The following is a 57,671-nucleotide window of genomic DNA, read 5'->3' as shown; positions in this document are numbered from 1 at the left end:
AACACTCCGACCCATCAGGCCAGAATCACCAGCACTACCTGAGCACACCAAAACGAGTGCGGCTCGCCTTTGAAGAGCTCGGACCAACATTCATCAAACTCGGACAAATATTGGCTACCCGTACCGATGTCTTCGGAGAAGAATGGACAGAGGAATTTGCCCATCTGCAAAACAACACACATCCTCTTCCGATTCCAGACATCAGAAATATTATTCAGGCTCAGCTTAACCAGCCACTGGAAAGCATTTTCAGTAATATAGAAGCTCAGCCTGTCGGCAGCGCATCCATAGCACAGGTTCACCGCGCCACACTTATCAGCGGAGAACAGGTCGCCATTAAAGTTAAACGCCCGGGTATTGAGTCAACCGTAGCAGCTGATCTGCGTATTCTTAACCACATAGCTCAATTGCTTGAATCGGAAATACCCGAATCCAGACGTTACTATCCGGTACAAATGGTGCAATATTTTGCCCGTTCACTCGAAAAAGAAACAGATTTGTCTGCCGAACGTCGCAATATGCAACATTTTTCCCGTCTTTACAACCATCAGCAGCAAATCCATATACCACAAACTTATGCGGCATATTCTAACCGGCAAATATTAGTACAAGAATATATTGACGATACTTTACTTAAAAATCTTGATTTCACCGGCTGGGACAAGCAGCAGCGAAAAAAACTTGCAGCCACACTGGTCGATACCATTCTTGATATGATATTACAGCATGGTTTATTTCACGCAGACCCGCATCCGGGTAATATTTTAGTACGAAATGATGGACGAATCACCTTAATTGATTTCGGACTTGTCGGCCGGCTAAGCCAGCAACGCCATCAGGAAATCATCACTCTGATTCATGCACTGCTGGAACACGACCAGTTTGCACTGCAATATGTTCTGTCCAACTGGGCGCAGGGAGAAATTATTAACGAAGACCAGCTCGGAACAGATGTATTGGAAATGCTGAATAATTATGAGCAGCTCAATAGTAAAGAACTGCGTATCAGTCAGATAATTAACGATATTACCCATATTATCCGTGAACATGGTCTCACCCTGCCTGCGGATCTGATTATCCTGTTCAAATGCCTGATTACCCTTGATGGCGTGATAAAAAAAATAGACGGCGACTTTGAACTGTTAAATCATGCACGAAACACCATCAAAAACGTACTGCGCAATCGCTTTAATATCCAGACAATCTGGCGCCACAATAAAATACAGTTACATCTTTTAGCTCAGGTAATAGATACACTACCCCAAAATCTATTACGTCTAAGTAAACGCATCCGGCACGGACAGCTCCCTGTTAACCTGAACATTCAGCACATCGATAAATTTAATAACCAGCTGGATAAAGTTGTTAATCGCCTGACAATGGGAATTGTTACAGCGGCACTTATCATTGGCTCATCTATTGTTATGAGTATTAATTCCGGCCCGAAAATATTCGGCCTGTCGTTTTTCGGACTGATTGGCTATTTACTGGCATTCAGCAACAGCCTCTGGGTAATCTGGTCAATCTGGCGCTCAGGTCGACACTGAATCAACACCGCAGTTACTCAGTTACCCTTGTAAAAAAACAGCTGATACCATTAAAATATATACTTGAAGTAATAGAAATCCTTTCACACAGCAAATGTGTTATTGAAAACTGAATAACCACGTAGTTCGCAATCCATCCCACGAAAAAAAACTAGGAGCCTTGCTACACATGTATCAACTGTATTCTGCAATATCATCTTCTCTTAATGACAAATCTTTCTTCTTTGGCTTTTAGACAGAAAATATGTTTAAAATCGCCAAAGAATTCCAGTTTGATGCCTGCCATATGCTAGACGGGCATCAGGGCAAATGTCATAACCTGCACGGACACACCTATCGCCTGATTGTCGAAGTAAGCGACCAGCTACATCAGCAAGGATCCAGCAAAGAAATGGTTATGGATTTTTCCGACATCAAAAATATCATTAACCAGCATATTATCAGCCAGCTGGATCATGCCTATCTGTATGATGAAACCAATAGCAATGAATGTAAAATCGCAGCCCTCCTTCGCCAAATGGAGCGAAAAGTATTTGCCTTTCCCTGTCGCACTACTGCTGAAAGCATGAGCCGGTTTATCTTCAACAAGCTTACAGCTCATCTGCCAGTATCCAAAATTACCCTATGGGAAACCCCTACTTCCTATTGCGAATATCAGAATACCAGCTCATGATCCAGTTTAATATTGTCGAAATCTTCGAATCCCTGCAGGGCGAAGGCTACAATACCGGTATGCCTGCTATTTTCATCCGTCTGGCAGCCTGTAACCTCAAATGCCCATGGTGCGATACTGACTTCATGAGTTACCAAAGTATGAGTCTGGAGCACATTCTCAATACCGTCAGTCAGTTTCAGAGTAAAAACATAATCATTACCGGCGGCGAACCTACTATCAACAAAAAACTGCCCCTACTTTTACACGCACTTAAACAGGAAAATTATTATCTTGCTATCGAAAGCAATGGTTTGGGCAAAGTAGACCCGCTTATCGACTATATAGCCCTGAGCCCGAAATTTTATTATCGTCACCAATATCCGTTTCCACTACAGCGCCAGGCTGACGAAGTACGCATCGTAGTTGAAAACCATCCGGATTTTCTTACCTTCTGCCAGAACATAGAACAACATATTCAGGCCAGACACTATTTTCTTTCGCCCTGCGAACAAAACAACCAGTTCAATATGCTTACTACATTACAATATCTCGGCAGACTGAATCAAAACCGCCATAATAATAAATGGTTGCTAAGCATTCAGACACACAAACTGGCCAATATAGAATAATATTTCTGCTCATCTATGTATTCTGCCGGCGATTCAAAATCCTTGAAAAAATCCAAATCAGCCTAATATTATTAAAAATATATTTAAAAATAAAAATCAACATTTTTATTGTAACAATTCATCATTATTGTGCATATTTTGCCAACAATTGTTACAATATAATCAACCAGAGAAATTATTTACTGACAAAATCACGGAGAATATTATTCATGAAATCTCGTAACACTTACGATTTTACCCAGCTGGGTCAGGCAGGGGACAACCAGCAAACCGTTGTTCTGCGCAAAGCCTACAGCCTGCTCGGACTTTCTTTCCTGCCCTGTGCCGCAGGTGCTTACGCAGGTAATTATATAAATTTCTATGCTCTGTTTAGCAATTCATGGCTATCAGTTGTAGCGTTTTTTATTCTCGCTTACGGGCTGATGTTTGCAATTGAAAAAAACCGTTATAACAATCTGGGTATAGCCTTGTTAATGGTTTTTACTTTTGTTATCGGATTTTTCATCTCTCCGCTTTTACAACTTGCTGTAGCTTCTGCTGTCGGATCACAAATTGTAGGTATGGCAGCATTAATGACAGCGGCCGTATTTTTTACCATGGCAACAATTGCTCATCGTTCCAAATCTGAAATGAAAGGTATTGGTCAGTTTCTGGTTGTTGGAGCAGTTGTTTTAATTATCGGTATGATTCTGAATATGTTTATGCATTTACCGGTTTTGTCACTCACTATTGCAGCCGGTTTTGTCATTTTCAGTTCACTGATGATTATGTGGCAAATCCGTACAGTTATTGCCGGTGGTGAAGACAGTGCAACCAGTGCAGCACTCACTCTGTTCGTCTCTTTGTACAATATCTTTACCAGTCTGATACAAATTCTGCTGGCTGTAATGGATAACCGCTAAAATACATACCAACTACAAAACTGCCTGAACATCTGTTAAGTTCAGGCAGTTTTTATTTCTGCAAAATCATGTACACCCAATCCACAGCCATATTATTTACCTGCAACCCCGTTTAACATATTATTCTCTTATATAATGCCTTTTATATAACAAACCAACATGAACGAAACCATTCACTGGACAGAAAACGCACAAAACATGCAGGCAGACTGGGGAGGCGACAGCCGCCATCCCGCTCCGAAACACATTCAGACTATCACTCAGATCAGCGCTGAACAGGCGATTCAACTTATGCGTCAGCATACTGCATTGCTCTGGCGCGGTGATTATCATCAGGGTAAACAACTACTGGCTGCGATTAAAAAACGTGTTCGCAGTAAAGCTCGTATTCATACTGATTTTCATAAACATCGTTTGCAACAGGCTCAGCACAGCCGCCTGTTCCAGCTTCTATTAGTAGAGATTCAACCTCAGGACATACTTAACAATAGTCGCGCACCAGACATTGCAGCTGCTCTGAACGACGTATTCGGCAAACCCAATCAGAACGCCCTACTTCTGCCATTGCATCTGTTATTAGGCTATATTGGCGCTTATGAGTGGCATAAAACCGGTGTTTCCATTCCTGCATTGCAAGGACAAAAAATCCATGTTCCTTACGGTGTATTTTCGCCCGTACGCGGTGAATATCTTGAACTGGTTGCCCATGCAGCACTTCCCTCTACCTGTCAGACAGCATGGGACATAGGAACCGGCAGTGGCATACTGGCTGCTATACTCGCACAGCGTGGAATACCTGAAATCATTGCAACAGATAATAACCCGCGCGCCATTGCATGCGCACAAGCAAATATAGAACGTCTGGGTTTAAATAAACAAATTCATATTCAGCATACCAACCTGTTTCCTGAGGGCAAGGCCGATCTCATTGTCTGTAATCCTCCATGGTTACCCGCTAAGCCAAGCAGCGATATAGAAACCGCACTCTATGACCCCAACCATCAAATGTTGAAAACATTTCTGGAAAATGTCAGAAACCACCTCTCAGCAAACGGGCAGGTATGGCTGATTATGTCCGATATAGCTGAACATCTGGGCTTACGCCCCTCAGAAGTCTTACATCAATGGATAGAAGCAGCAGGGTTAAAAATTATTCATAAAATCGATACTCAACCCACGCATCAAAAAGCTCGGGAACAACATCATCCACTTTCCTATGCCCGTAATCGTGAAATCACTTCTTTGTGGCAATTAGGCATTCAATAAAACAGGTGTCTGCATTACTATGCAAACACCTGTTTTATTCTTCATCGTACATACAAACAAAAAATCCATTCACAGACATAAGCTATAATTTAGTAAACTTAATATCACCGGAAACCACTTCCAGAATCCAGTTCACCCTTAACACAAAAATTATTGATTTATTTAGAATTACAAGTCATAAATATCTTTTTCAGATATATCACCATTGCCTGGCGCCAAATCGAAATTCATTTCAGTTCGTAAGAAATTCAGTTGAAAAGCATATATTTTAATTACTAATCCAAATACATATTGCAAAAACCTTTTGCTTTAATCAATATCTGCTTCATCATTTTTATTACTCAAAACACCATCTGTACTCTTTACCCGCAGATACAGTAAACCTTTTACTTAAACTATCTCAATACAATTCCAGATAATTACAGATATACTTAATATTCAGTATAAATATACAACTGAATTCAAAGCTGAAATATATATCAATAAAACATCTGAAATTTTGTATTAATTACTTATTACATTTCTATTACTTCCCGCTATTTATCTTTGAATAAAACATTGATTGCAGTAAGATATATTTTTTATTCCGAGTATATAAACAAAACTATTTCTTCATTGTATGATTTATCTTATTAAGAGATCATCAATTTAAATACACCACATCATTATGCATTACTTAATTGTTATTTGTTTGCTCACAGCATCCAATCTGGTCATGACTACAGCATGGTACTGGCATATTAAACCCAATAATTACCAATTTCCGCTTTGGCAGATTATTTTGATTAGCTGGGGAATTGCTCTATTTGAATATTGTCTTGCAGTGCCGGCCAATCATCTGGGGGCACATTGGGGGATAAAACCATTCCAACTGAAGATTATTCAGGAAGTAGTGACACTGGTCGTATTTACCCTGTTTGCGATTCTTTATTTAAAGGATGAGTTCAGACTTAACTATTTAATCAGCTTCGGCTTTATTCTTGGTGCAGTATATTTTGCTTTTAAACGCTAATCTGTAAAACCGCCGCCTGAACATCCAAATTTTTAAGGACGCAATCGCGTCCTTTTTCAAACACAGACTTATATCAAGCTTTAGGTAGAGTTACGCCCGTCTGCCCCATATATTTACCGGCACGATCCTTATAAGAAGTAGCGCACTCTTCATCACTTTCAAAAAACAATACCTGTGCCACCCCTTCATTAGCATAAATCTTTGCCGGTAATGGCGTGGTATTGGAGAATTCCAGAGTTACATAGCCTTCCCATTCAGGTTCAAATGGAGTGACATTAACGATAATACCGCAACGTGCATAAGTGGATTTACCCAGACAAACAGTCAGAACATTGCGCGGGATACGGAAATATTCCACAGTACGTGCCAAAGCAAACGAGTTAGGCGGAATGATGCAAAAGTCGTCTTCAACAGTTACAAAATTACGCGTATCAAAATTTTTCGGATCTACAATAGTACTGTTGATATTAGTAAAAATCTTGAATTCACGTGCACAGCGAATATCGTAACCATAGCTGGAAGTACCATAGGAAATGATTTTTTCACCGTTTAACTGCTTAATCTGATTAGGTTCAAACGGTTCAATCATGCCGTGCTCTTCACTCATACGGCGTATCCATTTGTCTGACTTAATACTCATGACAGTATCCTTAATAAATTTAGCGCATTATACCGAAGCCAATGCCACTGTTGCAGGCAAATTGCGACTATTTACGCCCTTTAAAGCCATTATTCCGGTAACCAGCCGCCCAAATGATGTACCAGCTCAGCAAGCAGATCGCCTAAGGCTTCTGCCATCAGTATTTGTGATGCAAAGGTTATACTTTGCATATCGTCTCCCTGCCCTGCAGCTTCCTCCTGAATCACATCCAGAAACTGAATACGTTTAAGAGTAAAATCCTGCGTCAGCACAAAACGTACTCTGTCCTGCCAGCATAACCCCAACTGAGTAACAACCTTACCATTTTTGACCAGATTAACCACTTCCTCTGCGGTTAAATCCTGATGGCTGATACGAACTACTGGTGCAGCATCACCCAGTCCTTTGAGTTCACAATCACAGTCCAGTTCAAAATGACCGGCCGCATCTCCTCTTAACAGCCATTCCGTCATCAGACTGCCAGGCGACTGCTGAGTGCGTGGCAGCTTCGCTTCCAGTCCGCCCAGTGCCTCACGTAATTTCGTAAGCAGCATTTCAGCACGGTTGGCATTGGCCTGATTAATCATCAATAAGCCGCGCTGAGTATCAATAATGGCTTCTGTTTTACCACTTTTAGTAAAAGCACGCGGTAACAAATCATCGGTGATGGTTTCTTTCAGTTCCATTTTCTCCTTACGCCCGACATTCCGCCCCTCAGCTTCGCGTATTTCATTAATTTTTTCGTCAAGAATATCTCGCACTACGGCTGCCGGTAATACTTTTTCTTCTTTTTTTAGCGCAATACGCCATGTATTCTGTGCCGGAAACACCATCTCCGGGCTAAACGATACAGGACTGGCAAAGCCAATACTGTCCCAATCCAATCCCATACACGGCTTAAACTGAGCTTCAGTCAGCTTATCAACCAAAGTTTCTAAATTCGGCAGATTGTCTTTATTGAGCGGATAAATACTTAATTGCTTAAACCACATGCGTAATTTCTTTCACAGCCAACTAGGAAATGAGTGATTATACGGCAGCCGGCACACAATATGGAAAACAATAAACCGGCTTTATACAGCTTTCTATTTAATTATTCATTCAGATTTATAATCAATAATCCTATCTGCAATACTTATATTGATAAATATAAATATTTAATATAAATCTCAATCAAAAAATTTATTTTGTCATATATAATCAAAGATATGAATCAGTAATGAAAATAATCTTAGGTATTTTCCAATACTGACTGAATTTACGTCATATAATAACTATATTCTGAACATTTCTTAAATTCACTGCTGATTATCAGCATTCATATATGCCGGCAAGATGCGAATAAATCCAGCTGAGTTTGGTATTCACTGGTTCCCACATCCATTAGTCCCAGTACTGAATGAAAAATATTATCATGTGAAAATTCTTGCTGATGCGCATGCCGGCGTAAGCAGTTCATATCCAGATTACTGATTTCGGCAAAATCATGGTTTGCCCAGAACAGCATAGGTACACGGGTTTGCTCTTCCGGTGCAATGGCATAGGGTGTTGCATGCAGATACATACCATTTTCACCCAAAGATTCTCCATGATCAGAAAAATACCACATTGCACTAGCCAGACCGGATTCATTTTGTAATAACTTAATTATCTCTGCCAATATATGGTCTGTATACAGCACTGTATTATCGTAAGTATTACGCAATTGCTCATTGGTACACTGCTGAATCTGATTTGTATCACACGTCGGTGTAAAGCGCCGGAATGCCTCAGGATAACGCTGATAATAAGCGGGACCGTGACTACCCATTGTATGCAATACCAGTACAGCATCATCAGGCATATTAGTAATCATATCGTGTAAATTAATTAACAGGCTTTCATCCAGACAACCATCACTATTACATTTCAAATTCGGAGCCCAGTCCCGCACATCCAGATGACGGATACGGTCACATACACCTTTACACCCGCCATCATTATCACGCCAGCTTACCGTAACTCCTGAACGTTGCAAAACATCCAGCAGCCCTTCCTGATGTTTTGCCAGATTAGCCTGATAATGCTGGCGTGGCATATTCGAGAAAAGACAGGGTAAAGACACAGCCGTTGCTGTACCACACGAACTAACCTGAGGGAAATTGACAACCTGATTACCTATAGCAGCAAGCTCTGGCGTAGTCTGACGCAGATAACCATTCAATCCCCAATTCTGAGCGCGCGTGGTTTCACCCATCACCAGTATCAATAACCGTTTATTCCCATGATGCTGATGACTAGCATCCAGTCCTATGCGTTGCAAAGGCTGATGAGCATCATATGTGTTATAAGCTGTTTTTACGGCTGCTCCGACAAAATTAGTGGGCACTATTAAATGATTCACAGTCTTATTATTCCGGAAAAAAGAAATATAACTGCCATACGCAAGCAGAATAACTGTAAAAACCGTAATCAAAGAAACAATTATGACCACAATTCGTTTGCCGAATTCACGATACCATGGTTTTGTATAATGAATATTAACACCCCAGCAATACCACTGCGCCGGTAATAAGCCGGTAATGCCCAGCCACATCCAGAATTGAGGCGTCAGCCAGGCACCGGCTTCACCTATATTAGTTTGCATAATGTTTTGCAGCATATTGGCATCAAAATAAATATGCTGCATCATCACTGCATAGCTTACAGCTGAACCCAGCAACAGAAGCAATGGCACCATCAACCGATGTAAATATTGCCAGAATAACAACTGCATACAAAAATTCATTGCGGCTAACATCAGAACAGGCACGGTAAACCAGAAAATAACATTATTTTTCAAGGTTACATGCTGAAACAGATAGCTCCAGAAACCTACATTAAATATCAATAAGACATAAATACTGAGCAATAATATGGCCCGATTGCTGCTTAATACCCATTTCGACTGCATCATCAGCCCCTGTTAACTAAACAGCGGCAAGTGTAAAAAAACAGCCTTAAGTGAAGCTTAAGGTAAACCATGCCAATAAGAGGCGTCATTGTGGTACGGTAATTAATATGTCTGCAAAGTACTAATTTGTACTTATCAGGAGCCCGAAATGAGCCAGTCATGGCATGACGAACAACATTTTTCTAATCGTAACAATTGGTTACGCGCAAGCGTTCTTGGCGCTAACGATGGACTGATTTCCACTGCCAGCCTGCTAATGGGGATGGCAGCAGCCGATCCGGATCAGCATACCTTGCTTATATCCGGTATTGCAGCGCTTGTTTCAGGTGCCGCCTCTATGGCTGCGGGAGAATATGTTTCCGTTTCCAGCCAGCGCGATACAGAAGCAGCGGATTTACGCAAAGAACTGGACTCACTTATCCGATATCCGGAAATAGAACTGGAAGAACTGGCTAATATTTATCGTCAGCGTGGTTTAAACAAAACACTTGCACAACAGGTTGCCGAAGCTCTAACCAAACATAATGCTCTTGAAGCCCACGCCCGTGAGGAAATCGGTATCACCGAAGTCAGTAAAGCCAATCCGCTTCAGGCAGCTTTGGCTTCTGCACTGTCTTTTGCTTGCGGTGCTTTGTTACCAGTATTACTATCTCTGTTAAGCTCTACCGTATGGCTGATGAGCATACTGTCTGTTACCACCATAGCCGGTCTTGGTATTCTGGGCTGCATATCAGCACATCTGGGCGGAGCTCCCAAACGTCCGGCTGTAATCCGAATAGTCATATTAGGTGCACTTGCACTGGCCTTTACCAGCATGATAGGTCGGATTATTGGTATCACTATATGAAAAAATATGCGTATACTGATTCTTGAAGATGACAGAGACATTGCTGACGGCCTCACTGCCGGTCTGAGCCAGCAAGGTATGGCATGCGATATTTTTGCATCCGGCCGCCTTGGAGAACAGGCATTAAGTGTAGCACCATACGATGCTGTAATACTTGATTTAAGTCTGGCGGAAAGAGATGGTATGGACGTTTTAAGCCATTGGCGCAGCAAGAATCTCAGCACACCGGTTTTGATTCTCACCGCCCGCGATGCCCTGCCCGACAGACTTGCTGGTCTGAATTCCGGTGCTGATGATTATTTATGTAAACCTTTTGCGCTTGATGAAGTGATTGCACGTTTGCATGCGCTTATTCGTCGCAGTCAGGGCATCAGTCAGACCGAAATTAACTTCGGGCAGCTGAGTCTGAAACTTAACTCCTGTCATGCCTGCCTGTATGGCAAACCACTTAATCTTACCCAGCGTGAATGGCTGTTATTACAACTACTCGTCACTCATCCGCAACATGTTTTCAGCCGTGCTCAAATCGAAGATAAACTGTATAGCTGGGAACAGGAAGTCGAGAGCAATGCCATAGAAGTACACGTGCATCATTTACGTAAAAAAATCAGCACAACTATTATTCGTACCCGGCGCGGACTGGGCTATCAGCTCGGAGAGGCACCTTGAAGCCAACCACCGCTATTAGTCGGCGCTTAATTATCTATCTTGGTATCACCCTGCCACTTCTGTGGATTCTGACAGCCATCATTAGCGCAGTGGCGGTAATGCATGAAATCAATGAAGCCGGTGATACACAGATGAGTCAGCTGGCACAGCGATTATTACATACACCGATCAATCTCAATTCCAGCCAATATCCCGCTTTACCATCTATTCCAAAACCACAGCGTGGGCTTATTGATGCCAAAGAATCCGGATACACCATCTGGTATAAAGGTAAACTGATTAATGCCGATGAAACAGGCCAGTCTATTCCCTATCAACCGGATTATCAGGGATTTATCAATCAGGGATACTGGTGGCAAAGCCATGCATGGCGTATTTTTTATCTGAACAGTCCTCAGCAGCAACTCAAAGTAGCCGTATCATTCAGTATGCACGAACGTTTGCAAACTGTATTGCGCGCAGTATGGTCTCAACTGGCAGTATCTATACTTGCTCTGCCGCTTTTACTATGGCTAATTGCATGGAGTGTACGCCACGGTACACAGCCACTTCAGACACTGGCACAAACTCTGTACCATAGAGAACCACACAGTATTACACCTCTTTCGAATATTGTGCCTACCGAAATTCTGCCTATTATCAATGCATTGAATGATTTATTTCAGCGTATAGAACAATCTCGCGCACGTGAATTGCGCTTCACAGCAGATGCAGCACATGAACTGCGCAGCCCGTTAGCCGCACTTAAAGTACAAACAGAAGTACTGGCACTGACCAGTCTGAACGATGCTCAGCAACAGCGTGTACGCAACATTGAACACAGCATCGAACGCACTACCCGCTTAGTCGATCAGCTTCTTACTCTTTCCCGTCTTGATCCACTTACCGAGTTACCCCATACCGAAGCAGTTAACTGGACAGATATTACCAATGACGCTATAGAGAGTGTAAGCTTGCTGGCACGTGAACGTCAGTGTCGTATCCTGCGGCAATTTAATACTGATGCGGCGGCAGTATTACCTATCTACGGTGACCATACCCTGCTGACTATTCTTATCCGTAATCTGCTTGATAATGCCATTCGCTATAGTCCTGAACACAGTATTATTAATTTAACCCTAGACACAAACTCTATCAGCCTTACTAATCCCTGTAATGATATTGCCTCAGAAAACCTGAAACGTCTGCGTGAACGCTTTTTCCGGCCGGCAGGGCAAGAAAGCAGTGGCAGTGGCTTGGGGCTGTCTATTGTTGATGGTATTGCCCAGCTGCACTGGCTGCAAATGGAATTAGATATAGTAAAGATTAGAAAGTATAAAAATGAAAATATTAATTTCCAGGTTAAACTGCAACAAAAAGCATCATAATACAATAATAATATTAACTGAGGATTTGTTTGTAAGATGGTGGGGGCTTTTAGCTAATGTTTGCACTATTCGCACAGCAACAGACTTGTTAATCGGTGCCCAAAATTCATATAAACAAACCAAATCTTATGTTAAGCGATTTTATTCACTCGACCAAAGAAAATATAGGCAATAACAGCAATAACACCAAATACAAGAGATACAAAAAACATTACATGGTAAGTATTGTTTACTGAAATTAATTGAGCTTGCGTCAGGTAGATAAGTATTCCTGATAATACTCCCCCAAATGCGCCGCCAATCTGCTGTACAACACGCGTGACAGCACTCGTGTCCTTAATTTGATTTTTATCACAAAACTCGAATGGAGAAGAGAGAACAGCAATCGTGGCGATGCCTAATCCGCAGCCTCGGACAGTAAAACCGATGATTTCAGAGGCGTTCCCACCAACTTGAATAATTAATATACTGATTGCTGATATTATTAATCCTACACCAATAATTAGAAATGAATTTATCTCACTTAGAGATTTATAAATAAATTTTCTAGCCAACCAGGCACCTACACCTTGCAGGGCAAGCAGCATACCAATATATGTAATAGATATATTATCCTTTATTGCTTGTATTAAAGGAAAAAAAATCATAAAACCAAAAAAGATAAGCGACGTCAGAAACCCCATCATTATTGACATTGAGTATTTAGAGCTATTAAATGCACTTAAATCGATCAGTTTACTGTCTGACTTGTTATTAATAATAAGCGAAACCATCATCAAACCAATACCTAAAACCAGCATAATAATATTAGAAATATCAAAAAAATGCCCAGATGCGATATTTTTAATAGAGATAAAAAATAGAATTAAAAAAATTAAAAATGTCAAAAATACATAAATATTCATATTATATTTAGACGTTTTAATATCAGGTATTGTCGTCCTGCCAAAGAAAAAAGCCACAAGTACTAAAGGTATGTTGATAAAAAAAGCTATTCTCCAATTTAACTGTTCTGATATGATTGCTCCCAAAACTGGTCCTAGTGCAGGGGCAAAGACTGACGGAATAGCAATCAATGCCATAACCGGCTTTAGTCTTTCCTTACCAAAATAAGTCGCTATCGTGGATTGAGTAATAGGAATTAATATTCCTGCACCAAAACCTTGTAGACATCTAAACAGAATTAAAGAAACCAGATTATATGAAAATCCAACCAATATAGAACCTACAAGAAAAACAAAAATTGAGTATATCCATGCTTTCTTGAGTCCAAATCTTTCATGTATATAAGGAGATAGTAATATACCCGCAGCACAGGCCAGCATATATACAGTAACAGCCCACTGTATATAAGCATAAGAGGCATTAATGTCATTCGAAATTGAGGATAAAATAACATTAACAATGCTGCTATCCAGTAATGGCAATATACTAGATAGCGTCATAGCAAACACTAACTTTCTTTCTGCGACCGTCAGCTCAACTGATTGTGCCATGTCAAACTCTCTCTAGATGATTAATAAATTTGAAAATAACCAATAAATTTGTATAAAAAACTATTATTTTGCTCATCTACAACTTATCTATTTATTGCTAACTTGTTATCTTCAATACAATTATTAGGACTTCAGGATAGCCAGTAGAATAGAGTTTTACTAACCAATTTAAACCACAAAATATCCCATCGGGGCCATATCAATGAATACTCCGCTCATTTCTCCACAGATCGCTTCTTCTGATAGCGAACCGATGATCATATCGACAGTAAGCCACTCTTCCCAGAGAGTGACACAACGTCATGGTCATTCAAGAGGACAATTACTCGGCACATTACAGGGTTTAATTTCAATTGAAGCAGAAAATTGTCAATGGGTAGTGCCCGCAACTCATGGTGTCTGGATACCTCCAAATGTACAGCATAGTCTTCTTGGATCACATGGGCCATTCGAAGGATGGAGCATCTATATACAAAAAAACGCATGTACTAAACTACCTGTCAAACCATGCGTTTTAGAATTATCTGACTTACTGCGTGAAGCAATTACACGAACCATGTCATGGCATAATTCAGAACTGGAACCGGAACAGAAGCGATTAATTGCCGTAATCCTTGACGAGATTAGAACAATGCCTCAAGTTGAGCTAGCACTTCCAATGCCAAAAGATATGCGTCTGTTAAAAATCGCTTTAGCTTTTTGTGATAATCCTGGTGATGACAGAAAAATTAACGACTGGGGCATTTGGGCTGGCATTTCCCGACGTTCATTAACACGTCGGTTTACAAATGAAACCGGGTTTAACTTCACAGAATGGCGCCAGAAACTGCGCATGTTAAAAGCATTAGAATTGCTTGCTGCCGGAAAACCAGTCACAGAAATATCTTTATATTTAGGTTATGACAATATTAGCGGGTTTATTTCTATTTTCCGACGAAATTTCGGGATCACACCGGGAAACTACCAAAAAGCCATGAGAAACCGTCTCTCATATCGAAACTTTACTCACACTACTATCCATAAGAATCATATTAATAGTAAATTATCAAAATAAATTTCTACAGAAAAGCATATTCGCTTTTTACTTATGGCAATGCATAATTATCGTCACTCTAAAGCACAACAACTTCTCGTGAGGTGACAGCAACGCAACCAGCAACAAAGCAAGGTTAAAACAGCATACAAACAGTACTGGAAAAGTCCGGTTGTCGGAGTGATAACAATATTAACTCAGGAGCAGTCAGAATAGATTGTTACTGAAGCTCTATGCATTATCAGTAGACGAATCCAGATTTTTGATAACTGAATAATCATCATTTCTATATTTAAACGCCTAATATAGCACCACTATCCGCAACAATATTCTGTATCATAATATGAGCGGCTAAATCGGACGCCAAAAAAAGACCGTATTCGCTATACCATCAACGGTTACTACTTTCTGTAGCAGGAATCCCAACTTATAATGTTCAGTCACATCTAAAATACTATCATATTCATTGGCCGTTCATGATTATATCCATAGCCAATGTTTAGCTTTATCTTGTAATTCTTGAATATCATGATAGATATAATGGCTGACCCAATCATATCTTACCATACGATTGAAGCGCTCAATTACGCATTGCCTGGATACATAAAACACAAAATAATCCCTATTTTTGGATATGTAGCGAGTTTTTCGCTAATATACTCGGGCTTATTATCACAGCGTAACAATTTAAGTTGCCCTCCCCATTCAACGACCTGATTTATCGACTATATGACCTGCTCTGTGGGCAAAGATAAGTTCGCTTCTATAGTTAAGCCTTCTGGATTAAAATCATCAATCACATTAAATAATCAACAGAACCGACCATCAGCTAACTCTCCTTGCATAAAATTCATTGACAAGATTTATAGATGTTTTGGAGAGCAGCCAGTAAATCAGGTTTCACTCGTTTAAGGAGTTTTTTTGTGGGGCTTTATTCGTAAATTCAAAGTGTAAACTTGCTGGCACATGAACGCCAGTGTCGTATCCCACGCCAATTTAATACTGATGCGGCGGCAGTATTACCTATTCGCAGTGATCATATCCTGCTGACTATTCTTATCCGTAATATGCCTGATAATGCCATTCTCTATAGTCCTGAACACAGTATTATTGATTTAACCCTCGACACAAACTCTATCAGCATTACTAATCCCTTTAATAATATTGTTTTAGAAAACCTGAAACGTCTGCGCGAACACTTTTCCGGCCGGCTGGGCAAAAAAGTACTGGCAGCGGATTAGGACTGTCTATTTTTGATGGTATTACTATGTTATATAGTTTAGAACTTAAAATTAAAAATTTGCAAAACAAACAAAATACATATTCCATATTTCAAATTGAATTGAAATATAAACCCTTATAAAATTAAATTTTTTTTATTGTTTAAATCTTTAAAATTAATTATTAGGTAATAATTAATAAAAATATTTTCAGGATTAATAAAATGTACTTATTATATAAATATTATTATTGAATAAAATAATTAAACGATCAATTCATTCAATAATTTAAACTCATTAAATACTAAACAAATAACTACTTAGTAAGATATTTAATAGTTATCTTCAGTATATAGGTGTATAAATACAATAATAAATAAACAATTATTATTTATTATGCCTATAAAAGACTACCTTATAGGCATAACTAAACTCTATATAATAATATTATTATTTTATTCTAAGCCCAAAATTTTATTAATTATTTTATTTAATATAAAATTTACACAAATATAAATATTTAATGATTTCAACTGTTAGCCTTTTCCCATAAATCATCAATATTTAGTCTACTAATTATATCTGAAATGGCCCTAGGATTACTCATTAATGATGGGTTTAAACGTATAACCCAATCAAATTCCTGAGTCCTTTCTGACTGAGCACCAATATCAAAAACAATAGTTGGTATTTTTAAAGCTAAAACTATAGATAAGGTATAGCAAAAGGTTTCTTCACAAATACTTGGCAGTAAAACTATATCCGGAGAAATTTCTCTAAGTATATTAATACATTCATTTTCATTCTGAAATTTACCAGAAATACTAATGCCATTTTTCTTCATATCTTGTTTGAGAGCTGCATTTACATATCCAACTACAAAGTAGGTTAAATTTAAATCTCTTGTTTGTGAATCTAGAGCCAGTGCTGATAGTAATTGCGATCCTTTTGCTAAACCGATGGCTCCGATTGTTGCAATTTTAATTTTACCAATTTCTTTACTTCTCCTAGCAGGCAATATATTTTTAACTAGTGAATCATGAGAAATAACATTTATATTCAAATCAGGAAAATCACTTAATATAATATCTCTAGCACGTTTGGAAGGTGCTTCAATTATTGAGCAATTATGAAAAAAATCAGCATAAGCTGCCTGCCTTTCAAATACATCTGTCATATTTAAATTTGATATTGGTGTTTTAAAATTATTCCAAATATTTCTTTTTTCTAAAGAGGGTTCTTTTTCATAAATGTATTCAGGACTTAGAAGTGTATAATCATTAGACATACAGGCATAATCATGAATAACAAATTTATACTTTAAGTTAGATGATGAAAAATATGTTAATAATTTTAGGTGGTAATACCAATCAAGACCTGCAAAGCTATTAATATGTACCAAATCTGGATCAATAGTTTTAAAAAAAAGATTTAAAAAGTCTAAATTTCCTCTTAGAGAAAGATTTTTTAAGTTATTAAAATCTAATTGTTCAAATTTTTCCAAGCTAATAGAATATAACTCTCTATCATGTACAGTTAAAACAATACAAAAAATAGATTCGTTAGTATATTTATTGATTATCTGCTCAAGATATGTATTAATTCCCCCTCCCCAATTATGTGATATAAACACAATACATTTTTGATTTTTAATCAAAAATTTTAATCTTGCCAAATCAAGATTAGCTCTTAATAAAAAAGGTGGATCAACATTAATAAAATTTTGAACTAAATAGTTGTAATTCGGATGTTTTAATTTTAATGCATTTGCTCCGCGCTTCATATTTTCTTCTTTAGTAGCAGAAAAAGAAACAGACCCAACATGAAAAACAAAAACATCACCAATAATAATGTTCTTAAAGCCGGCATGTATTGCTCTCATACAAAAATCATTTTCTTCTCCATATCCAACTTTAAAATGTACATCATCTAAAAGTCCTATCTTGTCTATAACTGTTCTTCTCATATAAAAACAAAAACCAACACCTGTTGGCGTTTCTACATATAAATTTTTATTTATTTCAGAAGCAAGATTATTAAGTTGGGCAGGTGTTATTTCCAACTCTTTATTATTATCATAATTAGTAAATGGATAACTGCATATTGTAGCATTGTTTGACATTGGTGTGATTGTAGCAATAGATTCATCCTGATCAGCATAACGAATCATTTTCTCAAACCATCCGGGAAAAACAAAAGCGTCTGAGTTCAGTAAAATTACATCAAGATTATGTGATAGATGTGTAATTGCATAATTAACTGTTTTAACAAAACCCAAATTTGTTTTATTACAATAATAATCAAAAAGACCTTTCTCAGAAAGTTGCTGTAACTTAATATTAAGCTCTTCGTCAGGTCCACAATCGTTTATAACTAAAAGACTGTAAGAATCAGAAATTCGGCTTTTTAATGCATGAAAAACTGAGCATAAAGTTTCATTTAACCCTTTATAAACAGGTAAAACCACTACACAACGAGTTGAATGTGTATATTTGCAAGGTGATAATCTGTTCCAGTCATCATCTGACGGGATTGTAGGAACAAACCACAAATTATCAGTTTGATTTAAATTATCAGACTTTTTTTTATTTGTAATTATTTTTTTAGAGTAAATTTTTATTCCCAATAATCGAATAGTTTTATGTGTTTGATTTTTCTTGATGGTTAACAAACTTTTCAAAATATATTGTCTTTCGAAATCTGTATCTCTTTTATAAATAGTTAACCCCAGCAGTTTAATTTTTACAAACTTAGATGATTGTATTCTCTTAAGCATGTTTATACACCAACTATATTGCTAATTATATTCAATAAAGTTAAGATAATATCTTATTAGCTTAAATGTGTAAATATTTTAACATAAAAATACTTCATATAAAATTTACATATATAAATCATATAGGTATGCAATTTCTTAGCTTATAAATAATTTTACAATAAAATAAGAATTTAAATAACTTAAAAAATTCAAATAGTTATATTTTACAATTAAGTATCCACTAATAAATCGAACATAAAATTATAATAAAAAATATATTTTATTTTATGGGCACAATAATTTTAAATATTAGAATTTTATTCTACATACTAATCTTCTTTCTCTAATTATTATTAATAATTAATTATTAAATTTGACTATTTAATTGCATATTTCTTTATTTAGTTAAATTATATTAATTTATAAATGAATATTGATAACATTGTAAGTACTAATAAAAATATAATTAGGATTTTTTTTAATTTTCTTTTTAATTTTTGTTTTTCTTTCTGTAACTTTATTATTTTACTTTCTTTATAGTTAATTTTTTCATTAGCCAAATATAATTCTTTAGAAAAATTGGTTAGTTTTTCTTCTTTACTATTAAGCTCAGTTTTTAATTTGACCATTTCTAACAAAAGTTGACCACTATAATGCTGTTCTTTTTTCATTAAAGAATATAATTCAGCGATTTTTTTTTCAAAAGCCACAAAAGGAAGTAATAATTGCTGTTTTTCCTTTGTAAGAATACATTTTTTATTTTGCTGAAAGAGGTTGTCCATAAATTTTTCAAGTATAAAGTCATTTTTTTTTGAAAATTTATTAAAAAAATCAACGGAAAATTGAAAATTTTCTCTGATTTCTAAAACAATTTCTTGTGCAGTTTTTTTCTCAAAACCTCTTCCTGAAAAATTATAATATTTTGCTACTTCATAATTTTCAAAATTTAAAAAACCTGGTCCGCCAAAATGGTCATAACAATATACAGGAATATTAGATAATAATCCATATTGTACTGTTTTACCGATAGTTATTATCATATCATATTGTTTTATTAGCTCAGGGGTGACTAATACAGCTTTTTTTCCGCCTATGATATTTACATTAAAATCTTTAGCTAATATATTTGTAGCCTCGATTATTTCTTGTGGTAAATGATTTGATACTACCAAAATATTGTTCAGCTTAGTTTCTTTAATAGAGTTATCCAAATATTTACTCGGGGCACAATTACTGCTAATAAAAATATTTTTGGTTTCAATACCCAACGAAACTAATTTATCTTTTGTTTCTTTGCTATTTGCTACATATATACAATCTAATAATTTCATATATGGTAATGAGCATAACTCCATCATTTCATATGGGGATAAATGCACTGAAATTAATTTAAGATCGATATTTTTATGTATATGATTTTGAAATAGTCTAGCAACCATACAATGTTGAGACCAAATAAAATTAATATTTTCTAAATTTATTTGTTCTAAATTTGTTATTAAATCATTTTTATCAAAATATTTAATAATAGGATCACCCAAAATATTTGCATATACCGAAATATTATGATCTCTTTCTTTGAAATACTTATATATCTCCAAAACTTGAATTTCTGAACCACAAAGTTCAACCAAATGATTTGTTAATATTAATACATTCATAACTTATATTTATTAAAAGTTTAAAATTTAGTATATCTAAATTAAAATAATTTCTATATATTATATAATATTAACGCATTAAAATAAACTATAACATTAATATTAAATTTAATTAAAATTCCAAATTAAATTATAACAAATAAGCAAATAACTGAACAATGGACTGAAATAAAATTAAAATAGTACATTTAAGATATGTATTATTCATTTATTTGGTTACTTACCCTGTCAATCGACATAAAAATACTATTATTAATAAAATTTAAGCTGCATCAGAACCGTCGTTCTGATGCAGCTTGCAGAGTTTAAATCTGTCAACTTTGTAACCTGATTGGCCTAATCAGGCTACGTTTATACTTACCTTTTCAGATAAGATTCATTTATTGTTCATGAATTACCCGGTAAGTTGGCTGATTTTCATCGATTTCGATTTTTTTCAGCTTGTCACAACTGGGCGTACCAGCGAAGTCTTTAAATGGCGACTCCTGCTCATTTTTACAATTTTGTTTCAGGCGAATTTTATCAAATTGTGAAGGTTTATATGCAAAAACATTGCTAAATGAAAAAGATAACAGTAATGTTAAAAGAATGCATGTTAAATCAGTTTTCATTTTATGACTTCCTTCTCAAAGAAAATAAAATTTAACCTATACAACTTTTATTTACTATTTAAATAGTCCCAAATATAAGACATACTTTCTCTGACTGAAAAGTTATTAGTATCACTTCCTTGATAAATGACACGATAATTACCATAATCAACTACTTTATTAACCATATTGCTGTTAATAAATGTTTTAGATCCATTAGAGGCAGTAACAGTAAAAAAAGCCATATTTTTCTCCTTTATAAATAAATATAATATTATTGGCATGTTGTTTAAACAACAAAAATATTATATCATAAAATATTTATTTATACATAGATTTAACTAAACTTAACCATTTATCAATTTGTTATGAATATATCATTAATTGATTTTAATTTTTATAAAATTTATTCAAATAAATTTTATTATTTAATTTGTCTTTTTAAAAACAAAGCAAAGTAATATCAAAGTTGACAATATAATAATTCTGGTAAGAGATATTTCTTGTAATAATTAAAACTGTTAGAATTACTTTTCATACTTGTGAAAATGATATATGTTTATACAAATTATAGTATCATATACACTCTAACACATATTAATGCGCCTATCGTCTAGAGGCCGAGGACACTACCCTTTCACGGTAGCAACCGGGGTTCGAATCCCTGTAGGCGTGCCATTCGTTCTTACTATGAACCGCTTTTGCATTCACAATCCGTTCAGGTATATAGTTTATAACTTTTTCATCATCAAATACTTCAATACTCTCTATAAATGATTGTAATAAAATCCTTATTTTTCGTACATTCTTTATATTTGTTATGATATCCCGCAGAGCTTTAACAGCTGAATCAATTCCAATACCAGAAGGCTCGACAAAGACAGGCTCAGCAGATATTTTTCCTGTCTAATTAATAGAGCTCTTTCTCTTTCATTTTAATTTGATATTTATTTCATAATTGAACTTACTTCATCTGAACTGTTCTCAATTGCATTTATTAACGTATCACGTTTACGCTTTACATCGTTCAGCTCATTCTTAACTAATTCAACTCGCTCTTTTTGTTCAAAATTTTTTTAAACATAAATGTTGAACATCTCTATTTGAAATTAATTAACTATATTTTACTTTATTTAATATAAAAAAATTTACTAAAACAAATTAAATTTATAATATACTTAAATAAACTACAGTTATTTAATAATTTGATTTATTTTTAGCTGTATAACCTCTATTTTGGTTCGCAAAATATTAAGGTTTTAGTTGATTAGAAATATATTGGTTTTCATTATTAACGCAATTCAATTAGACCATACATGGATTTATAAGGTGTCAATTATGAATGAACAAACATCAAAGTATAAACCAATAGGTATTTGTCCGAATTGTAATCATGAAGTCAGAGCAAAAATTTCAGTTAAAAACAATTTAAGAAGAGATAAGTGTGAATGTCCAAATTGTGAAGAAACCATTTATGTTTGCCGAAACTATGGATGTAGAAATTATGCAGTTGGAGGAGACTATTATGATGATGAGTTTTGTCCTACTTGTGCAAAAGAATTGATGAAATTTGCAGGAAAACGTGCAGGAAAATTCGCAGATATTTTAATCACTGCATCAGCAACAACATTAGCAACAGCATTAGCAACAGCATTTATAAAGAAGAAGGCGTAAAAGATTAAGTAGTATATAAAAACTCAAACATGAGATTGCGTTAACACAACTCGGCTGACATATTGCTCATATTAATATTCATTGAGTTTTTTGACAACTCGACTTGTTAATTTGTGCCGGCAATTACAATCAGATAACGCAGACAAGAATCAGTCTCAAAGATCAGCGTCTAGTAACACAAACGCTGCAATGTGTTACATCCAGATTACCTTGTATAAATCAGTTTAATCTTCACAATACCTTGCTGATTTTTTTAGTGTATAACCTTACTAAGCTCACGGTACTTGTAGCTTCTTCGCTCACCTTGCTCGCTCCCTGTCAACGTGGCACCAGGTGCGGAATGCATCCGCTGTGCATTAACAATAGAAAATAAAAATTTCCCAGTCTCCGGACTGATAATGTGAATATCAAAATTTACTATAATAAAAGAGATATTATTACAACAAATATAATGAATTTAGAAATCAGAGTTAGTTGAAATATTAATTTGCAATAACAGTTTATTTGACAATGTGTTTCAATTATTACTGTATTCATTTTTATAATAATATTCGTTACACGAAAAATTATTCTCTATTAGGATATATGAAAAATACTAATAAAATATCTATTCAAGAATAATTTATATGATTTTATATTAACATTAGATATTTTCGAGACAGCTAGTATTGAAGCTATTTTTTTTATTTTTTTAAGTATAATGGCATATAAATATACTGTAGAATTATTTCATTTAAGTCTGTATAACTCAGAAGATATACAAAAAAAACAGCGCTTTTTATGCGCTGTTTTAATTAATTTAACTGTTATTTTTTTATTATTTGCCGTACCAAAATTGCCATAAATGAGATAAAGAGAAGTAAACCTAATAGTTCTCCAATTTTATCCCAGCCCTGCAAATTCAAAGCCAGCGGAGATTCGCCGCCACCCAGAGCAATAGATGCAACAATTACCATAGCCATTACTACACCTACGATACTTTCACCGACTATTAATCCAGCAGCCAGTAATGTACCACGACGATCTGTGGCTTTAACCTCTTTCTCCTGAATAGCTGGATCAGTATGGCGCTTTTTGATATAACGCAAACATAAATAGGATAATACTGTTCCGATAAAGATTGGCATATTGACGGAAGCCGGCAGATAAATACCCATACCCACTGCCAGCGGAGGTACACTCCAGCCCGGACGAAGATATTTAACCACCACATCAAGCACAATCAGGAATACACCCAAAAATACGCCTGCTCTGATGTATGCCCATTCCAGATTGTGAGAAAAAATCCCTTTGGCAATAGTGGTCATCAGAGTTGCCTGCGGTGCTGACAGTGCCTGAGCAGCATCCATTCCGGCACGTGGTAAGGCTCCGGTAAAACCATAAGCGTTATACAACAGTTCAAGTACTGGTGAGATTACTATCGCACCAACAATGCTGCCAATAATTAGTGCTACTTGCTGGCGCCACGGAGTAGCCTGAACCAGATGGCCGGTTTTTAAATCCTGCAGATTATCATTAGAAATAGTAGAAATGGCCATAACCACAGAAGCAGTAAATAATGCTAAAGCTGTCATAAACTGATTACCACCAGCTTGTGCGAAAATACCGCTAGACTGACCAATCACCATGAATACCAGCGATATAATGATGATTGAAACTATACCGATACTGGATATCGGGCTGGAAGAAGAACCAATCAGACCAGCCATATAGCCACTAGCTGCAGCCACAAGAAAACCTATAATGAAGGCCATGATGGTGGCACACGCAACCAAAGCACAGGCCAGTCCGAAAGATATCGGCGCAGTGGCAATAAAGCTGTAAAAGGTAGCAACCAGAATGATCAGAGTAGCCACTACAATCAGCATCATGGTTTTAGGCGATAAATCCTGATTTACCCGCTCCTGTGTTTTGCTGGTTTGTGAATCCGATCCAAAGGCCTGAAAAGAAAGTTTCATGCCTTCAAGCATAGGTTTGAAAAGGGTAATTAATGTCCAGATTGCAGCAACAGCGATGGCTCCGGCACCAATATAGCGGACTTTGGTTACCCAAAGTTTAATTGCAAAATCCATCATTGAAACATTTTCAGGCATTGCAGTGGTGCTGGTGAAATACGGTACGGCTATTCCCCACGAAAAAAACATGCCTAGCAGTACAGCAATACCGCCGGTAATACCTACCAGCCAACCGGCACCCAGTAAAGCCAGTGAAAAGCCCATTGGCACCTGAAATACGGCTCCGCCTACTTTAAACCAGTAACTGGCACTTTCACTGATTACGCGTAAGCCGCCAGCCAGAAAACTGAAAATACCGGATAAAATACCACCGGTAACAATCTGTTTAACTCCGCTTTGCGGTGAATCTTCATCATTTTCCTGTGGTTGATTGTGGTCACCAGCCTTGAGTATTTCAGCAGCGGCTAAACCTTCCGGATAAGGTAAATCACTATTAACAACCAGTACATGGCGTAAAGGAATAGTGAAAATAACACCAAGAATACCGCCGGCAACACATATCAAGGTTGTCTGCCAGAATGGAAAACCCTGCCAGTAACCAATCATTAATAAACCGGGCAGAACAAAGATAATTGAAGACAAGGTACCGGCCGCCGATGCCTGTGTTTGTACCATATTGTTTTCAAGAATATTTGAACCATGAAAGCATTTGAGTACAGCCATAGAGATTACGGCAGCAGGTATGGATGAAGCGAATGTCAGGCCAACTTTCAGCCCCAGATATACATTAGATGCAGTAAATATTACTGTGATTAATGCACCTAAGATCATGCCGCGAACGGTAAGTTCGCGATACTGATCGACCGCCGATGAGGTGGTTGAGGGGTGTTGCATGTAATAACTCCATAAAAATGCGACTTGGAATAATAGCAATAATACTAAAATTTCTGGATATTTATTTATCCTTTCACGACCGCAATTTTGGACAAAAAGTTGCATTGTACAAACTCATTTGTAATTTTTCTTTATGTTTAAAGAATTTAATGTAAATTAAGTTTTTTATTTTTATTCTTAGTTTAAATAAGATTAATTTTACTCAATTTCCGGATTCTGATTTCAGTACTTATTTTCTTTTTAACTGTTGGTTGTCAAGCCTATTATGGATGTCTATACTGAATTTTTTTCTGACTGTATATTTGTTATGCTTCCTGTTCTGATTTTACAACATTCGGATTTACATCTGTGTGATTTATCCCATTTAAACGCAATTATGCCGTCAAATCCGGAATATACATTTGATAATTCTGTGCTGCGGCTGCCGGTTAGTGTTGATTTCGAATTATCTGAATCAGCACAGACTCAGCTGATTGAGCAAAAAATTGATTTTGCTATTTTGCCTGATCAGAGTTTTGCAGACTTAGGATTAATTGTTAGTGATATGGATTCCACTTTGATTACCATTGAATGTGTGGATGAAATTGCTGCCGGAGTGGGATTACAGGCACAGGTTGCGGCCATCACCGAACGCTCAATGCGCGGTGAGATTGATTTTGAGCAATCGTTACGGGCGCGTGTAGCTTTATTGAAGGGTTTACCGGTTGAAGAATTAAAACAGGTTTATGAACATGTACTGAAACTTTCTCCGGGTGCAGAATGGCTGTTGCAGCAGTGTCAGAAACATGCAGTTAAATTCATGCTGGTTTCCGGTGGATTTACTTATTTTACTCAACGGCTGCAGCAACAATACGGGCTTGATTATACTTTTGCTAATCAGCTGGTGATACAAGATAATGTTCTGAACGGAGAGCTGGCAGGCAGAATTATTGATGCTCAGGCTAAAGCTGATTTACTGGTTCAATTCAGAGAAAAACTTGGACTAAACCCAATGCAGGTACTGGCAATGGGTGACGGTGCTAATGATATTCCGATGCTACAGGCAGCCGGTTTTGGAGTTGCCTACCACGCCAAACCGAAAACACAGGCCGCAACGTCTATTAATATACGCTTTGGCGGTCTGGATGCCGTACGTAAGTGGTTTCGCTGATTGATAACCGCAGACAACCTGCAGAACAGTGATAAAACCAAATGCAATTAAATTATAATTTAATAATAATCATTTAATTAGTTTGCAGATGCTTTCAGGAACACATTTATGTATCCAATAACTGAACCATATCAGTCTGGATTATTGCAGGTTTCTGCAATTCATCAGATTTACTGGGAAGAAAGCGGCAATCCGGCCGGTAAACCAGTTATTTTTTTACATGGCGGGCCGGGAGCCGGTGCCTCGCCTGCATGCCGCGGTTTCTTCAATCCGGAAAAATACCGCATTATTATTATTGACCAGCGTGGATGCGGTCGTTCCCTGCCCTATGCCTGTATTGACGACAATACTACATGGGATCTGGTTGAAGATTTAGAAAAAGTTCGCAGGATGCTGCACATTGAACGCTGGCAGGTATTTGGTGGTTCATGGGGGAGCTCACTGGCACTTGCTTATGCTAAAACTTATCCGCAAAGAGTCAGTGAGCTGATACTGCGCGGTATTTTTCTGTGCCGGCCACATGAAATTACTTGGGTTTATCAGCAAGGCGCAAATCATATTTTTCCGGAAGCATGGGAGAATTATCTCGCACCGATTGCTGAAAATAAACGGCATAATTTAGTAGATGCCTATCATGAGTTGTTATGCCATCCTTATACGGATGAAACAACTCAGCTCAATGCAGCTAAAGCATGGGCCCAATGGGAAAGTAGTATTGTACATTTAGAGCATAATCAGGCTAGTATAGACGAATATAATGATCCTCAGCGTGCCTTGGCAATTGCAAGGATTGAAAATCATTATTTTGTCCATCGCTGCTGGCTGGCAAGCGAATTTGCCTTACTGGAAAATATTCAGCTGCTGGCTGATATTCCGATTGTCATTGTTCAGGGGCGCTATGATATGTGCACACCGATTGAAAGCGCATGGGAATTGCAGCGGGCTTTACCGCTTGCCAGACTGGTAGTCACTATGGCCGGTCATTCTGGCTTTGAACCGGCAAATCAGGCTGCTCTGGTGGCTGCTACCGATGCTTTTGCCAGTTTATAACATTTACTCCGGACATTTCTTGCAGGTCTGAATATATTCAGAGCTGTTTTATTATCTGAAATATGATTTTTCAATCGGCATAAATATTTTGAATTTCAATTTCCTCTCAAACAAAGTATCAATATCTTTTGAAGTTTAGCTATTAGCTCAGCTTTATTAACAACTTAAGTATTTTTACGGCTTGCATTATTTTTTCATTTTACTATCCGTGAGCTTGATTCCGGCCTGTTCTCAGAAAAACCGATAATCCCGAATTTCTTAATCATTCTGTGCTTATCGTATACAAACGCTCTGATTGGATGAATGTTATTAATAATCTGGAAATATCATCTGTAAAAATTAAAATAATTCGTTCGGTTCTGCTGCCAGGCAACTGAAAACAGTCTGTATTTCCAGTATTTTAACCAGTATTAATTTCAGAATTCTATGTATTTGTGATGGAATTAATTCTGACATAATTACTTGATTTATCCATGAATAAAGTTGACTAAAATTGTCGGGTATTAGATAATTCATACATTGTCAATCTGTTTCGGGTTTTGTCATGCGTTTAACCACCAAAGGGCGTTTTGCCGTCATTGCCATGCTGGATTTAGCTATGCATGCGCAATCTGGTGCAGTAAACCTGACTGCAATAAGTGAACGCCAGCGCATTTCCCTGTCTTATCTTGAGCAGCTGTTCGGAAAATTACGCCGTGCCGGGCTGGTAGAAAGTATTCGCGGGCCGGGGGGCGGCTATGTACTGAGTCATGATGCTGCTCAGATTAATATTGCAGATATTATCTCTGCAGCGGAAGACACGCTGGATGCTACCGTTTGCGGCGGTCATGCTGATTGTCAGGATGGTTCACCCTGTCTGACACATGACTTATGGGCAAATCTGAATAAAACCATAGACAGCTATCTGCGCGGCATTACTTTGCAATGCATTCTGAATCAGCGAACTTACCATAACAACAGTAATGAAAAAAAAAGCAACCCGGAGCAGCCAGTTACCTTAATTAATCTGCATTAATACTCCGGCGCAGCCATAGATATTTAAAGAGAACACGACAATGACCGTAAAACTTCCTATCTACCTTGATTATTCAGCTACAACACCGGTTGATCCGCGTGTGGCTGAAAAAATGATTCCTTACCTGACGGAATTTTTTGGTAATCCGGCATCCAATAGCCATAGCTTTGGCTGGCAGGCAGAAGAAGCCGTAGAAAATGCACGCAATGAAATTGCTGCTTTGATTGGTGCGGATTCTAAAGAAATTATCTTCACTTCAGGAGCCACTGAATCTGACAATCTGGCATTGAAAGGTGCGGCACAGTTTTATGCCAGTAAAGGTAAGCATCTGATTACGGTCAAAACTGAACATAAAGCTATTCTGGATACCATGCGAGAGCTGGAAAGAGAAGGCTTCGAAGTTACCTATCTGGGTGTACAGGAAAATGGTTTGATTGATATGGCAGAGCTGGAAGCTGCTATCCGTCCAGATACAACCTTAGTCAGCGTGATGTGGGTAAATAATGAAATCGGTGTGATTCAGGATATTGCAGCTATTGGTGCACTTTGTGCTGAAAAAGGAGTTATTTTTCACGTCGATGCCGCTCAGGCTACCGGTAAAGTTCATATTGACGTAAAAGCCAATCAGATTGGTTTGCTGAGTATGTCTGCACACAAAACCTACGGTCCTAAAGGAATTGGTGCTTTGTATGTACGCCGCAAACCCCGTGTCCGCCTGAATGCACAGATGCATGGCGGCGGGCATGAGCGTGGTTTCCGTTCCGGCACACTGGCTACTCATCAGATTGTCGGCATGGGTGAGGCATTCCGTCTGGCGCGTCTGGAAATGGATCAAGACAATGCTCATGCTAAAGCACTGCGTGACCGTTTTCTCAATGCAATTAAAGGTGTTGAAGAAGTATATATCAATGGTGATTTACAACATCGCGTTTATCAGAATCTGAATATCAGCTTTAATTTTGTTGAGGGTGAAAGTCTGATTATGGCTGTTAAAGATATCGCTGTTTCCAGCGGATCTGCCTGTACTTCCGCAAGTCTGGAACCAAGCTATGTACTGCGCGCACTGGGTCGCAATGATGAGCTGGCGCACAGCTCTCTGCGTATTACATTCGGACGTTTTACTACCGAAGCCGAGATCGATTATGCTGCTGAACTGATTAAATCCAAAATCGGTAAATTACGCGAATTGTCTCCATTATGGGAAATGCATCAGGAAGGCATTGATTTGAGTAGTGTCGAATGGGCAGCACATTAATCAGCTCAGACTGAAACGATATATTCTGCCCTGCTATATCGCAGGGCTGCACACCAAAAACAGGTTATTTGCTGCGAATATAAAAGCAATTGTAGTTATTCTGGCATCAGAAGAATTGTAAAAGGAACTTATTATGGCCTACAGTGACAAAGTCATTGATCATTATGAAAATCCGCGCAATGTCGGCTCTTTTGAAAAGGGTGACCAGAGCGTGGGTACCGGTATGGTAGGCGCACCAGCCTGCGGCGATGTAATGAAATTACAAATCAAAGTAAGTGATAACGGTATTATTGAAGATGCCAAATTCAAAACTTATGGCTGCGGTTCTGCTATTGCTTCTTCAAGTCTGATTACAGAATGGGTTAAAGGTAAGAGTCTGGATGAGGCTTTGGCTATTAAAAACAGTGCCATTGCTGAAGAACTAGCATTACCGCCAGTAAAAATACATTGTTCTATTCTGGCAGAAGATGCTATTAAGGCTGCTGTAGCAGATTATCGAAAAAAACATAACGAGTAATATGATGATTTTTGGCAGTACCGCAAATAACAACGAACCCACTACTGAAAATAATGACAATCAATCGGTTAATGCAGTACGCCTAAACGATATCAGAATGTGTACCAGTCAATTTTGTCTGGAATGCGGTGAATCAATATCATCTGAACATCAGCTTCAGTTTCCTGGTACACGTTTTTGTATTAACTGTGAAGAAAATATTGCCATTAAGCGCTCATTTCTTTCATCTTACAAACGTCGTTTTAATCATAATTGTAAAAACCCTGAAGGTACTGCATAGTAAATTCAGGACAAATTTCCAACAGGTGAGAATATGATTTCTCTGACTGAAAAAGCCGCTAAGCATATTAGCAATTATCTGACCAAACGTGGTAAAGGCGAAGGTATTCGTCTCGGGGTTAAAAACAGTGGCTGTTCGGGTATGGCGTATACTCTTGAATTTGTTGATAACATCCAGCCGGAAGATTTATTGTTTGAACAACATGGTGTCAAAGTATTTGTTGATCCTAAAAGCCATGTTTATCTGGATGGTACTGAACTGGATTTTGTTAAAGAAGGATTACAGGAAGGTTTTAAATTTGCCAACCCCAATGCCAAAGATGAATGCGGTTGTGGTGAAAGCTTTCATGTTTAAATAAATAACCCTATTGCCGGAATGTCGCAATTCTGCCGGCTGATAAGCAAAATACAGCATTACAGCCAAATTTTGCGAAAAGCCTGTTTTTCATGTCCGGTATCTTTAGCTTTGACCCAATTTTCACCATAAAGGTGAGCCACATGAACCAATACTTTGCGCTTTTCCAATTACCTGAACAGTTCAATATTGATGATAAGCAACTGGAGCAGAATTATCGCCTGCTGGCAGCACAGTGCCATCCGGATAAATTTGCTGCCAGAAGTGCTTTTGAACAAAAGCAGGCCATGATGATGGCTGCTACCGTTAACGAAGCTTATCGTATTCTGAGCAATCCGCTTGACCGGGCTGCATATTTATTGAAACAACAGGGAGTAGATGCGGATGCACCAGAGCATACGCACTTTCCGGCTGAGTTTTTAATGCAGCAGATGCAATGGCGTGAAACACTCGAAGACGCCCGTGCAGAAGCTGACTGGACAACACTGAAAGAACTTGCAGCCACTATTGAGCTCGAACAAACTGGCTTATACCAGCAACTGTATGCGGCCTTTATACAGAATCAGCCGGAAAAAGCAGCAGAACTGGTACGCCAGGGGCGTTTTTTACACAGATTACAAAGTGAAATTCAAGCTGCGCTTCCCTGACATCATCAGAATCAATGTATCAGAGATATGCTTTGATAAAAAAATCGAAGTATTAAGTAATATTTAAGAAATCAGGACTAAATTCAGATTATGGCTTTATTGCAAATTGCCGAACCCGGCCTTTCCGCTGTACCGCATGAACATCGTCGTGCTGTAGGCATTGACTTAGGCACAACTAATAGCTTAGTTGCAACTGTACGCAGTGGTTATGCCGAATGTCTTGCAGACGAACAGGGAAGGATTACCCTGCCCTCTGTTGTCCGCTACCAGCAGGATAGCGTACCGGAAGTAGGCACAGATGCATTAAAAGCACAACGTATCGATCCGGCCAACACCATCAGTTCAGCTAAACGTCTGATTGGCCGTACTCTTGAAGATATCAAAAATCAGTCTGAAACCCGTTATCTGCCCTATCATTTTACTAATGATGAACGCATTATCAGCATTCACACCCGTGCAGGAAATAAAACCCCGATAGATGTCTCTGCAGATATTCTCCGTGTTTTGAAAACCCGTGCAGAAAACACACTCGGTGGTGAACTTGCCGGCGCAGTGATTACCGTACCGGCCTATTTTGACGATGCACAGCGCCAGGCAACCAAAGATGCTGCCCGTCTGGCCGGTCTGCATGTTTTACGCTTACTGAATGAACCCACCGCAGCTGCAATTGCTTATGGTCTGGACAATGCCGCTGAAGGAACATTTATCGTTTATGATCTTGGCGGCGGAACATTTGATGTTTCAGTTTTAACCTTAAGCCGCGGTCTGTTTGAAGTAAAAGCAACAAACGGTAACAGTGCTCTGGGTGGTGACGATTTCGACCAGCGTTTGTTTTGCTGGTTGCTGGAACAGAATAAATTATCACAGTTAAATGCACAGGATAGCGCATTATTACAATCACTTTCACGTGCAGCCAAAGAAGCTCTGACAAGTGAAACTTCAACCACCATTGCCGCCACTCTTTCTAACGGACAAAAAATCCTCACTGATATCAGCCGTGACACCTTTCATCAGCTAACTCAGCCTCTGGTAGCCAAAACACTGGAACCGGTTAAACAGGCAATGCGCGATGCCGGCATCAGTAAAAGTGAGATAAAAGGGGTAATTATGGTAGGCGGAGCTACGCGCATGCTGCATGTACAGCAGGCTGTAGCCACTTTCTTTGGTCAGACTCCGCTGAATAACCTTAATCCGGATGAGGTTGTAGCATTGGGAGCTGCGATGCAGGCCAATGTACTGGCTGGTAATAAAAATGATGATGAATGGCTGTTACTGGATGTAACCCCGTTATCACTCGGACTGGAAACTTATGGCGGACTGGTTGAAAAGGTTATCCCGCGCAACAGTACCCTACCTACAGCACGCGCTCAGGATTTTACAACCTTTAAAGACGGGCAAACAGCCATGATGATTCATGTTGTACAGGGTGAGCGTGAATTAGTCGCAGACTGCCGCAGTCTGGCACAATTCACACTCCGCGGTATCCCGCCGATGGCCGCCGGAGCAGCACGCATACGGGTAACATTTCAGGTTGATGCCGATGGTCTGCTTTCTGTTTCTGCCCGCGAACAAACCACAGGAGCACAGGCTCATATTGAAGTAAAACCTTCGTACGGACTTGACGATAGCGTTATTACCCAAATGCTGAAAGACAGTTTTACTCATGCACAAACCGATGCCAGACAACGTGCCCGTACAGAAGCCACAGTAGAAGCAGAAAGCATCATTGCGGCGGTCACCAATGCACTGTCTATGGATGCTGACTTACTTAGCAATGATGAACAACAGACTATTCAAACTGCACTGGAACACACCCAACAACAAATCCAGCAAGGAGATGCTCAGGATATTCGTGATGCTATTCATGCATTGAATCACGCAACTGATGAATTTGCTGCCAAACGCATGAACCGCAATATCCAACGTGCTTTACAAGGTAAAAACGTCAGAGAAATCTGATATTTCAAATGCAGACAAATTGAACTGTCTGCCGATACGATGGAGATAACATCATGTTAAAGCTATATTACATACCAAACACCTGTGCATTTATACCGCATGTGGCACTAGAATGGAGCGGACTTGAATATACCGCTGAAGAGGTAGGCCGCGACACAATCAAATCGCCGGAATATTTGGCACTGAACCCTCAGGGGCAAGTACCATTACTGACTGACGGCAACTGGGCACTGCGTCAGAATGTGGCAATCATTGATTACATCAATGATCTTGCACCGGATAAAGGTATCTATGGCGTTACAGCACAACATGATCCCAAAGCACGAGCCCTGGCCCGCCAATGGCTGGCCTTTGCCAATTCTGATTTACACATGAGCTTTAAACCTTATTTCTATGCAGCTCGCATGGTAGATGATGAAAAAGCACAGGAGAATCTGAAGGCCTATGCTAGTTCTGCTCTGAAAAATTTATTTTCCTTAGTTGATAATATTCTTGCTCAGCAGGATTACCTGACTGGCGATAATATCACTATTGCAGATGTTTACATTTTTATAGAAGCACATTGGACAAAAAGATGTAACATTGATCTGAGCGCATATCATAATCTGAGTAAATTCTATCAGCGCGTAAGTGCTGATACCGGTGTATCCACCGTACTGAAAGTACAAGGTATAATTTAATAACATATTCGGCGTGAATGGTTTTATTTTAAAACCGGACACGCCTGCTTTATTTAGAAACACGGAATTACCATGCCCAAAATTACTGTACTGCCCCATCCTCAACTCTGTCCTGAAGGTAAAGTTTTAAGTGACATTCCCACAGGAACCAGTATTTGTGATGCATTACTTGAGCATGATATTGAAATTGAACACGCCTGCGAAAAATCCTGCGCCTGCACAACCTGTCACGTTCTTATCCGCAAAGGATATGATAGCCTGCCTGAACCGACTGAACAGGAAGAAGATTTACTTGATCAGGCATGGGGGCTGGAAGCCGATTCACGCCTGAGCTGTCAGGCGCGTCTGGCTGATAGTGATGTTACCATCGAAATTCCAAAATATACCATCAATCATGCACGTGAAGAGCATTAACCTTACTTGATAAGAATACTCTCTAAACCGATTGATTTAATAATATTTTTTAATTATCTAATTAAGTGCAGGCTTAAACCATGAAATGGACTGATATACACCGAATCGCCGAAGAACTGGCCGACCGCTACGAAGACATCAACCCTACTAACATCCGCTTTACCCAGCTGCGTGATCTGATACTGGCTTTACCAGAATTTGATGACAACCCTGAGCACTGCGGCGAGCGCATACTCGAAGCGGTTCAGCAGGCATGGATTGATGAAATTGCCTGAATTTAGTCATCTAAACTTATCAGAATATCCGTACAAATAATGATGTTACAGATGATGTCCGGCTTATAACTGAAACAAACCGGTTGCCAACTTCTATAGGCAACCGGTTTGTTTAATATATAAATTAAATCACTAAATCTTATCAGTTTTTCTGCGTCGCAAGCGCCAACTGCAAAATTGCCAGCAACGATTAAATACATGCCGGTAAACAAAAACCGCACATAATAAGCAACCACCGGCAGAACCGGCACAAATCAGAAACATAGTGAATAGTTGAAACCTGATTGCCTGATCAGGAGAGGCACCGGCCAGAATCTGCCCGGTAATCATACCCGGCAAGCTTACCAACCCCACTACACTCAACTGATTAATTGTTGGCAACATCCCTGCTACTACCGCTGAACGCGCAGTATCCCGATAAGCCTCCCAGCCTGTAGCGCCCATAGACAGCATCACTTCTACACGAGCCTGCTGCTGACGTAAATCCTGTGTTAAACGGTCTAGACACAATGCTACAGCTGTCAGACAATTACCCAATACCATCCCCAGAAGGGGAATCACATACTGCGGTGAATACCATGGGCGGATATGCAGTACCGCATATAATCCCACAGCAGCACTTAACCACGAAGCCAGCCATACAGATGATAAAGCATCACGGGTCAGACCACGATATACATAACTGCCCCGTGAACGCGCAGAAAAACCGGCAATCACAGTCATAACAACAATTATCAACAGTACCCAGTACCATTGATTAGAGGCAAATATCCATTTTAATAACAAACCCACAACGGACAGCTGCACAATAGCCCGAACTGCTGAAATCAAAATACGTTTTGTCAATCCAAGCTTCAGCCATAATGAAACACCGGCACTCACCAGAATCAGCAATGAAGCCAGAGCCAGTTCTGCAACACTAATATAATTAGTTCCCTGCATTATTGCCTCCCGCCCGTGATGATTTTCTGGTGTGAGTAATCCGTCCGGCATCCAGATACCAGATTTCATCACCTACCTGATTAATCTGCTGCTCACTATGTGAAATCCAAATATAGGCAGCCTGAGGATTATCTTCCTGCCATTGACCGACCAACTTTTGTACGGCCTGTGCCGAATCTTCATCCAGAGAAGCCGTTGGCTCATCCAGCAGCAAAACCGGCGGATTTAATTGCAATATACGCAACAGACACACCAGCTGAGCCTCTCCTCCGGATAAATCCGTTGCATCCCGCTCCAGAAAATTACCATCTTTACCCAGACTCTCTAACACCCGCTGTACATCATCCAGCTGAAATTTTTTATGCTGATAATGATGCAAAGTAAAAGGTAAAAACAGATTATCACGCACTGTACCCGGAATCAGAACCGCCTGCTGCCGTACATACGCGATCTGGCTGCGATGCTGTGCAATACAGTGTGCATTCAGACGAACCGGCTGATTATGACAATACAGCGTGCCCGAAGCTGGTAAATCCAGCAGAGAAATCGTACGTAAAAAAACCGATTTTCCTGCCCCAGATGCACCGCTGATTGCCACACGTGCTCCAGCCCAGAGCTGAAAATCGATATCCTGTAATAACATCCTGCCATCATCATGGGCACGCTGACACACACACTCACCGGATAAAATCGGCGTATTCATGATGAGCCACGCAGTTCTTTCGGTAGAACAAACATAATATTTTCCTCCACACCAGCACCTTCGGTAACTGTCGGGTATCCCCAGGAAACAATAGTTTGTACAACATCATTCACCAGTACCTCAGGTGCTGAAGCACCGGCTGTAATACCAACCTGATGCTTACCACTGAACCACTGTGTTTGCAGACAGCCGGCATTGTCAACCATATAGGCATCAACACCCAGTAATGCTGCCACTTCACGCAAACGATTACTGTTCGAACTATTAGGAGATCCCACCACAATCACCACATCACAGGTAGCAGCCAGTTTTTTCACTGCATCCTGACGATTGGTGGTTGCATAACAAATATCCTCTTTATGCGGACTTTTAATGTGAGGAAAACGCTGTTTTAAAGCGGCAATAATACCGCTGGTTTCATCAACCGAAAGCGTTGTCTGGCTCACATGCGCCAGCTTTTCTTCATTGCGGACCTGTAAACTTGCCACATCAGCAACTGTTTCCACCAGCAACATCACACCCGGCGGCAATTGCCCCATCGTTCCTTCAACTTCAGGATGGCCTTTATGACCAATCATAATAATCTGATAACCCTGTTCATCCAGCCGTGATACCTGCCGGTGAACCTTAGTTACCAGAGGACACGTAGCATCAAAAATACGAAAGCCGCGTGCAACTGCTTCCTGCTGTACAGCCTGAGATACACCATGAGCAGAATAAATCAGCGTCGCATCAGGAGGCACATCATCCAGATTTTCGATAAATACCGCACCCTTATTGCGCAGATTATCAACCACAAACTTATTGTGTACTACTTCATGCCGTACATAAATCGGAGCACCATACTCTTCCAGTGCCCGTTCTACAATACTGATAGCACGGTCTACACCGGCACAGAATCCACGCGGATTGGCCAGTAAAATCTTTTTGTCACTCATTAAACATCCCGTTACCTGGCTGAATTCATCACAGACGAATCAATCAGACCGCCTTTTTCTTCTGATGGAAAATACTTTCCAGCACCAGCAACACCGCACCGACACAAATCAGGCTATCAGCAACATTAAATGCCGGATAAAACCAATTATGGTAGTAGAACAATAGAAAATCAACCACATGCCCGTGCACCAGCCGGTCTGTTACATTACCTGCGGCCCCTCCTATAATCATGGCTGCAGCAACTTTACCCAGCTTTGCGAATTCATCACGGATAATTGCACGCAACAGATAAACACAAATCACCAGAGCCAGTCCCATAAAAAAGAATTTTTGCCAGCCTCCGGCATCTGCAAGAAAACTGAACGCCGCGCCGGGGTTATATGTCAGTGTGAGATCAAAAAAACCCGGTATTACCGTAATTCTTTCCAGATATTGAATATGGCATAAAACCAGATATTTTGTTAACTGATCAGCTATCAGTCCCGCAATAATAATTGCACCATATAAAAACAATTTTTTACTCAGCATAGCCTTCCCTAAAAACCAAACAGGCGTAACCGGCCAAACCAATTACGCCTGAATCATTCAAATCATGCCAAAATAACCGGCAATATTAAAATCATTAACCCGCATCAAGCATATAACCGCTGTTCACCGACACCGTCGATATTAAGTGCACAACGACCGCAGATTGTCGGGTGTTTCGGGTCAGAACCCACATCATTTGTATAATGCCAGCAACGTTCACACTTAGTACCCTGATCAACAGTGACCGTAGCCGACAGCTCATCACCCTGTTCAACAGTAACCTTGGCAACCATCAGCACAAAGCGTAACTCATCACCAATTGCCGTAATAAAAGGCAGAATTTCCGCCGGCACACGAATAGCCACATCAGCTTGTAATGACGAACCAACATTCTTATCAGCACGCAAAGGCTCAATCGCCGCATTAACTGTATCTCTTACAGCACGGATTGCCTGCCACTTCTGCGCCAGACCGGCTAACTCCGCCTCGGCCATAGAGGGGAACACATGTGCAGTATGATACAGTACACTATCCTCATCATTACCTGTTAAAACAGCCCAGGCTTCTTCAGCCGTAAAGCACAGAATCGGACTCAGCAGCAACACCAGATTACGCGTAATATGATAAAGCGCAGTTTGTGCACTCCGACGACCATGGCTGCCTGCCTGCATTGTATACAGACGGTCTTTCAGAATATCCAGATAGAAAGCACCCATATCTTCCGAACAGAAATGCACAATATCCTGTACCGCAAAATGGAATGCATAACGGGTAAAGTGATCATTGGCTACGCGCTCCTGCAACTGCTGAGCCAATACCAGAGCATAGCGGTCCAGCTCAAGCATATCTGAAATCGCTACTGCATCCGTTTCCGGATTAAAATCACTCAGATTGGCCAGCAAAAAGCGCAGCGTATTGCGCAAACGACGGTAACTTTCAGAAACCCGTTTCAGAATTTCATCAGAAATGGCCAGTTCACCGGAGTAATCTGTAGAAGCCACCCACAGGCGCAGAATATCAGCACCCAGACTGTCATTGACCTTTTGTGGTGCAACCACATTCCCAACAGATTTGGACATCTTCTGTCCATTACCGTCCACCACAAAACCATGTGTCAGCAACTGTTTATAAGGAGCACTGCCAACCGTTGCACAAGCTGTCAGCAATGAAGACTGAAACCAGCCGCGATGCTGATCCGAACCTTCCAGATACAAATCAGCCGGCCATGCCAGTTCAGGGCGCTGACGCAATACTGCATAATGCGTACTGCCCGAATCAAACCAAACATCCAGCGTATCCGGCAGCTTTTCATATTCATCTGCATCAGCCCCTAACAGCTCATGCTTATCCAATGCAAACCAGGCTTCAATTCCGTGCTGCTCAATCCGCTTAGCTACCTCTTCCAGTAACTCAGCCGAACGCGGATGCAACTGACCGGTTTCCTTATGCGCAAAAAACGCCATCGGAGTACCCCAGTAACGCTGGCGGGAAACCACCCAGTCCGGACGCCCTTCAATCATTGCCTCCAGACGCGCACGTCCCCATGCAGGGAAAAATTCAGTAACATCAACAGCATTCATAGCCTTATTGCGCAATGTTTTACCATCGGTACCTTCCTTATCCATACCGATAAACCACTGACCGGTTGCCCGGTAAATCAATGGTGTTTTATGGCGCCAGCAATGTGCATAACTATGGGTAATTTTGCCATTAGAGAGTAACTTACCTTCTTCCGCAACCCAGTCGATTACCACCGGGTTACCTTCCCAGACTGTCATACCGGCTAACCGTGGCACATCACTGATATAGCGCCCTTCAGCATTTACCGGGTTATACAACTTAATCCCATAGCGCAGACAGGCAAAATAATCATCCAGACCATGTGCCGGAGCAGTATGTACCATACCAGTACCGGCCTCGGTAGTAACATGGTCACCCAGTAATACCAGAATATCCCTATCTAGAAACGGATGATTTAAATGCAGATTTTCCAGTTTCCGGCCAGCTGTTTCAGCCAGTACCGCCGTATCATCCGCACCAAAACCAAACCGGGCTAAAGCCGCCTCAGCCAGCTCTTTAGCCAGCACCAGCTTACCTTTAGGCGTATCAATCAACTGATAAACCACTTCAGGCCCGACACAAATTGCCTGACTGGCCGGCAAAGTCCACGGAGTTGTTGTCCAGATAACACCATATACCTCACCCGGCAGCTCATTCAATCCGAAAGCTTTCGCCACAGCAGCATTATCTTTAAACTGATAAGCCACATCAATCGCATAAGAAACCTTATCCTTATACTCTACCTCTGCTTCTGCCAGCGAAGAGCCGCAATCCAGACAGAACTGTACCGGCTTCTCACCACGATACAAATAACCGCCCTGCTGAATTCGTCCCAGCGTACGTACAATATCTGCCTCGGTTTGATAATCCATAGTCAGATATGGATGTTCCCAGTCACCCAGTACACCCAGACGCATAAAATCTTTTTTCTGCCGTTCAATCTGTTCCCGTGCATATTCCCGGCATAACTCGCGGAATTTTGCAGCCGGAATATTCTTGCCGTGCTTTTTCTCCACCATCAGCTCAATCGGCAAACCGTGACAGTCCCAGCCCGGAACATATGGTGCATCAAAACCAGCCAGCGTCTTACTCCGGATAATAATATCCTTCAATACCTTATTTACAGCATGGCCGATATGAATATCACCATTTGCATATGGAGGACCATCATGCAGAATAAACTTAGGTCTTCCCGCTGCCAGTTTACGCAGTTTCTGATAACGCTTCTGTTCATACCAAGATTTCAGCCAGCCGCCTTCACGCTTGGCCAGATTACCGCGCATCGGAAACGGCGTATCCAATAAATTTACTGTTTTACTATAGTCAGTCATGACTTTCTCTTTAAAATATATTTAACTTTTAATATTCAGAATAAATTCAGCTCAATAAATTTTACGGCCACCCGAACATAATCCTGCTATTCAGGCAGCCTGCCATATTCGGGCAGCTTCCATATCAGCAAAAATCTGCGTCTGTAACGCAGCCAGCGACTCAAACTTCAGCTCATCGCGCAGCTTATGCAAAAAATGCACCTGTAAACGCTGCCCGTATAAATCATCTTCACAATCAAAAATATGCACTTCAAGCTTTTGTAAACTGCCTGAAGACACAGTCGGATTTTTACCAAAACTGGCTACCCCGCGCTTACGCCCGAAAGCTCCGGATACATCGACCACAAATACCCCGTTCAGAGCATAGTGCAAAGCCGGTAAATGCACATTAGCAGTAGGACAACCCAGTTCACGCCCCAGTTTGGCTCCGTGCTTCACACGACCACTCAGCGTATACTCGTGCCCCAGCAACAACTGTGCATAAGCCAGATTACCCGAAGCCAGTGCCATCCGCACCGCAGTACTGGATGCGCGCACATCTTCAACCACAATTGAAGGCGTGTGCTCAGTAACAAACTCATTCTGCGCCTGCAATAAAGTAAAATCACCGCTGCGCCGTGTACCGAAGCGGAAATCGTCGCCTACCAGCAAATAGCGCGTGTGCAAATGCTTAACCAGCATCTGACTGATAAAATCCATCGGTTGCATAGCTGCAAACTGCTGATTAAACCGCACAACATAAACCGCATCAACACAGCCGCTTGCAGCAAGCAGATCCAGCTTATCGCGCAGCGGAGTCAGACGAAACGGCAAAGTTTTCCCTGCCTGCTGCGCAAAAAATTCCTGTGGTTGCGGCTCGAACATCATTACCACCGAACTAAGCCCGCGCTGTCCGGCTTCCTGACGCAAACGCATCAAAATATGCCGGTGCCCGCAATGAACCCCGTCAAAATTACCGATAGTCACCGCAGTGCCATCCGTCCAATCCGGCTGCTGCCCGCTCCCCAACCAAACTCGCATACAATTCTTGAATAAATCAAATAATAAAACGTATCATTGTAAACATTTCAGCCAGCCTTAGCCAGCGCAATTGCTCAGGATTTTCCAGCCGTTTCAACCATCAAATCCACTTTATTCTCAAGAACAAACAAATTTTAATACAGTTATCCCCCTATTTCTTGCTAAAATAGCCGCCACCCTGACGCTAAGGCTATCAATAGCCAGCAACACCTCAGAAAATTTATTAGGTAACACAATGGCCTTTCGTTTTGACATCATCTACGAATACCGCGAAATGTTTTATTACGGTGCGCTTACAACACTCGGCGTCACCCTGATTTCCACATTTACGGGCACACTTCTCGGTCTGATTTTTGCCCTTGCACGCATTATCCGAATTGAAAAAGGCGGGCTGCCCATGCGTGCTTTCGTATGGTCATTGCGCCAGATTTCCCTGCTCTATGTAACCATTTTCCGTGGCACACCCCTGTTTGTACAGATTTTCATCTGGTATTTTGTCTGGTTTCCACTGCTCATCAACCCTGCTGACGGTCTGATTATCAGCGGCGATCTGGCTGTCGAACTGCGCCGCAGCTACGGTGCACTGATTGCCGGCGTACTCGCACTTTCAGTTAATTCTGGAGCTTACATTACCGAGATTTTCCGTGCAGGCATCCAGTCAATAGACCGTGGACAATTCGAGGCCTCCCGCTCTCTTGGTCTGAGTTATACACAAGCCATGCGCTATGTCATTCTGCCACAGGCTATCCGCCGTATGCTGCCGCCAATTGGTAATGAATTTATTACCTTACTTAAAGACAGCTCACTTTTATCCGCCATCGCCGTAGTCGAACTGGCTTTTGCTGCCCGCGCAGCAGCCGGACGTTATCTTAACTACGAGACACCGCTATACACCATTGCCATAATCTATCTGATAATGACCATCGCCTTAAGCTGGTTCTTCTCATGGCTGGAGAAAAAATACAATAAAGGTTATCAGCACTGAGCTTAGACAGAAATCAACAACATGAGAACAGGACGGTTAAAAATCAACCGTCCTGTTTCATTTTATAAAATAGCAGAATTCAACCTCATAACACCAATGTACAAACTGATTTATAGCCTTACTGATACCAAAGTCAAATCAATTACATTTATTACATATGGTTTTCCGGCACAATCAATATTATTGCAAACCAGCTATTTCAAATTGCAAATCCAATGCTGAAAAATATCTTTCTGAATCAGCTATCAAATATTAATCATCATAAATAACACCAGTCAGTTATCGATTAGCTTCAATATGTAACTCATCAGGAGACAGATATCAAAAATATCTTAATTCATACATCTTTATTTACATTTTAAAATTTTGTACTATAGATTTAAACAAAATATATAATAAAAACTAATAACTTGACACAAATTAAACAAATTGATTAACTATTAACTTATATATTTATCTTATCAACTGAAAAAGAGAAAAACATGAAAGCTGTCAGATTACATGCACAACACGATATCCGCATAGATGAAATCGAAAAACCAAAACCCAAAGCCGGTGAAATACTGATTAAAATCGGTGCAGCCGGTGTGTGCCACTCAGATATACACCTGATCGAAAGTGGTATCCCTGCAGGTGCTCCTGCATTTACCCTGGGACATGAAAATGCCGGATGGGTTGAAGAACTGGGCGAAGGAGTAACTGATTTTAAAGTAGGCGATGCAGTCATGGTATACGGACCATGGGGTTGCGGACATTGCCAGCCTTGTCAGCAATCTATGGAAAACTACTGTGAACATCAGTCGGAATCTCCGATCCTCGGCGGTGGACTGGGTACCAATGGCGGCATGGCTGAATACATGATTGTTCCTTCCAGTCGTTTACTCGTACCTTTGCATGACCTGCACCCGGAAGAAGTGGCCCCTCTCTCCGATGCAGCCTTAACTCCCTATCATGCAATTAAACGTTCTGCCGGCAAAATAACACCGTCTGCTTTTGTTCTCGTAATCGGCATAGGTGGTTTAGGACATATGGCTGTACAAATCCTGAAACAGCTATATTCGGCCACCATTATTGCCGGTGATATTAATGATGAAAAACTGGAACTGGCCAAAAAATATGGTGCGGATTATGTAATACGTACCGACCGCGATACCGATAGCATTGTCGAAGAAATTACCCATATTACCGGTGTGAAGAAATGTGCCGTCGTACTTGATTTTGTTGGCAATAAGCCAACTCTGACTTTGGGTGCACAAACAGTCGGATTAAACGGCGACTGGACAGTAGTTGGTCTGGGTGGCGGCAAGCTCGACTGGCACTGCATGAATCAGCCATGGGGAGCATCACTTTGTACACCCTATTGGGGTTCACGGGTTGAACTGATGGAAGTACTGGACATGAAAAGAAAAGGTATTATAAATATCGAATACACCACCTACCCCCTTTCACAGGCTCTGGAAGTATACGATAAATTGATTAAAGGGCAGATTAATGGCCGTGCAGTACTGATACCTTAATCTTTCCTAATAGAATCAGGCTGAGCAATATTATAACCACAGCCTGATTCTATAAAATCCACGTGCTCTGAAGCGATAAACAATTAATTACTATCATCAATAAAAAACCATCCGGTGGCTGTTGTATCAACGCAGACCAAGCTTAAAAAGAAAATTTGTTTCGCAATAACTCATTTTCATTAACAATTTTACTGACCTCATATATTTTTTACCGCATCATTATCCATCAATACTTTAAGTTAACCTCCTAGTAAAAATTAATCCCCTAAATTTTCATAAATTTTTCAGCATAACTAACTATATTTCAACCAATCTTATATTTTTAACATATACTATTCCTCATTTTTAATATACATTCACTATATTAAAATCAGCCAACACAACACCAATGAACTAATACTTAACTTAATAAGCTATGGTTTCAAATTAATACAATATAGAACATATGAATACGAAATTAATGTCAGAGAAAATTATCAAAACCAGTAAATTTCTAAGCTATATTCTAAGACATAAGCCGGAAACAATAGATATCACCTTAGATCAGCAGGGATGGGTAAATATAGAATACTTAATCAAACAGGCAAACCTGCATAGAGAACAACTCACCAGAGATATTATCGAGGTGGTTGTTAAAACAATTGATAAAAAACGATTTACCATATCTGAAGATGGCTTAAAAATTCGTGCAGCACAAGGACATTCAACTGATCAGGTCCATATCAGTCATAATGCGCAAAAACCGCCAGAGTTTTTATATCACGGTACAGCCACAAGATTTATAAATTCAATCAAACAGCAAGGATTAATCGCAGGGAGCCGCCATTATGTACATCTGTCAGCAGATGTGAATACTGCGATAAAAGTCGGCACACGTCATGGCAGCCCTATTGTGCTGCAAATATATGCCTTAATAATGTATCAGGAAGGATATCAATTCTATCAGGCGGAAAATGGAGTATGGCTGGTTCAAACCGTACCAACACATTATTTACAACCATATAAATGAGCAACTAAATTATAAATATTTAAAAACAATATTTTATTAAAAACGAAGAGTTTACAAAATTTGTCTTTTCAATAGAGTTAACTCCTCATCAGATAGTTTATTTACTAACTTATTACTATTGATAATCGTCGAAATATACTGAATAATTTCTTTATCGTCACTATCTAACAGAATAGAAAAAAATGATCCAATAAAAGCGGAATTAATTCTATCTAATTTTGCAATTATATCTGCAATATAATTCATTAAATCCTGCTTACTAAATAATTTATTTAATAAAGTATTCATACGATAAAAGTTGTCACAACTGTTGCATAGAATTTCCATTTTTTCCATTACTATATTTTTCAATTTATATTTTTGAGCACTATTAAAATACTCTGTGTCTAACTTTACTATGACAGTAAGAATAAAATCTTCAAAAGTAACTTGGGATATAATTTTATCATCAGAAAACATATAAACTATAAATTTAAAAATTTCTTCTGATGAAACATCCATTTGATAATAGTGTCTTGATAAAATATATATAGCTCTTCTTAATTGTTTTTCTGGAAGATTATCTAAATATTGTTTTAAATCATATCCAAAATTATTACTTTTTTTGATTATCTCATCAATTTCAATTTGAATCTCTTCATCAAAGGCACTCATTACTTTATTACTCCTCATCAGATAATTTATTCGCTAACTTATTACTATAGATAATCGACGAAATATACTGAATGATTTCTTTATTGTGACTATACTAACAGAATAGAATAAAATGATACAAGAAAAACTGAATTAATTCTATTTAATTTTTCAATCATATCTGCAATTTAATTCATTAAATCTTGCTTACTAAATAACTGATTTAATAATCTGTTCATACGATAAAAGTTGTCACAGCTTTCACATAGAATCTCCATTTTTCAATTTAAAATTTGAAGACTATTAAAATCTATCTTTAAAGCAACATAGAAAGTAAAATCAAAAAAGTTAACCTTGAATATTATTTTATCATCAGAAAACAAATAAACTATAAATTTAAAACATTTCTACTGAAGAAATCTCTGCATAAATATAATAGTTTTCTGAGACTATATATTGCTCTCCTGAGTTGTTTTTCTGGAAGAATATCTAAATATTGTTTTAAATCATATTCAAAATTATTACTTTTTTGATTATCTCTTTAACTCTTTTATCAACCTCGCTATCAATAACACTTATTCCCCTTTACTCCAATAAAAAATATAATGAAATATATGAATGTTATACCAATTTTAATTATTTTCCAATATAGAAGAATCTTTATAAATTCGATAATTAGCAGAATTTCTAATATAATTAATAAACTATTTTTTTCTACTAACTAATTCAAATTCTAAATCCGGCTCAGAATAATAAATTAAACCTATTTGATCCGAATCTACCATCAGCCCGGTCTTAAATAAATCAATCCAATTATCATAATCAAACTCAGGAGTATATTCACTCGAATCAAAACAGCACAGGACAACACCAGTCATTCCTCCGTCAAGAAGAATCTCATCTCCTGCCCTTATTTCACTACCATCTTGATATTTCATCGTAACTCCCTATTTAATAAAAGCATCTACTTTCGCCATACTTTTTTTGATACTACTCCTCTTCTATCTCTACTTTCAACTTTTATCCTAAAAACTTTTAGTTTCTGTTGTACAATATATATAATCTTGATTTAAATAGTAACACCCTATCTTAATTATTATTAACTATAACTAGATTAAATAATTCTAATTGAATATCAATTTTATTCTATATATTTGTGATATTTTCATAAATTTAATAGATTTATTAAGAAACTATTTCAAGATCAATATCACCTGTTAAATAAAATTCAGTAAAAGCTCTCCTAACCAGACTAAAATCGTCGACTATCGTTCTATTATCCCAATTATCACTAAGCATATCTATCATGATATCGGGGCGTGTCGGATTAGAAAAGTTTTTATCTCATCATCTGGTCATATATTAACATATGCAAACATCACCACATATTTCTGATTTTGTAAGTATAGAGTTAATTTATAAGGTTCTAAACCTTTCTGCTTATATTGTTCCAAATGAAGGTAACCAGAAATAGATTCAAATATATTAGAGTATCATTAATGTTTGTTAATTCAGGATTATTAATATCAATACTAACTCTTTTATTAGATTGCCTGTTTTTTCTTATAACACGGTACAAAAATCCTTTAAAAATGTCTACTAAAGTAGGTTGATTAATATCCTCTTCTCCACCGGACAATCTTCCCTTAAATTCAAATAAATTTTTCATTTTTACTATCTCAATCATTTTAAATTTTCACAGATGCTTCTCAATATGTTCATATTATCTCATTGATTTTCAGTTTTATAAGATTAATTTGATACTTAATTATAATATTAATTTATATTAAGATATTTTTTCTTTTAATGTTATTATAAAAGTGCCTAATCCTATTAATTTCCCTCTTTTATAATTCAGAATACTCATTTGCTTTAGTTAATCACTTAAAAAAATCCCAGCTTGAAAACCAGGATTTTTTTATTATTAATTCACTTTCTATAATAGTGTATAAAAAATATTAGTATATCGATTTACCAAAATTCGATATCCATCGTTAATTTACTACCTAAATCAGATATGAAATCTAACGTATTTTTTTTCAAATTTATATCTGATTGCTTTTCATTTTTATATACATGACCATAAATTGTAAATATAAAATCTATATCATTCTCTTCTTTAAATGTTAATAATATATTTAATTTGTTTTCAATCCTATTAATTATCTGACGCACTTGATGATCCAGATTATTTAGTGAATTTATGCTATGCCGTAAACACCAGGTAGTTTCTATAGCCGGACTAAATTTGCAATTTCTCATACTTCCCCTGATAGTATATGTTGTAGGCGAAATTCCTAGTAATTTGGTTACACTATCTGGATTAAAATTAGGGCCGCATATAATAAATTCTATAGTCACTTCAGCTTGTAACATTTTACACTCCTATCATCAATACCCATTTAGAATATTATTTTTCAGATTCACTATGACTGAATATTCATAATTTATGTATATTTATTTACTATTTAAACTATTTCTTTCTAACTGCAAATTTATGTACATAATCCTTTTATTTAAATAATTATCTTTTGCATTTTTAGATTTTCCTTAACTTTTATTTTAAACTGGTTCAAGTAATTCAGATATTGCTTTTCGGCAATAAGCATTATTTATTTTAACATTTTCTATTCCGACTATTATCAATAAGCTTTGGCACATCAAAAGTAGCTATATTTCTTTTATCTAAATTTTATTTCTTTTTTCCATATACCAGTAATATGCTTTAGCTTATTCCTACTACATAGCTTCTTATTGCAATTCAAAATACTAAAATAGGCACAGTAATAAAATTTATATCAAGGTTTCTATAGGGAGAAATTTTCCGTATGTTTAGTCATATTGGTTTATATAACTATTTTTGTTATTAGTTAAATTTGTTTATCTTATTACTGTTGACATCATAATTTTAGAAGATAGATTTATAAAATTTTGAATAATATATATATCTAAAAAAATATTGCTTTGCTTTGAAAGGAAAAACCTAACAAAATAATTTTTTTAGCAAAACTGAAATTTAAATAAATTTTTGTATATCACTCATGGTAAAAAAGTCTCTGTTTAAGAACAGGGACTTTATATTGGCTTTATTAAATGCTTAATTTTTTTAAGAATTAAGAACCACTCCACTCCATTCAAGTATTTTTTTTATTCATCGAGAACTAATTTAAATAATTTTTTAATACATTCAATATGTATATTATAGTTTGGTGATATTTTATTATTACAAATTTCAAAATAATATTTAGCCTGATAATTTAAAAAATGCACATCAGATTCATTAAAATCTGAATTCAAAAGTTTTAATGGCAAATTATGTATCAGTTGAGCTCCTAAATAGCAGGATTTATCCAAAGCTTTTTTAAGCATACCATGAGTTTGAAGATTTCTAATATGAGGTAATGCCCAATAAAGCATCTTTATATAAATTTCTCTTTTATCCATTATTTTTATCTTTTTGGGAATCGTCTAGACATACTTAGTGGGTATTGTTGCCTTGTCCAGCTACCATTTTTTAGTAGTTTATAAATATTTAAAGAATTAATATTTTTACTGACTACCTTAGCTCATGTTTTTTTTACGATAATATTTTACTTCCTAAAAGTTTTCAGTTCCTTTAAATACTAATAATTTTTCCAGATTTTTTAAACTATTAAAACCCAGTAAGTATAAGCTGAGCTTTTAATTAAACTATATTTTAGCTAAACATTCTGGGAAAATACTCACTAATTTTATCATTATCGAATATTCTATCTCTTGTAAAATCCACCGTATCAGATACGACGATTCCGGCTACAACTTTTTCGGTAAATCTTCAATTGAAGCATAGATTGTTGGAAGGTAAGATCTATAATAATCCCCGATTTTAAACAAATCAATCCAGTTATCATAATCAAAGTCTGGAGTATATTCACTTAAATCAATACAGCAGAAGACAACCCCAGTCATTCATCCGTCAAGAAAAATTTTATCTCCTGCCTTTATTTCACTACCATTTCGATATTTTATCATAACTCCTTATTTAATAAAAAAACTATATTTTTTATGATATTTTTTGAGATAGCACTCCTCATTCTTTTCTACTTTTAACTTTTCTCCTGAAAACTTTTAGTTTCTGTAGTAGTATGTTTTTTATTATATTAACTATGCCCCCATTAAATAATTTCCAATTCAATACCATTTTATGCTATTTAGTATAATATTTTAATAAATTTAATGGATTGATTAATAAAAACACCTCAATTAACTAATTGAGGTGTTTAAATAATTAATCATCTATATCAGATATACTCAATCTATATTTTTCTGGAATAATAGATGGATAATAATCATAATTTTGTCCCCAGGGACTAAATTTTAAAAAATATCTGTCATAATTCCATAAACACATTTTGCAAAGAACAAATATTTCCTTTAAATGATTACACATCTTATTGTCATTATTTAAATACGCCTCCTTCAATACTTTTTCAATATCCTTCATTAATAATTGAAAATCTTCAACTGTCTCATATATTGTAGGTGAACAGTCATCTACATTACATAATCTGTTGAATTCTTCGAACTCATCTTCTCTGTCTAAGTATTTATCATTATTGTCATATACAGTGGTATATAGATCTATATCTCGAATTTTGTAACCTTCTACTTTTTCATATAATGTAACTCTCATAATTATTCCTTTAAAAATTAATCAAATTCTCCAGGATATGTGTTAATTAAATTACCCTTTCTATCAGTTATTACTGTTATATTTGAGGCAGGATTTCCATATCTATCAACTCCAATTGTACGCCCAGTTTCTACCTGCCGCACAAATTTGCCTCTCTCTATCATGTTACTCCCCTTATGTTGAGGATTTAAAACAGGTGATTTAACTACATTTGGCTGCTGTAAAAGTTTTTTTACTTCATCATTAGACATATTGTACTTACTCTTATTAACTTTGTCTGAATCTATACCATGTTTATTCATTGCATAATTAAATCCTCTTTCTTTACCGTTATCTAAATTAACTTTTGCTACATTAATTCTAGATTGAGCTGTTCCTGGCGGGGATTTTGGAGTTACAAGCGTAGACCTAGCTTTTTCAGTTACTTTTTTAGTTACTTTGTTAGCAATTTTATTAGCTTTTGCAGCTCTACCACCTGGATATATATCCTCAATGCCTATACCAATTGTTTCTCCAATGAAATATCCCCACTGATACAGCAAAGAACATTCATCAACTCCAATTATACCTAGCTTTTTTCTTATCCATTTCGGTATATCATTATTAGCTCCATCTCCATATCCAGCCGCGGCGTTAGCCGCATCACCTATAAAATGTGCCCAACTATATAATCCGTATGGATCCATATATACCAAGGGGTTACCATTGGCATAATCATATGGATTAATTCCACCTTCTATACCTAAAGGATCTGCTTCAATGTAACGACCAATTTCGGGGTCATAATATCGTGCATAGTTGTAATATAAACCACTTTCCTGATCATAATATTGTCCAGGCAGACGAAGATTTACAGTAATCTGATTGTTTGGATCAAGTCGGGTATTACCAAATGGTTCTGCTATGCCTTTCCATGTTTGTTGTCCTCTAGCATTCACCGCCAGCAGTGGAGCACCCCTATAATCATTTATAAAATAATTATAATCTGCAGTTCTCAGGGTTTGTTCATCATTCAGGCTAGTCTGCCATAAAGGGCTGGTTCCCCATACCGTATCTGGTATATACCCATATGCCACTAACATTTTACCATTTTGATTCAGCTCGGCTATCAAACCTTCATCACTGTATAGATAATAAGTGGTTTCTCCATTGACGGTTTTACTGATGCGGCGACCAAACGGATCGTATTGATAGTATGCCTTTTCTGTATTATCATCATGAATACTAATTAGCTGATTAATACTATTATATTGATAACTTTGCTTCTTGCCATTTAGCTCTTTACTTATTAAATTACCTACTGAATCATAGCTTAGTATTGTCTGCTGGTTACCTTCACCCCATTGTGTTAGCTGACCTATACTATTGTATTTCCACTCTCCTGTTTGATGGGCACTACCAGTACGATTACCAATTGCATCATAACTATATGATTCTACATATAATCCCTTTTTTTGCAATATCTGATCTGGATTAACCTGTGTTAAACGATCCATTACATCATAGCGATAATTAATACTACCTTCTTCAGTATGGCTATTAATAATATTGCCTGAATTATCGTATTTGTAGTTATGCTGAAGCAAAATTTTGTTGTCTGCGCTAGTAACCTTTATGCTAAGTGGTTCTTGCAATGCCATATAAGACATACTAATATTATTACCTAAAGCTGTAATGCTTTCAGGTTGATTCCATCTATAGCTATTCCAGATTATTTTTTCGCCATTAGGAAGCTGTACTTCTTTTAATAGTCCTTGAGTATAGTGATATTGAATTACACTATTATCTGGATAAGTAATGCTAGCTAGATTACCATCAGAATCATAACTATACTTCAGTTCTTTACTTATCTTTTTGTTATTATTGTTATAAGTAATTGTTTCTTTAATTATACGACCAAGTTCGTCTAGTACATAATTAAAGCAGCTTTGTGTATCTCCGCTCTGATTAACACTAGTAAGCTGCCCAGCATCGTTGTAACTATAATTGATATGTTGAGCTGCAATAGTCTGGCCTTTAACTAAATGATTTTCTTCAATCAGATTGCCTACCTGGTCATAACGATAATGGATTTCATTACCATTAGCATCCTTTTGCTTAATTAATTGATTAACAGAATTATAGGTATATTCTTTTTTATCACCTGATGATCTGTCTTCATTAATCAAGTTACCATTATTGTCATAATGGAATGTATCGCTATAACCAGCAGGATTAAGAACACCCGTCAAATTACCTAACTCATCCCACTTAATACTGGTTTCTCCACCTAGTGCATCAATGGATTTTATGGTATTGCCATATGAATTATATTGGGTTATGAAAGTACTACCATCAGGATAGGTAATACTGGTCGGTAACTTCTGTTCGTTATAACTAATACTAGTCGTTAAACCGACATTATTATCAATTATTTGATTAATATTAGTAATCAATCCTAAAGTATTGTAGTTAAAAGCTTCCGTATAAGTTGGATACTTAGCTTTAACAACCAGTCCATCTAAGCCACCGCCTTTACTACCATACTCTATAGATGTAATGTTTCCCGCTGCATCCTGTTGACTTAAAATTCTCCCCTGTTTATCGTAATTTTGTTTAAACTCCGCACCAGAAGGTGAAATAACACTCACTGGTTTCCCAGCCAGATCATAGTTATAGGTATAAGTTTGATTTAAAGCATCTGTAACTTTTACCTGCCATCCTTGACTGTTGTAGTGATAGCTATAACTGGTGGCATGGCCCAATGGATCTATTTTTTTAGTGATTCTTCCCAAAGCATCACTTGTGTATTTTGTTACCCTCCCTTGCGGATCTATAATTTGTTCAAGAATACCTGCAGCATTGTAAATTTTTTGCCATATATTATTTTCAGGCGTTTTAACACTAGTTACCTGCCCCTGAACATTGTATGTAAATTGATAGGTATTCCCATTAGCATCAGTGTAACTACTAACATTTCCATACTGATCATAAGTTTGTTGCTGTTTTATCTGCTGTTTTTTACCGGTTTTGATATTAACAGCCTGACCATACTGATCATATTCCATCAATATGATTTGTTGCTCCGGTTTACCCTTAGCCAGAATAGTTTGAGTCAGATTATTCTGATCGTCATATTGAAATTGGGATATATTACCGGTCGCATCAATATACTCAGTTAGCATTCCTTTAGTATTATATTGATAACTTTCACTGCTACCATCTGCTGCAGTAATTTTGATCGGTCTTTCTTCACTATCCTCCTGAACAGTTGTTACTATGCCACGTTCATTCAATATTTGTACTTGACCTGTGGCTATATCTCTTTTGATACTCTCTTTCAGCTCACCATTTACAGTCTGAGACAGTGGTCTGCCTTTTGCATCAAAAACACTAACGGTTTTAATACCAAGCGGATCATTAACTGTTATCGTATACTGTTTATTAACACGATTATAATCTGTGTTATATACAGTTACTGCACCAGTTTGAGCTGTGATTTTACCAACGCTGGCTAATTTTTTATTGTTATCAGATGTATCAGTGCTAACTACTAATGATTGTGAATAACCTCCACCTCCTTTTCCACTGTACATCATATAAAGTCCGTATGCTGGTACAGTGCGAACATAATCAATTTTAGTTACGCCACCATCAGGTTCAGTACGACTACTAATTTGGCCATTTTTATCGTATCCATATTGCCAGACATTACCTAAAACATCTGTGACTTTAGTTAACTGATCCCCTGACCATGTATATTTAACACTACGACCACTACGATCAGTAGCTTTAATCAAATGTTCTTTATTGTCATAATCAAGACTGTAAACCAACTCATTATTGTTGTCTTTTATTGCTTTACGCCTGCCATCTTTATCCAGTTCAAAGTTAACCTTAACGTTATTGGCATTACCATAATTAAGTGGCCGCCCTTTACTGTCATAATTAATCCAGTGTCCCTGTTTATCAGTCCAACGCCAGCCATCATCAGTTTTTTGGATAGATACTTGCTGATAAGTGTACAGGTCAGTAGTGCCACTACGTTTATAAATAGTACCTGCTCGGTCAATAGTTTGAACGCTACTATCCAATGGATCTAGTTTAAAATGCAGCTCTGCCCACGCCGGATTGAGATACCAGCGTCCGTTTTCCCATGTGCGGTTTAGCTTTACCTCTCCTCCCAATACTTTAACCCGCATATCTACGGTATTTTCAGTATATTCTGTATTAGGCAACCTGACTTTAGCGTTGGCCATAAATGGCATTATCATGAATAACATAATAATGCTAATAAACCTGAGCAATGAGTAACGCCACTTGCTTCTGTGACGTTTAGTATTTTTTAACTTCACGATTTAACCCTTGTATTAAAATAAATTCATTGATTAACTATTATTAACTGGCACCATCGCCTGCTCCTCCGCTCGAACACGGAGCATTAGGTGCACACCCCTCCGACATGGGCACGGCTGCCGGTGAACCAATATTGCCACTGCTGACAAATCCTCCGCTGTTACTACCTGATGAACCACCACTGCCCCAACCCGTGCCATTACCATTGGCAGAGCATTTTTTACCGGTATACTGAAAAAATCGGCCAGTACTCATATATTTGGAGATATCCCCATTGGCACATTCACTCTGATGGATTTCTGTATAGCTAACTTCATAAAACGTACAATCCCCTTCATTATTAGCAGGTGCTGAGCGCAATAAATCAGGCAACGTAGCACTTCTGGATCGCAACAGTGTCGGCTGCTTCGGATCAAGAGCAGTAACTTTATATGAAATAACTACTTTTTCTTTTGGTTTCAGCACACTGGGTACTTCTCCGAAAAATTCATATTTGAATCTGGAGTCGGTTTTAGGCAAATTTAAAACAACATTTTCTGCCTGAACTAATCCATAATTACTAACTGTAATCTCTCCGGTTTTTTCTTCACCTATCTGCATAGCACCCAGATTAATCGACAGAGGTTCCAGCAAAATTACCGGTGCCGGTACCTGTGTATTAAAGGTGGCATTAACATTAATGTCATAGACATCTTTAATCGAAGTTTCAGTTACACCAAACTCTACATTAACTAACTGATATTCAAGAAAAATGTGCTGATTAGTAGTACTATCAGGATTAATTACAATCCGGCCACTGGCATCCATATGGTTAGGTGCACTGGCACGGTAGCGATAAATACCTGCCGGCAATTCACTTAATGAAGCAATACCATCTTTATCAGTAATGAGTGTATATTGTTCGGTTAGAACATTATCATTCTGTAATTTAATGGTTGCACCTTTAACCCCCTTAATGGGCTGACCTTCTGCATCCAGTGTAGCCGTGTAAATATCAGCCACATCAAAATATGCAATACCCTGTCCGCTTTGGGTAACAGAAATGCTTACCGGAATCTTGCCGGACAGTTTTCCACCCGTGGAAACTCTGATAATAAAATTGTAAATACCATCAGCTATGCTGTTGTCCGGTTGAGCCATGATTTGCACGGGTACTTTTTCATCAACCGCAATTGCATTAATATTTTTGTCACTGGCAATAAATACCCATTCCGGTGCCGGATTACCCTGCTCATCTACCAGCTCTACCTGAACATTTTCGGCTTTTGCTAAACCTTTATTGCCGATATGAATATTAGCCGTGGTTGTTGTATTCTGCTTCAAACCAGTCTGGATATAGGTCGGAGAAGCATACAAATCAGGCATTGGCTGACCAAGCTGATAATTAATCTGCAGTTTTCCGCGTACTAAATCTCCTGAATCCTCAGCAAATGCAACGAGATATAAGCTCCCCTTTTCTGCAGCATTATTATCGGCAGTAAATTTAATTGTTGTAGAACGTGTTTGTCCGGGCGCAATATCAATTGCTTCAGACTCGATATTAATACCTTGCGGCAATACGCCATCCGGCTGATTCTCAGCTGCAAGTACCCAGCGTAATTTTTTAGCACCGGTACTGGCCGTAGCATTTACGGTTATCGGGGTTGGAATGGTACGCGGTGCCTTAAGCTGATACCCCTGAATATTGAATGCAATCCGGTTAATTGCAAAGCTACCCTGACTGATAACTGTTTTTTCATCAGGATGAATGAGACTAACCTGATAAGTACCGGAATCAGAATCCTGCGGAGTAAAAGTATAGGAAAAATTACCATTTTCATCTGTAGCAACAGCAATTTTTCGCTCAAAACCTTTTACATTTAAAACCAGTTTCAATGGTACATTTGCTGCAGAAGTATTATCAGCACGATATAGTGCCTGACCGGAAATTGTAACAGACTGAGGACCATAACTGACGGTAGGGCTAATTGCTGTTATTTTACCGCTGTAAGGTATAGGCGGAGGTGCCGGCGGTTCAATCTTAACATTTACAGTACGTGTACTGGTTATGGTTTTGCCACTGGTATTGGTTATCTTTGCTGATAATTCATGACTGCCATTATCCTGCATATTAAGCGGCCAGTGTGCCTGATAAGGACGCTCGGTCAGGGATGC

At 38.1% G+C, this 57,671-nt stretch carries 49 protein-coding genes, 1 tRNA gene and 1 pseudogene (2 of these 51 only partly in view); 28 read left to right on the top strand and 23 right to left on the bottom strand.

The genetic code is table 11. From position 1 onward, the window contains the following. The 6 genes from H3V01_RS00960 to H3V01_RS00935 form a co-directional block, all read left to right on the top strand. Window positions 1-1,547 carry the 3' portion of an ABC1 kinase family protein gene (locus tag H3V01_RS00960; protein ID WP_198185719.1) on the top strand. The gene continues 124 nt to the left of window position 1, outside the view, so only the last 1,547 of its 1,671 coding nucleotides appear in the window; its start codon lies off the left edge, out of view; its stop codon occupies window positions 1,545-1,547. A gap of 244 nt (window positions 1,548-1,791) precedes the next feature. Further along, on the top strand, window positions 1,792-2,220 hold the full coding sequence (queD, locus tag H3V01_RS00955) for a 6-carboxytetrahydropterin synthase QueD (RefSeq protein ID WP_037393608.1): 429 nt from the start codon (window positions 1,792-1,794) through the stop codon (window positions 2,218-2,220). Further along, a complete protein-coding gene (locus tag H3V01_RS00950; protein ID WP_198185718.1) occupies window positions 2,217-2,831 on the top strand; it encodes a 7-carboxy-7-deazaguanine synthase QueE in 615 nt (204 codons plus the stop codon). Before queD ends, H3V01_RS00950 begins: the two co-directional genes overlap by 4 nt. Window positions 2,832-3,040: 209 nt before the next feature. Beyond that, window positions 3,041-3,733, top strand: coding sequence for a Bax inhibitor-1 family protein (locus H3V01_RS00945; RefSeq protein ID WP_084553877.1), 693 nt, complete (start codon window positions 3,041-3,043; stop codon window positions 3,731-3,733). A 159-nt stretch (window positions 3,734-3,892) separates the two neighbouring features. Next, window positions 3,893-4,999: a methyltransferase gene (locus tag H3V01_RS00940; RefSeq protein WP_232332567.1), complete on the top strand. Its 1,107-nt coding sequence runs from the start codon at window positions 3,893-3,895 to the stop codon at window positions 4,997-4,999. Window positions 5,000-5,666: 667 nt separating this feature from the next. Then, window positions 5,667-6,011 (top strand): DMT family protein, encoded by a 345-nt coding sequence (locus tag H3V01_RS00935; RefSeq protein WP_084548254.1) that lies wholly within the window; start codon window positions 5,667-5,669, stop codon window positions 6,009-6,011. 73 nt (window positions 6,012-6,084) lie between these two features. Here H3V01_RS00935 and dcd read toward each other — a convergent pair whose 3' ends face one another. The 3 genes from dcd to H3V01_RS00920 form a co-directional block, all read right to left on the bottom strand. Next, window positions 6,085-6,651: a dCTP deaminase gene (gene dcd, locus H3V01_RS00930; RefSeq protein ID WP_025330196.1), complete on the bottom strand. Its 567-nt coding sequence runs from the start codon at window positions 6,649-6,651 to the stop codon at window positions 6,085-6,087. A gap of 89 nt (window positions 6,652-6,740) precedes the next feature. Next, the gene (locus H3V01_RS00925) at window positions 6,741-7,643 is read right to left on the bottom strand and encodes a recombination-associated protein RdgC (RefSeq protein ID WP_025330195.1); all 903 of its coding nucleotides are present in this window, start codon (window positions 7,641-7,643) and stop codon (window positions 6,741-6,743) included. Between the two features lie 326 nt (window positions 7,644-7,969). Continuing rightward, window positions 7,970-9,583, bottom strand: a complete 1,614-nt coding sequence (locus H3V01_RS00920) for a phosphoethanolamine transferase (RefSeq protein WP_198185716.1) — start codon at window positions 9,581-9,583, stop codon at window positions 7,970-7,972. Between the two features lie 148 nt (window positions 9,584-9,731). Between H3V01_RS00920 and H3V01_RS00915 the strand changes: the two genes are divergently transcribed. From H3V01_RS00915 to H3V01_RS00905, 3 genes are read left to right on the top strand one after another with little or no spacing between them, the layout of a single operon-like run. Then, window positions 9,732-10,430, top strand: coding sequence for a VIT1/CCC1 transporter family protein (locus H3V01_RS00915; protein WP_084548249.1), 699 nt, complete (start codon window positions 9,732-9,734; stop codon window positions 10,428-10,430). A 6-nt stretch (window positions 10,431-10,436) separates the two neighbouring features. Further along, the gene (locus H3V01_RS00910; RefSeq protein WP_198185714.1) at window positions 10,437-11,099 is read left to right on the top strand and encodes a response regulator; all 663 of its coding nucleotides are present in this window, start codon (window positions 10,437-10,439) and stop codon (window positions 11,097-11,099) included. After that, on the top strand, window positions 11,096-12,466 hold the full coding sequence (locus H3V01_RS00905; RefSeq protein ID WP_198185711.1) for a histidine kinase dimerization/phospho-acceptor domain-containing protein: 1,371 nt from the start codon (window positions 11,096-11,098) through the stop codon (window positions 12,464-12,466). The genes H3V01_RS00910 and H3V01_RS00905 overlap by 4 nt, the downstream gene beginning before the upstream one ends. 131 nt (window positions 12,467-12,597) lie before the next feature. Here the strand turns inward: H3V01_RS00905 and H3V01_RS00900 are convergent, their stop codons facing one another. Then, complete coding sequence (locus tag H3V01_RS00900) at window positions 12,598-13,962, bottom strand: MFS transporter (protein WP_198185709.1); 1,365 nt, start codon at window positions 13,960-13,962, stop codon at window positions 12,598-12,600. 202 nt (window positions 13,963-14,164) lie between these two features. Here H3V01_RS00900 and H3V01_RS00895 point away from each other — a divergent pair, with 202 nt between their 5' ends. Both H3V01_RS00895 and H3V01_RS00890 read left to right on the top strand, forming a co-directional pair. Next, window positions 14,165-15,016, top strand: a complete 852-nt coding sequence (locus tag H3V01_RS00895) for an AraC family transcriptional regulator (protein WP_198185706.1) — start codon at window positions 14,165-14,167, stop codon at window positions 15,014-15,016. A gap of 935 nt (window positions 15,017-15,951) precedes the next feature. Next, complete coding sequence (locus H3V01_RS00890) at window positions 15,952-16,236, top strand: hypothetical protein (RefSeq protein ID WP_198185704.1); 285 nt, start codon at window positions 15,952-15,954, stop codon at window positions 16,234-16,236. Between the two features lie 508 nt (window positions 16,237-16,744). On the opposite strand, the gene H3V01_RS00885 is transcribed toward H3V01_RS00890, so the two are convergent. The 4 genes from H3V01_RS00885 to H3V01_RS00870 form a co-directional block, all read right to left on the bottom strand. Continuing rightward, entirely contained in the window at window positions 16,745-18,991 is a 2,247-nt protein-coding gene (locus H3V01_RS00885; protein ID WP_198185702.1) for a glycosyltransferase, read from the bottom strand. Window positions 18,992-19,383: 392 nt separating this feature from the next. Then, window positions 19,384-20,634, bottom strand: coding sequence for a hypothetical protein (locus H3V01_RS00880; protein WP_198185700.1), 1,251 nt, complete (start codon window positions 20,632-20,634; stop codon window positions 19,384-19,386). A 380-nt stretch (window positions 20,635-21,014) separates the two neighbouring features. Next, on the bottom strand, window positions 21,015-21,245 hold the full coding sequence (locus tag H3V01_RS00875) for a hypothetical protein (RefSeq protein WP_084584844.1): 231 nt from the start codon (window positions 21,243-21,245) through the stop codon (window positions 21,015-21,017). Between the two features lie 47 nt (window positions 21,246-21,292). Beyond that, a complete protein-coding gene (locus tag H3V01_RS00870) occupies window positions 21,293-21,469 on the bottom strand; it encodes a hypothetical protein (protein WP_198185698.1) in 177 nt (58 codons plus the stop codon). Window positions 21,470-21,826: 357 nt separating this feature from the next. On the opposite strand from H3V01_RS00870, the gene H3V01_RS00865 reads away from it, so the two are divergent. Together H3V01_RS00865 and H3V01_RS00860 are read left to right on the top strand one after the other, a co-directional pair. Next, window positions 21,827-21,902 (top strand) — tRNA-Glu (locus H3V01_RS00865). Between the two features lie 660 nt (window positions 21,903-22,562). After that, window positions 22,563-22,898 carry a hypothetical protein gene (locus tag H3V01_RS00860; RefSeq protein ID WP_198185696.1) on the top strand — a complete coding sequence of 112 codons (336 nt, stop codon included), beginning with the start codon at window positions 22,563-22,565 and terminating at the stop codon, window positions 22,896-22,898. A gap of 806 nt (window positions 22,899-23,704) precedes the next feature. Here H3V01_RS00860 and H3V01_RS00855 read toward each other — a convergent pair. Next, complete coding sequence (locus H3V01_RS00855; protein ID WP_084549935.1) at window positions 23,705-25,747, bottom strand: OPT family oligopeptide transporter; 2,043 nt, start codon at window positions 25,745-25,747, stop codon at window positions 23,705-23,707. Window positions 25,748-26,054: 307 nt separating this feature from the next. On the opposite strand from H3V01_RS00855, the gene serB reads away from it, so the two are divergent. From serB to iscX, 12 genes are all read left to right on the top strand, one after another. Further along, window positions 26,055-26,897 (top strand): phosphoserine phosphatase SerB, encoded by an 843-nt coding sequence (gene serB, locus H3V01_RS00850; RefSeq protein WP_198185694.1) that lies wholly within the window; start codon window positions 26,055-26,057, stop codon window positions 26,895-26,897. 108 nt (window positions 26,898-27,005) lie between these two features. Further along, a complete protein-coding gene (gene pip / locus H3V01_RS00845; RefSeq protein ID WP_198185692.1) occupies window positions 27,006-27,947 on the top strand; it encodes a prolyl aminopeptidase in 942 nt (313 codons plus the stop codon). Between the two features lie 544 nt (window positions 27,948-28,491). After that, entirely contained in the window at window positions 28,492-28,962 is a 471-nt protein-coding gene (locus H3V01_RS00840) for a Fe-S cluster assembly transcription factor (protein WP_025330177.1), read from the top strand. Window positions 28,963-29,002: 40 nt separating this feature from the next. Further along, the gene (locus H3V01_RS00835; RefSeq protein WP_037391791.1) at window positions 29,003-30,217 is read left to right on the top strand and encodes an IscS subfamily cysteine desulfurase; all 1,215 of its coding nucleotides are present in this window, start codon (window positions 29,003-29,005) and stop codon (window positions 30,215-30,217) included. A 133-nt stretch (window positions 30,218-30,350) separates the two neighbouring features. Continuing rightward, entirely contained in the window at window positions 30,351-30,734 is a 384-nt protein-coding gene (iscU, locus tag H3V01_RS00830) for a Fe-S cluster assembly scaffold IscU (protein ID WP_025330175.1), read from the top strand. A 1-nt stretch (window position 30,735) separates the two neighbouring features. After that, the gene (locus H3V01_RS00825; RefSeq protein ID WP_037475645.1) at window positions 30,736-31,014 is read left to right on the top strand and encodes a TraR/DksA C4-type zinc finger protein; all 279 of its coding nucleotides are present in this window, start codon (window positions 30,736-30,738) and stop codon (window positions 31,012-31,014) included. Window positions 31,015-31,047: 33 nt separating this feature from the next. Continuing rightward, window positions 31,048-31,368 carry an iron-sulfur cluster assembly protein IscA gene (gene iscA, locus H3V01_RS00820; RefSeq protein WP_025330173.1) on the top strand — a complete coding sequence of 107 codons (321 nt, stop codon included), beginning with the start codon at window positions 31,048-31,050 and terminating at the stop codon, window positions 31,366-31,368. A 143-nt stretch (window positions 31,369-31,511) separates the two neighbouring features. Further along, a complete protein-coding gene (hscB, locus tag H3V01_RS00815) occupies window positions 31,512-32,015 on the top strand; it encodes a Fe-S protein assembly co-chaperone HscB (protein WP_198185690.1) in 504 nt (167 codons plus the stop codon). Window positions 32,016-32,105: 90 nt separating this feature from the next. After that, entirely contained in the window at window positions 32,106-33,974 is a 1,869-nt protein-coding gene (hscA, locus tag H3V01_RS00810) for a Fe-S protein assembly chaperone HscA (protein ID WP_198185688.1), read from the top strand. A gap of 53 nt (window positions 33,975-34,027) precedes the next feature. Then, window positions 34,028-34,654, top strand: coding sequence for a glutathione S-transferase family protein (locus tag H3V01_RS00805; protein ID WP_025330170.1), 627 nt, complete (start codon window positions 34,028-34,030; stop codon window positions 34,652-34,654). Window positions 34,655-34,726: 72 nt separating this feature from the next. Beyond that, a complete protein-coding gene (fdx, locus tag H3V01_RS00800; RefSeq protein ID WP_025330169.1) occupies window positions 34,727-35,068 on the top strand; it encodes an ISC system 2Fe-2S type ferredoxin in 342 nt (113 codons plus the stop codon). A gap of 80 nt (window positions 35,069-35,148) precedes the next feature. Beyond that, complete coding sequence (iscX, locus tag H3V01_RS00795; protein WP_025330168.1) at window positions 35,149-35,343, top strand: Fe-S cluster assembly protein IscX; 195 nt, start codon at window positions 35,149-35,151, stop codon at window positions 35,341-35,343. A 132-nt stretch (window positions 35,344-35,475) separates the two neighbouring features. Here iscX and H3V01_RS00790 read toward each other — a convergent pair whose 3' ends face one another. The 6 genes from H3V01_RS00790 to ribF form a co-directional block, all read right to left on the bottom strand. Continuing rightward, the gene (locus tag H3V01_RS00790) at window positions 35,476-36,354 is read right to left on the bottom strand and encodes an ABC transporter permease (RefSeq protein WP_198185686.1); all 879 of its coding nucleotides are present in this window, start codon (window positions 36,352-36,354) and stop codon (window positions 35,476-35,478) included. Then, the gene (locus H3V01_RS00785; RefSeq protein ID WP_198185684.1) at window positions 36,272-36,988 is read right to left on the bottom strand and encodes an ABC transporter ATP-binding protein; all 717 of its coding nucleotides are present in this window, start codon (window positions 36,986-36,988) and stop codon (window positions 36,272-36,274) included. The genes H3V01_RS00790 and H3V01_RS00785 overlap by 83 nt, the downstream gene beginning before the upstream one ends. After that, complete coding sequence (gene ispH, locus H3V01_RS00780) at window positions 36,985-37,926, bottom strand: 4-hydroxy-3-methylbut-2-enyl diphosphate reductase (RefSeq protein WP_037475651.1); 942 nt, start codon at window positions 37,924-37,926, stop codon at window positions 36,985-36,987. The genes H3V01_RS00785 and ispH overlap by 4 nt, the downstream gene beginning before the upstream one ends. 43 nt (window positions 37,927-37,969) lie before the next feature. Continuing rightward, window positions 37,970-38,455, bottom strand: coding sequence for a signal peptidase II (gene lspA / locus H3V01_RS00775; protein WP_037475735.1), 486 nt, complete (start codon window positions 38,453-38,455; stop codon window positions 37,970-37,972). Between the two features lie 104 nt (window positions 38,456-38,559). Beyond that, window positions 38,560-41,346: an isoleucine--tRNA ligase gene (ileS, locus tag H3V01_RS00770; protein ID WP_198185682.1), complete on the bottom strand. Its 2,787-nt coding sequence runs from the start codon at window positions 41,344-41,346 to the stop codon at window positions 38,560-38,562. Between the two features lie 90 nt (window positions 41,347-41,436). Beyond that, window positions 41,437-42,366: a bifunctional riboflavin kinase/FAD synthetase gene (ribF, locus tag H3V01_RS00765; RefSeq protein ID WP_096766226.1), complete on the bottom strand. Its 930-nt coding sequence runs from the start codon at window positions 42,364-42,366 to the stop codon at window positions 41,437-41,439. Window positions 42,367-42,601: 235 nt separating this feature from the next. On the opposite strand from ribF, the gene H3V01_RS00760 reads away from it, so the two are divergent. The 3 genes from H3V01_RS00760 (at window position 42,602) to H3V01_RS00750 (ending at window position 45,877) form a co-directional block, all read left to right on the top strand. After that, window positions 42,602-43,351, top strand: a complete 750-nt coding sequence (locus H3V01_RS00760) for an amino acid ABC transporter permease (protein ID WP_096766225.1) — start codon at window positions 42,602-42,604, stop codon at window positions 43,349-43,351. A 482-nt stretch (window positions 43,352-43,833) separates the two neighbouring features. Further along, a complete protein-coding gene (locus tag H3V01_RS00755; RefSeq protein WP_198185680.1) occupies window positions 43,834-44,868 on the top strand; it encodes an NAD(P)-dependent alcohol dehydrogenase in 1,035 nt (344 codons plus the stop codon). Between the two features lie 460 nt (window positions 44,869-45,328). Then, window positions 45,329-45,877 carry an RNA 2'-phosphotransferase gene (locus tag H3V01_RS00750; protein ID WP_198185678.1) on the top strand — a complete coding sequence of 183 codons (549 nt, stop codon included), beginning with the start codon at window positions 45,329-45,331 and terminating at the stop codon, window positions 45,875-45,877. A 51-nt stretch (window positions 45,878-45,928) separates the two neighbouring features. Here H3V01_RS00750 and H3V01_RS00745 read toward each other — a convergent pair whose 3' ends face one another. The 8 genes and pseudogenes from H3V01_RS00745 to H3V01_RS00715 form a co-directional block, all read right to left on the bottom strand. After that, window positions 45,929-46,531 (bottom strand): hypothetical protein, encoded by a 603-nt coding sequence (locus tag H3V01_RS00745; protein ID WP_198185676.1) that lies wholly within the window; start codon window positions 46,529-46,531, stop codon window positions 45,929-45,931. 683 nt (window positions 46,532-47,214) lie between these two features. Beyond that, window positions 47,215-47,448, bottom strand: a complete 234-nt coding sequence (locus tag H3V01_RS00740) for a hypothetical protein (RefSeq protein ID WP_025330157.1) — start codon at window positions 47,446-47,448, stop codon at window positions 47,215-47,217. A 247-nt stretch (window positions 47,449-47,695) separates the two neighbouring features. Beyond that, window positions 47,696-47,839: pseudogene (locus H3V01_RS11300) on the bottom strand (DUF6911 family protein); the annotation flags it as partial. A 642-nt stretch (window positions 47,840-48,481) separates the two neighbouring features. After that, complete coding sequence (locus H3V01_RS00735; protein WP_198185674.1) at window positions 48,482-48,886, bottom strand: DUF4279 domain-containing protein; 405 nt, start codon at window positions 48,884-48,886, stop codon at window positions 48,482-48,484. A 771-nt stretch (window positions 48,887-49,657) separates the two neighbouring features. Next, window positions 49,658-49,954 carry a hypothetical protein gene (locus H3V01_RS00730; RefSeq protein ID WP_041881634.1) on the bottom strand — a complete coding sequence of 99 codons (297 nt, stop codon included), beginning with the start codon at window positions 49,952-49,954 and terminating at the stop codon, window positions 49,658-49,660. 823 nt (window positions 49,955-50,777) lie between these two features. Continuing rightward, a complete protein-coding gene (locus H3V01_RS00725) occupies window positions 50,778-51,182 on the bottom strand; it encodes a hypothetical protein (RefSeq protein ID WP_041881217.1) in 405 nt (134 codons plus the stop codon). Between the two features lie 17 nt (window positions 51,183-51,199). Beyond that, window positions 51,200-55,420, bottom strand: coding sequence for an RHS repeat protein (locus H3V01_RS00720; RefSeq protein ID WP_198185672.1), 4,221 nt, complete (start codon window positions 55,418-55,420; stop codon window positions 51,200-51,202). Window positions 55,421-55,559: 139 nt separating this feature from the next. Beyond that, window positions 55,560-57,671 carry the 3' portion of an Ig-like domain-containing protein gene (locus tag H3V01_RS00715; protein ID WP_198185670.1) on the bottom strand. It continues 1,692 nt past the right edge of the window, so 2,112 of the gene's 3,804 nt are visible here — the last part of the coding sequence; its start codon lies beyond the right edge, outside the window; the stop codon is at window positions 55,560-55,562.

This window comes from Snodgrassella sp. M0351, assembly GCF_016100575.1.
Taxonomy (GTDB): domain Bacteria; phylum Pseudomonadota; class Gammaproteobacteria; order Burkholderiales; family Neisseriaceae; genus Snodgrassella; species Snodgrassella alvi.
The sequence above is the reverse complement of the archived record's forward strand: the minus strand, read 5'-3'. Positions and strand labels throughout refer to the sequence as shown.

Excerpts from the sequence above, each read along its gene's own strand:
- queD (WP_037393608.1), top strand. The coding sequence starts at position 1,792 with ATGTTTAAAATCGCCAAAGAATTCCAGTTTGATGCCTGCCATATGCTA.
- H3V01_RS00950 (WP_198185718.1), top strand. The coding sequence starts at position 2,217 with ATGATCCAGTTTAATATTGTCGAAATCTTCGAATCCCTGCAGGGCGAA.
- H3V01_RS00945 (WP_084553877.1), top strand. The coding sequence starts at position 3,041 with ATGAAATCTCGTAACACTTACGATTTTACCCAGCTGGGTCAGGCAGGG.
- H3V01_RS00940 (WP_232332567.1), top strand. The coding sequence starts at position 3,893 with ATGAACGAAACCATTCACTGGACAGAAAACGCACAAAACATGCAGGCA.
- H3V01_RS00935 (WP_084548254.1), top strand. The coding sequence starts at position 5,667 with ATGCATTACTTAATTGTTATTTGTTTGCTCACAGCATCCAATCTGGTC.
- dcd (WP_025330196.1), bottom strand. The coding sequence starts at position 6,651 with ATGAGTATTAAGTCAGACAAATGGATACGCCGTATGAGTGAAGAGCAC.
- H3V01_RS00925 (WP_025330195.1), bottom strand. The coding sequence starts at position 7,643 with ATGTGGTTTAAGCAATTAAGTATTTATCCGCTCAATAAAGACAATCTG.
- H3V01_RS00920 (WP_198185716.1), bottom strand. The coding sequence starts at position 9,583 with ATGCAGTCGAAATGGGTATTAAGCAGCAATCGGGCCATATTATTGCTC.
- H3V01_RS00915 (WP_084548249.1), top strand. The coding sequence starts at position 9,732 with ATGAGCCAGTCATGGCATGACGAACAACATTTTTCTAATCGTAACAAT.
- H3V01_RS00910 (WP_198185714.1), top strand. The coding sequence starts at position 10,437 with ATGCGTATACTGATTCTTGAAGATGACAGAGACATTGCTGACGGCCTC.
- H3V01_RS00900 (WP_198185709.1), bottom strand. The coding sequence starts at position 13,962 with ATGGCACAATCAGTTGAGCTGACGGTCGCAGAAAGAAAGTTAGTGTTT.
- H3V01_RS00895 (WP_198185706.1), top strand. The coding sequence starts at position 14,165 with ATGAATACTCCGCTCATTTCTCCACAGATCGCTTCTTCTGATAGCGAA.
- H3V01_RS00885 (WP_198185702.1), bottom strand. The coding sequence starts at position 18,991 with ATGCTTAAGAGAATACAATCATCTAAGTTTGTAAAAATTAAACTGCTG.
- H3V01_RS00880 (WP_198185700.1), bottom strand. The coding sequence starts at position 20,634 with ATGAATGTATTAATATTAACAAATCATTTGGTTGAACTTTGTGGTTCA.
- H3V01_RS00875 (WP_084584844.1), bottom strand. The coding sequence starts at position 21,245 with ATGAAAACTGATTTAACATGCATTCTTTTAACATTACTGTTATCTTTT.
- H3V01_RS00870 (WP_198185698.1), bottom strand. The coding sequence starts at position 21,469 with ATGGCTTTTTTTACTGTTACTGCCTCTAATGGATCTAAAACATTTATT.
- H3V01_RS00860 (WP_198185696.1), top strand. The coding sequence starts at position 22,563 with ATGAATGAACAAACATCAAAGTATAAACCAATAGGTATTTGTCCGAAT.
- H3V01_RS00855 (WP_084549935.1), bottom strand. The coding sequence starts at position 25,747 with ATGCAACACCCCTCAACCACCTCATCGGCGGTCGATCAGTATCGCGAA.
- serB (WP_198185694.1), top strand. The coding sequence starts at position 26,055 with ATGCTTCCTGTTCTGATTTTACAACATTCGGATTTACATCTGTGTGAT.
- pip (WP_198185692.1), top strand. The coding sequence starts at position 27,006 with ATGTATCCAATAACTGAACCATATCAGTCTGGATTATTGCAGGTTTCT.
- H3V01_RS00840 (WP_025330177.1), top strand. The coding sequence starts at position 28,492 with ATGCGTTTAACCACCAAAGGGCGTTTTGCCGTCATTGCCATGCTGGAT.
- H3V01_RS00835 (WP_037391791.1), top strand. The coding sequence starts at position 29,003 with ATGACCGTAAAACTTCCTATCTACCTTGATTATTCAGCTACAACACCG.
- iscU (WP_025330175.1), top strand. The coding sequence starts at position 30,351 with ATGGCCTACAGTGACAAAGTCATTGATCATTATGAAAATCCGCGCAAT.
- H3V01_RS00825 (WP_037475645.1), top strand. The coding sequence starts at position 30,736 with ATGATGATTTTTGGCAGTACCGCAAATAACAACGAACCCACTACTGAA.
- iscA (WP_025330173.1), top strand. The coding sequence starts at position 31,048 with ATGATTTCTCTGACTGAAAAAGCCGCTAAGCATATTAGCAATTATCTG.
- hscB (WP_198185690.1), top strand. The coding sequence starts at position 31,512 with ATGAACCAATACTTTGCGCTTTTCCAATTACCTGAACAGTTCAATATT.
- hscA (WP_198185688.1), top strand. The coding sequence starts at position 32,106 with ATGGCTTTATTGCAAATTGCCGAACCCGGCCTTTCCGCTGTACCGCAT.
- H3V01_RS00805 (WP_025330170.1), top strand. The coding sequence starts at position 34,028 with ATGTTAAAGCTATATTACATACCAAACACCTGTGCATTTATACCGCAT.
- fdx (WP_025330169.1), top strand. The coding sequence starts at position 34,727 with ATGCCCAAAATTACTGTACTGCCCCATCCTCAACTCTGTCCTGAAGGT.
- iscX (WP_025330168.1), top strand. The coding sequence starts at position 35,149 with ATGAAATGGACTGATATACACCGAATCGCCGAAGAACTGGCCGACCGC.
- H3V01_RS00790 (WP_198185686.1), bottom strand. The coding sequence starts at position 36,354 with ATGAAATCTGGTATCTGGATGCCGGACGGATTACTCACACCAGAAAAT.
- H3V01_RS00785 (WP_198185684.1), bottom strand. The coding sequence starts at position 36,988 with ATGAATACGCCGATTTTATCCGGTGAGTGTGTGTGTCAGCGTGCCCAT.
- ispH (WP_037475651.1), bottom strand. The coding sequence starts at position 37,926 with ATGAGTGACAAAAAGATTTTACTGGCCAATCCGCGTGGATTCTGTGCC.
- lspA (WP_037475735.1), bottom strand. The coding sequence starts at position 38,455 with ATGCTGAGTAAAAAATTGTTTTTATATGGTGCAATTATTATTGCGGGA.
- ileS (WP_198185682.1), bottom strand. The coding sequence starts at position 41,346 with ATGACTGACTATAGTAAAACAGTAAATTTATTGGATACGCCGTTTCCG.
- ribF (WP_096766226.1), bottom strand. The coding sequence starts at position 42,366 with ATGCGAGTTTGGTTGGGGAGCGGGCAGCAGCCGGATTGGACGGATGGC.
- H3V01_RS00760 (WP_096766225.1), top strand. The coding sequence starts at position 42,602 with ATGGCCTTTCGTTTTGACATCATCTACGAATACCGCGAAATGTTTTAT.
- H3V01_RS00755 (WP_198185680.1), top strand. The coding sequence starts at position 43,834 with ATGAAAGCTGTCAGATTACATGCACAACACGATATCCGCATAGATGAA.
- H3V01_RS00750 (WP_198185678.1), top strand. The coding sequence starts at position 45,329 with ATGTCAGAGAAAATTATCAAAACCAGTAAATTTCTAAGCTATATTCTA.
- H3V01_RS00745 (WP_198185676.1), bottom strand. The coding sequence starts at position 46,531 with ATGAGTGCCTTTGATGAAGAGATTCAAATTGAAATTGATGAGATAATC.
- H3V01_RS00740 (WP_025330157.1), bottom strand. The coding sequence starts at position 47,448 with ATGAAATATCAAGATGGTAGTGAAATAAGGGCAGGAGATGAGATTCTT.
- H3V01_RS00735 (WP_198185674.1), bottom strand. The coding sequence starts at position 48,886 with ATGTTACAAGCTGAAGTGACTATAGAATTTATTATATGCGGCCCTAAT.
- H3V01_RS00730 (WP_041881634.1), bottom strand. The coding sequence starts at position 49,954 with ATGGATAAAAGAGAAATTTATATAAAGATGCTTTATTGGGCATTACCT.
- H3V01_RS00725 (WP_041881217.1), bottom strand. The coding sequence starts at position 51,182 with ATGAGAGTTACATTATATGAAAAAGTAGAAGGTTACAAAATTCGAGAT.
- H3V01_RS00720 (WP_198185672.1), bottom strand. The coding sequence starts at position 55,420 with ATGGCCAACGCTAAAGTCAGGTTGCCTAATACAGAATATACTGAAAAT.